Origin of the sequence: Candidatus Methanoperedens sp., from assembly GCA_012026795.1 — an archaeon.
In the GTDB taxonomy this organism is placed as follows: domain Archaea; phylum Halobacteriota; class Methanosarcinia; order Methanosarcinales; family Methanoperedenaceae; genus Methanoperedens.
The window spans coordinates 1-50,669 of the sequence record VEPM01000031.1 but is presented as its reverse complement, the minus strand read 5'-3'; the positions used below and the strand labels follow the sequence as shown (position 1 = coordinate 50,669).

The window sequence follows — 50,669 nt, the reverse complement described above, 5'->3', positions numbered from 1 at the left end:
AGATGTGTTTAATAGACAGCTACTATTATTTTAGAGATAATTAGTTCATAAATTATATCCGGCTTCCAAAATAGATTTGGTTTGTTATATTCATCAATATTCACATAAAATTCACCGATTTTTTTATTATTAAGTATAAGATTTGCATTTGACATATCATCTTCAAGTTTGAGTTTAATGGATTTGTTGTCCTTGGATATACTCAGAGTATTTTCATCTTCTTTTTTTAATTCTTCAATTGTCCATTCAAATTTCAATTTTTTTTTTAGAAAAGCTCGAAATTCATTACTGTTTGGAATATCTTCCCATTTAAAATGATTTCGAAAATATTTTATTACTATTAATTTCCTTATGGCTTCATTGAAGAAAATCCATGAAAAAAATAAAGCTATTATTCCGAATGGAAAACCATAATGAATCCAGAGTATTGCTGCAAGTGCAAGAGGTAAAAACAATATAGATTTCAAAATATTGTCAATTGTTTCCAAGGAAAAGCCAGATATCATAGATAACAAGCTTCTGGCATAAGGTGTCCCTATATAAATTGTCGCAGCTATTAATATGATAGATTCTAAAAATAAGATTTCTGCACTGGATGTCGTTTGTTCTAACACAATATGCCAAGTTTCAAAAATAGAATTATTGCCATCATTCACTTTTAAACTTATGATTTCTTTTTTACTCTCACAACAATTATAATCTGGATAGAAATTAAAATAAGTTCTATTGGAATCATTTTTACTTAATGATTCCCATTTATAAGTGAGGTTATCCCCTTCAGGATCACTAGCATTCACGGAAAAATTTTCGAATATAACATTGGATTTGGATAAATTTAAATATCTTTCATATATATTAAAAGTATTATTTTCGTTTTTTACTTTCAAATTGTAGATTTTTCCATCATCAATTATTAGGTTTGCTTTTTCTTTATCGAGGGTGATGTTTACTGATTCTTTCTTCTTAAAGACGCGGATTGTATTATTATTTTTGATGAATTCTGCATTTTCTACCCATTGAATACTAAGATTATCCTTAAGATAATTAATAAGGCTATTATTATCATTTTTATATACATTATCCCATGTGAATAAAAATCTTAGTTCAGCTTTAGGACTTAAATTATTGATAATGGGCGGACCATTTTTATCTATCACTTTAAAAATACGTTCCTTAGAATCGCTCAAACTACCATCGCTTACGGTCACATATAAAGTTTTTTTCCCTTCGTCATGATATTTTGGATAATATGTACAACTGACATTCCCACATTTCTGATTAATTTCACTTATTCTCCAAGTATAACTAAGATTATCGCTCTCATTAGGATCAGATGCAGTTATCGAAAAAGTGATATTTTCACCCTCCTCCACTTCCCAGTTATTATCAGAGGTGATGTTTGTAATTTTTGGAGGTCTATTAACGCCTTCCACTTTGATAAACCATTTCCAGGAAATGTCTGTTTTTCCGTCACTCACTATCACCTCGATTATATTCATACCCTTTTCATAATATTCCGACTCTGGAGCGGGCTTAAATTCAAAAAATTCCATATTAGATTTAAAATTCCCATTTAGAGTCCACGAATATGTAAGTCTATTTATCTCTCCAAGGTCAGGGTCTGAAGCGTGTATAGAGAATGGCAAAGATTCTCCTTCTTTTATTTGCAGTATCATTCCGCTGGGGTCATATTGATCAATTACCGGTGGTCGATTCACATTTATCACATCGATAATCCATTTTCTAGAAATAACCTTATTGCCTTCATATATCCGTAATTCTAACTCTTTATTACTATCTCCTTCAGTAAAATCCGGATTATATTCATATTCTGAAGCCCAACTATCATTTTCTGATTTACTTAATTTTGTATCCAGTAACCACACATATAATACTGAATTATTGCGAGGAAATGAGGGTTTGACAAGAAATCTCAGATTTTTCCCTTCCTCTATACTTACCATAGAACTTTCCGGTATGAATGTATAATTTATATATGAATTTATTTCATTGGACGAACTAGCGGGAGGAAATATTAGCATTGAGGCGACTATTAATAAACTAATAAAGAAAAAAATCCTTCGAAGTATATTACTCATCGCAAATACCACCATATCCTTTTATTCTGTTTTATTGATAATATTGTGAATAACTGATTTGCAAGGAAAGTATTTAAAGATACCCGGCAAACCTAGTATCAGGTGAAACTATGGCTAGGTCATTTATTGGAATAGGGCAGTGTGGCAGTGCAATACTGGATGCGATATTTGAAGAAAAAAATATGTTCCAGATAGCGGAACCTATTGTTATAAACTCAGATGTCAATGACCTAAAGAAGCTTAAGAATATTGGAAACCAGTATTGGTTAGGTATTTCCAAGGAAAAAGGATTTATTGAAGGCAAAACAACGGGTTTTGGAGAACACGTAACAGGTGGGTTTGGAAATTATCCTGAAAATGCAGAAAAGATCATAAAGCCGAATTATGAAAAATTAAAAGAAGTTCTCAAAAATCGTATAGAAAAGACCACTCCTAAAAGTAAGAACGAAAATAAACCAGGGATCCCTTTTGCGCTTCTTTGTGTCGGAACAGGAGGAGGTACTGGAAGCGGTACTGCCCCTTTTGTTGCCAGAGCCATAAAAGAACTGTATAATATCCCCATTATTGTTATTGCAGTAATCCCTGCAAGTGGAGAAGGCAAAGAAGGCATGCATCTCTCCTGGAATTCATGGAGATGCATAAAAAAACTTTCCGAACATGTGAATAGTTTTATCCTTGTTGACAATGAAAAACTTTCGCATAAAAGAAGCATAGAATCTTTTTTTCCTAAATACAATAAATATATTGCTCGCTGCCTTACAGATCTGATAGCCGGATTAATGATCGAGAAAATTGACCTTTCAAAGCTAAATTTCGGAAGAGAATTAAAGGACATAGATTTCATGGATATGGTATCTACTACATCTTTTCAATCAAACGGAAAAAATAATCCAGGATTTGCTGTGATAGGAAGAGCCAGCAGGCAGATGAGAACTCTGTTTTACTATATGCCCATAATTTCAAAATTACCAAAAGGATACAAGAGTATAGAACCTAAGGAAATGCTAGATGAAGCTATCGAAAGCCTGAGTATGGAAATTGAAAAATCAGAACTTGCAAATGCCAGGAAAAATCTTGTGAATCTAAGGGTACCGAATTATTATCTACAAAAAGAGGAATATCTGGATACCTCAAATATAAAGAAATATATGGAACAGTACAGCAGGGAAGGATGGAGAATACTTGGAATATCAAGAACAAAAAGAGACCTTGTATCTTTGACTGTCCTATTCACATTCCTGCCTGATGAACTGAACAGACTGTTAGAAATCGAGGAAACTGCCCGAAAATACGAAACAGAAAAAGGGATGGCTACATATCAGGAACTTTAACCAAGACTTTTAAGATCATACAGGTATTTCTGAAAATTCTCATATTCAATCCTGTAATAACTCATAAGATCTTCTTGGGAATTTTGTTGGATCTGACCAACCATATCTTTTTCTAATGTACTGGGATTTTCCATATAAGCCCTGAAAGTTTCATTGAGTTCCTTAAGCCTTGGAATTTCAGGAGAAATAAGCAATGCCGTTACGCTCACATTCTGCATAGCCTTCCCACGAATAAAAATAACATCTATCGCTGACCCTTTGCCCCTGAACAATTCGCTGCTGATATAATCAGCCACATCGGATTCTGATACAGGACAAACTTCTTTATCTGGTAGAGAGGCTAATATTAAAATTCGTTTTGATGTATCAGGCAAACATTTCGCCGCGCAATTCTCTCTTATTGTCCGAAGGACTATCCATTTCAAACTTATTCTTCTTAATTTTTCCACAGGTTCTTCCCTGAAGCAAGGCACAATTAGCGAACCGTTGTTTCCAAATCGGAAGTTTCTTTTAATGTCAGATCCTTCCCAGCGTTTAGGAGTTATGATTAACTGTGGACTGGAGCAAGCATTCATCCACATCCAGATATTTCCTAAAAGTTCATTTATACTATTCTGGACAGTTTTTATATCAGATTTTAATTTATCTTGCATAAATTCATTGTCTGCAATAATAATTCCATCGCAAAGTCTGCTGTATCTGGATATATTGATTGCAGAATTCATATCCCTCCAGTTCCCTCCTTCTTTTTTGAAAGGAAGTACTATGGTCGCAGTGAAGAGTTTACGTGATGAGTCTTCTGCGTTCTTATACAAATATTCCAGAAAAACTGGCCCTGCTCCGCTTCCTGTTCCTCCTCCTGCACTATTAAAGATATTGAAACATTCACAATATTTTATTGGTAAATTAAGAAAGTCCAAATATTGTTTATTTTCACCTTCTTTTTGTTGGAAGAATTTCTTGGCGATCTCTGAAGAAGTTATCCATGCTCCTCCAACTCCTGATAGTAATTTTGAAGAAAGCGCAAAAAGATTTAAAGGTTTAATTTTTTCATCGAATTTTCCAGGATTTATTGCTTCGGTGGGGATGCCCTTGCGCTTTATATCTTGGATTATTCTTAAACTATCCTCAGTATCAGTTACGAAAAAATCAAAATTTTTAATTAGATATTTGTATCGCATACTACTGAGTTGGTAATACATCTGTATGGTGATATTCCTTCCACATTCCCCGATTCCTATTACCAACATGTTCATTTCAGATCACAAACATTCCTTTCTTGAGCCTGCCATATATCAGCTTTGCCATTCTTTTTTTAATTTCAATTGATTTTCCTTCATTATCTCTGCCAATACAATATTTTAATTCAGTAACAATGCAATCCGCCATTCCATTAAGAATATCATAATAAGTAATATCTGCCCTTGACGGCATATATTCTTTTATTTCGCTTGTAAAAAGATCAAGTGATTCTTCACTCAAGTAGTGTTTAGCATATTTCTCAAGGGAGATAAATCTATTGTTTAAGCCTGATATCTCATTATCCAATGCATTGATCCTTTCCATTTCGGGTTTTTCTGGATCATCCATTCTGATCTTAACTTGATATAATTTATTTTTTTCATCATCAATAATATTATTCCAGATAATTTTTAATTCTCCAAAATCTTCTTTCCTTGAGGTTATATTTTCTATAGTTTTAAGAATTTGTTCTATGGATTTAATTTTTTCATTAATATTTTCATATATATGAACAAATATTTCATGTTCACCGGATTTAAAATATTTAAAGACAATGCTTCTATCCTTTATATCACATATCTCTTCTATTTCGTTCTCAGTTTTAATATTTTTAACCACAAGATGTTGAATTATCCGTATATAGTCATCATCGTTCTGGACCATGATGTATCTTTCAACTTCCGAGGATAATTGATCTATAGAGGCAAAAATTTCTTTTATTGGCATGCCCACATATATATTATTTCGAATTTTTTCCACTTCGTTCTCAAAAAATTGTTTTTCTTTTTCAAGAGTAATGATAAGAATTCTATTATTTAGATTTTGAAGCTTTTTGAATGCTATTTTTTTATCCTCTGGAAAAAACAACCCATATGTTCTTTTCAGGATATTCATTATTTCTTGCATTGTCCTCAGTTTAGCTTTAAGAACAATATAATTTTTTGGGTAAACTTTATTATATCTTGAATAGACTTAATAAGTGTATTATGTTATCGAAGTTGTTAAGGATAATATTTGGGTTGTTATTGATATTGCCAACCCATGCGCAGGGAAATGTTTCAGTAGAAGAAATTGGCACTGAACCAACTGTATTGATTGATGGTATTAATGCACATTTTTATGCAAAGCTGAATAACAGTCTTTATACACAGACAGAAGTAACACTTCAATTCCTGCTTGATTCAAAAAATGTTAGCGTTATTAAAAACGTAATAATTGAACCACGAAAGTCTAAGAAAATAACATCTGAAGGTGGAACGAGTATTTCTTCCGGGAACAGGGAAATATCGGTCATAGTTTACGAAAATAGTTTGGAAGTAGCTAAAAAATCAGTTGAAATAAGTGTCTCAAAACAGCAGCCAATCCGCGAAGAAGGAACAAATTATACTGTTTTTTGGGTACTTGCTGTATTGGGTGGAATCATAATTTTGATTTTCATAATATATAGTAATATTAAAAACAGAAGCTTTGGAAATGAAAATGGATTCAAATATGGAAATAGAAATCTTGGTTCATTGGAAAGAGTGTCTGATCCGGGTTCTAAGATACAATATCCTGGCACTTCTCTGAAAGAAAATATAGCAAAAAAAGAAGAAATGAGCATTTCTTCAAATGATGAAATCGCCAAAACATCAGTTCTTCATTTAAATGATCCTCATCCGAAAAAAAATGCCATTATTGGATATTTGAGAAGCACTTCAGAGGAACTCAGGAAGGAAAAAGAATATGAATTTATTTCTGATTTTCTTGAAAACATTGCTTCAACTATGAGAGATGAAGGTTCTAATGATAATGAATCCGGAGATTTAGACTTGATAAAGAAAGGAACAAAGGCCCTTATTTCAAATATTAAAGCAAAGGAACCAAGAATTGCTGATAAAATTCATATTACACTGGAACTGGAAAAGATGAAAAATGAGGTAGATAGTAAAAGGCAATTTTTTGATATTTATATACCTTATTTCTTGTTATTATTGGCTGAGAAAAAATTGAATGATAACAAAACAGAAGTAGCAGAAGGGCTTATTTATGCTGCTAAAGATCTTCTATATAAAGAAGAAGTAATTGATAGATTAAGAAAATTACGTGAGATCGGATTATGACATGATCATGACATTTTTGAAAGAAAGAACGATATATTTATAATCTTTAAAGATTATTGAATTCCAGAGTGATTATGGTATTCGGTGATTAAAAAATGATTGAGATATTAATTTTTTGGTTAATTGCAGGGATTTTGTTATTAATTCTTTCGAGTCTATTATATTATTACAACACCCTTGGTCTTATTGGCTTTTCTGGAATTCTATTGCTCGGAATAGTTATTTCAATTTTAAGTGCGTATTATTTCTGGGATAGTAAAAGAAAACCAATGGGAAAGCCAAACCCTGATTCATTGAAAAATATATTCACAATATTATTGATAATCAGTGTACTTATGTTCATTCTTGGTGGTCTTGGATATTTGCTCAATGAATTTAAAGTATATGTATTTGAAGCCGATATCCAGAGTAATCTGATATATTTCATAATAGTTGGATCGCTTACTACGATATGCCTTATTTTGTCCTGGATTTATGTTGAAAGAAACCTTCCGAATGCAATTTCAATTGAATTAATTAAACAGCAACACAATCTGGATCGATTAAAGAATGAATCTGAAGAAATCGGGAGGGATATGAAATCCAGGGATAAAGATGTGAAAGATTCACTTGTTGATGCTGCAAAAATCTCAGAGAAAAATAGGATAGAAATGACCAGGAGATGAGCAATTAATGGATACTGTTTTTTCAGAGGAAACCGTAAACCGGATCATGATCGGTCTTGGTGGGCAGGGCTGCAGGATAGTTGATATGATGGCCAATTACCTGGATACACACGGAGGAATTCCAAAAAATGAGGCTTTTATTTTTATAGACAGTAATGATTCTGACCTTTCCGGCCTTTGCCGTAATATTAAAACATTGCAATCCACTATATACAAAAAATCTCTTCCAATGCCTTCAGGAAATATTTTTACAGCAAAGAATCCATGGTTTCCTGAAAAATATATGGCACTCGTTGGTGGTATCGGTGCAGGACAGCGGCGGGTGTTCGGTAAAGCCCTGTATTCAATACACAGGGATGGGATCGGGGAGATCATAAACAAAGCCGCACAGGATCTTGTTTCAAAAACAGATAAGAACGGATTTGTTGTTATCATTGTAAGTTCATTAGGAGGAGGAACCGGTTCAAGCATAATCACGGATCTATCAATAGATATCAAGAATTGGCTTCAGACAAATTATAAAGATCCGATAATACTGGGATTTGGAATTCTTCCTTCGATGGATGAAGAGAAAATAACTATTGGAAATTCAATGGCTACCTTGAAAGAGCTGCATTTCATTATGTCCCAGAAAGAAAGAAAGGACAAATACATTAATCCTTTTAAACTGTTCATACTGACCGGGAGAAAAGTATCAGGAGCAAAAGATGATGACTCTCTCAGGGAAATTGCACTCAGGTTCTTTATTGATCTTGGATTCGTGCCCGGGAAAAAGAAGAATACAGAAGATAAATGGTTCGACCTTAACGACCTGATGACCGCTGTTGCACCTCTAACGAGTTCATTCTCGACCATAGGCTACCATCTTATTGAATTCCCGGCAAATAAAATATTAAGATTGTTCGAGACCGAAGATAAGATCAAGGACATTAATTCAAAGCTGGTGAATTTTCAGGCCGATATCAATTCTACCAGGGATAAGATCAATACTTTAGAAAACGATCTGGAAAATTCAAAAGTAAATATTGAAATGCTTGAGAACGAAGTTAATAAAATGGAAATGAACCAGGGCTGGTTCTCCAGGAAGAAAGCCATAAGGGACACAAGAGGAAAACTTGATATGGCCAAGCAGCAAATGCAGGAAATTTCATTCTATAAGAATAATTTATTTAATGATCTAAAGGAGCTTGAACTGAAGAGGGGTAATCTTGAAACCGAATTAAAGAACCTTAAGGCATATAAAGAGAAAATTTACCAGCAGATAGTCACTCCACCTTCCAATATCCATATGTACCAGATAAGATTAAACGACCAGGAAATTAACAGCTTCAGGGGTAGAGAAACGCATCTGAATGTGGACAGACCTGAGCTAAGTTCAAGTTTCAAGAAAGTCATGGAAGAACTGGGACGATATGAGGAGTACGATAATCATGTTCACACACCCTTTACGGAACTTCAAATCGCTACTTCCCCCCTTCTTAATTACCAGCATAAGATGAATAAAGAACAAATCCATCCGAATGTTCTTAACATATTGCTTGAAAAAGAATTCATGAAAATTGACCAGAGAGCCGGGGGTATAATTGATGATGAATCTAAAATAGGGTATGTAGCCGCTATTTTGAGTTCTGATAAATCTAATATCGATGAAGAAAAAATCGGAAAAGAAAATGCGGAAAAACTTTTAAGAGATACCATTGCAAGACATGCGCAATTATTCCCTCTGAATGTTCCCCTTGATAAATTCAGTGTAAATATTTATACTTTGATGATCGGACTGCATCCATGGGCTCCTGCACCGGGATATCCTTCAAGGTTAACAGACCTTGATAAGATGAAACAAAACTATGAAAATTCCACAGATGAGGAGTATTTCCTTCATCATTCCCTATTTCTGGGAGACTTTCAGGTATTCAGTGATATTACTGGAGTCCCGATGCCGTGGGGAGATATCAAGGCATCCGTGGCAGGCGTAATAAAATTCTGGAAAAATTATGAACTTGTGGACAGAGAAGCAAAATGGAGCAGAGTCCCGATAACAGTCGCAGAAATGCTAAGAAAAGTTGAAGAACTTGATAATCAATTGTCTCTATTAAAACAAAAGCTCTCAAGAATAGATTCTCCTGTACAATTTTCTCCAGTAGCGGTTGCGAATATAAGGTCACAGATACAGGAAGCGCGCAATGATTTGAACAATCTTGAAAATTCGATCAGCAACTATATCATAAAGTTTGATGAGGGAAAAACTTATCTTTCTGACTTCATATTGCAGGTTGATCCAGATGATAAAGTAGATAAGGCAAAGATTATCAAAATCAAGAATTTCCTTGAAACAACATCAAGACGAATTTATAGTGTAAATGATAAAATCGCAGAAATAGGAAACTTGCTTGATAAAGAGGTACCATCAAGGCTGCAAAGAGTTGATGCCTTTATAAAAAGTATTACAAAAGATCAGGAAACACCACAGGTTACCCATCTGATAATCGACATTGGGAGAAACCTTGATGATATCCCCCCCAAGCTTCTTGATATTGGAAAGAATCTCCAGCAAATAATTGTCCCTCTGGGTGATGTTGCATCAAACATTGATATGCTTAATGGAAAACTTGTAATGGAGAAAAACGAATGAAGATTATTTTATTTGTTTTAATTATTCTCTTGCTTACTAATACAGTCAATGCACAGGAAATATTATCAATAGATAACTCAAGGAGCTATGTCATCAATATCGATGACGCAGGTAAGAAATATCCAATCGAGGATTTTCTAACATCAAATAAACATTCATTCATTGAAGGTCAGAAGCTGGAAGCCCATTTTTTTTTCATAAAAACCTCTTCCTCAAATCCAAGGGATAGCTACGGACTTGAGGTCAGAACTGAGTTAAAAGATCCGGAATGGCAATATAAAATTTATGGTGAAACTAAGTCAATGCGTGTTGATAAATGGACTGTCTGGAATAATTCACGGGATCATTTAGAATCCTTTTTTGAAATAGTTCTTTATGGAAGGATTCCAAAACCTTCGATTAAAATTGAAGAGCCAAATTTCAAAGATTACACTGGAGAAGGGCCTGGATTAAGGAACACTGAACTTTCCATCTTTACTGTTTATGACGGCACTGATGCGAAAAACAAAATTCAGGATGCTGGAGCATATAATTTTATATCCACCAATTCCAATATAAAAGATTACTTAGATAAGATTCAGTCAAATTTGGATACTTCCAATCTAAATATCAATCATATTAATGCTTTAAATGAACAAAAAGAATATATTTCCGGATTAAGCAGGAATGGACATGTGGGATTGGCTTATGATCTTTCAAAATCATTTGCAAAAATTGTTGAATATCTCCGAAATAACAAGCCTGAGAATGACGATAACAAAGGCACAATGCTCATAGCCATTGTTGTGGGGATTACTCTCGCTGTTATAACCGGCATTGCAGGATATAAAATAGGACAGGGTGGAGAAAAGGTAAGTCCTGAGCTTATTAATCAGATGGATAGGTCTTATAATACTTTAAAACAGAATGCTGATAAACTAGAAAAAATTAATATTTCCAGCATACCCGGCGCTGAAAAAGAAGCTGCTGATATTGAAAGTATTAAGAGACAGATAACACCGAGCATTGCAGGTTTGAAAAATATACTTAATCAGCTAAGATAATATTTACTTACTATATATTATTTTTATATTATTATAAATCCTAAGCAACTTTTCATTTTTTCTTTCGTGTAAATATGAAAACAATAATAAAAACTGTTATTGCCCCTGTAACGCTGATTACATGTTTATATTTATTGTATTCAATAGGATAAATATCAAATATCTCTAAAAATTCTAAAATGATAAAACCAAAAAAAGATGCAATAGTTGCTGGAGCATTTATTTTTTCTAGATAATATCTAATCCTATCTGAAAGTGTTTTGGGTTTATATTCTGATTCGTTCCATTTACCTACTTGGGATATTTTACTTAGAACCATATTAATTAAAGCAATTTTATCCTCTATAATTGGCTCTTCAATTATTTTATTAAGTAATTTGCATGCTTCTTCTCCTTCTTCTTTAGGTATTTTCTTGCAGATTTCAGATAGTAAATATTGCAAATTATCTATACTTTTTTCACATCCCTCATAATTTCTTATTTGTAAAATATTTCGACTCATGAGATATACTTTTTTCCCTAAATCACGAATGTCAGGATTCTGTGTCTTTTTGCAAAGTATTCTTGTATTCCTCTGAATTTCATCAATTATCCTTTCATCAATTTTAAATCCTGTCTTAATAATTTTAGCTGGTATTGGTAATTTTTTTTCCACAGTATCCAAAATGTTTGAAGCCCGTTCACAATATTGCCTATATTTAATAAGGTCATTCCTGATTTCATTGAAAACTATCTCATTTTGCAGCTCCTTTTTTGCTTTTTTGAGGTTCCCTATTGCTTCGAGTAGATTTTCTTTACTTTCTGAACCCTCTGCAGCTATTTTCGCTTCATTAAGATTTCGTTCCACATCAGCTTCTGCTTCTTGTTTTCTGAATGTTATTAAGTAAAAAGAATTATAAAATGGTAGACAGAATTTAGCAGGGTTTAAGTAGAAATCATGATATGATTCATTTGATGATTTTTCAAAGAATCCCAATGCATTTTCTAAATGTCTCTTAAAAATATCTTCATTTTCTGCCAGCGTTGCTTCAAATACATATATTTTACCCAAAGTACAATGTGCAGATTCCCGGATTTCAGTCAATGAGTTCTGAGTTAATTTATTTAAATGGTCCAATATATCCTTCTTATCAGGGAGGTACTGGTAAGCTGAACCTAATGCATTTATTGCACTTTGTCGAACATATTTGTCCCCATCTTCCTGACTCAACCATTTCAATTCTGTATATGCAGATTCCTTATCTGGAAGGTAGGAAAAAACCGATCCTATTATCTTTGCTGCGCCCTTTCGAACTTCGCTACTATTCCCAACCTGGATTAATCTATATATATATCTTCCCATCCTTTTTTCTTGTCTGGCATATAGGAAAATGCCAAAGCCAACACATTTCCTACTCGCAACGACAAATCTGGATTAAGCATTAATACAACAAGATCATCCCAAGCTTTTATGTCTGGAATATAAGGAAAAGCAACTCCCAATGCATCTACTGCACTCCGCCAATCGCCACCCTTTTCATTTATCAAAGTCTTCAGATCTTCCCACACAACTTTCTTATTAGGTATATAAGGGAAAGCTGAACCTAATGCACTTATAGCGCCTTTATTTAGTTCGCTATCTGGGTTACTAGTCAAATGAATCAAGTACTCGTATGATTTTTTCCTGTTGGATACATAAGGAAATGCTAAACCTAATGCACTTGTTGCATGTCTCCTCCTCTCGTTATCTAAGTCCTCAGCCAATTCGACCAAGTCTTTCCAAATTTTATTTTTGTCAGGAAAATAAAGAAAAACTGAATTTAGAGCATTTATTGTACGTACATGCAATTTGTCATATTTGTTCGGAGTCAACCTAATAAGGCTTTGCAATGCTTGTTTCGTTTCAATGACGTATGGAAAAGCTAAACCTAAAGCGCTTGAAGCAATTTCTTGAACATCCCTCTCATTATCCGCCATAAGATTAATTAAGTCTTCCCATGCTTGTTTTTTATTAGGTATATGAGGAAAAGATATACCTAACGCACTTATTGAACCTGCATACACTTCTCTGTCACTATCCTTAATTAGTCCTCTCAGTTGTTCCCAAGCTTGTTTTTTATCAGGAACATAGGAAAAGACTAAACCTAATGAATAGGCTGCATTCCTCCGTATATCCTTATCTCTGTCTCGTGTTAGCTGAATCAGGTCATCCCAAGCCACTTCCTTATTCGGGATATATGGAAAAGCCAGATACAATGCATTTGCCACACTTTGTCGCACTCTACTGTCTGAATTTTTTATATGCCCTTGAAATTCATTCATTGCCTTTTTCTTGTCGGAAAAAATTAAAAAATTACTTCCCAGCTGTTGTATGCCTTCTATGACTTCTGTTTTTTCATTGCTTAAGATTTTCTTATTAATTTGCGTCTCATTTTCCAATACTCAACACCGCTCAAGCTAATAATTATTCTTGTGTATAAATTTGTTTTGGTTGTAAGATTAATCACATCATAAAAATAACTGGTTTGAAAAACTCACCAGACTAAAAAATATCAAAAACCCCCGAAAAGAAGAGGTATATAATCAATATAACTAAGAGTGCCACAGTTATTACTGCTGCATATACCAAAGGAGATCTCACTTTTGCAGACGAAGAATAAGCATCCCAATAGATTTTCTCTTTTTTCCATTTAGAGCTTAATACAAAACCTGTTATACAACCAAACGCAATGCCAAGAAGCAAAAATGGATATAGATTATCAATAAAACTATTCTTAATTTTTTGATGCTCATTTGTTGAAGAGATCAAATCTAATTCAAAACTCTTCGATTCATTCATTTTTTGTTTGTATATTAAAGATAGATTTTTTTCTTGATTATTCTTTTTTTCAAGTTCATTATTTATCCTTTCTAAAGTTGTATTTAGATTTTCCTCGTTCTGCTTAAGTTGCTTCACTGAGTAAGTTGTATTACTTATAGACACATTTTGAATTTCTAACTCATATCCCAAATTATTTATTTCTGAATTGTAAATAGATTCAATTTGATTTATAATTTCGGAAGAATTTATACCAATTTCATTAATACTTTCATGACTGTTATCAATTTTCTTTGCATATTGTTTAGCTATAGTCTCATTTTCTTTCCAATTTTCAGAAAAAAATGTAAGGCTCTCTAAAAATTGAACGCTGAAATTTCCAAGTTCTTTCTCATCCTTATTTAAATCCTTTTCACATAATTTTAGTATCTGCTCACTTAACTCAGGATAATTTTTTTTACTCTCATTCAGTTGATCCATTTTTTCACAAAAACCGTATTTTTCAACTCCATTTGATTGTGAAATTAAAACAGACGCAAATAATAAAACAAATATGATATAAATTGAATAATATATAGTATTATTTTTTTTACTTTTTCTGGATTTCCTTCTTTTGGGCGGCATATTATTTCCTCCAAAGAAGTACGAGAGGTAAACATGTTATCCATAAACCTGTTATTATGCCTAAAGATGCTCCAATAAGAAAAAAAGATTCTTTATTATTTAAAATATTAATTACTTGAATATTTCGTTTAATTTCATTCTTCTTTTGTTTATTTTCCTGCAATATCTTTTCAAAAGTATCTATTTCAGAATTGAATACGTTAATATTATTATCAACATTGCCTATCAATTCGTTAGTTTTTAATTCGGATTTATTTAAATTTGCCAAATTACCTTCAAGCTGTTGTTTGGTCAAATTTAATTCTTTTAGTTGATGCAAGTTGTCGTAATATTCATCTACATGTTGCTCCAAATTGGCAGTAACAGGTATTAAATAATAAAAACCTAAGATAATAATTGAAATGAAAATTTTTTTAAACATCCATACCCTCTCTAATATGAATGTTGTTTAATTGTTCATTATATATTAAACTTTCTTATTGTTGAAATTGTAGTAGTGGTTACCAAGATTACCTTGAACCAAAACCATAGGCAACGCCATCATTCGGGAGGAAATCATAGTTCGTAGCCAACTTTGTGGGGTGATTGTCCCACCGATATGAGTAATATTATGTCCTGTCCATAAAGGAGCTCAGGTTCCTGTTTATCTCTTCAATAGCAAGAGATAGTGTCTCTTTATTATCATATTCCCGAATTATCTCCAGAAGTTCTTCCTGTTCCAGTCCTTTCAATCCTTCCGCGAATTTTGAAATATTGGGCACAGCGCGGATTATATTATCAACGATCGTTATCGTTGCACATTGCGCCGTTCTTGAAAGCGGATTGAGGTCAATGGCAATTACGGTTTTTCCCATATCCGTAAGTGCTTTGCACCTGTCGCCATCTTCAAGGGGGACAAGAACGACATCCGCAACTAATATGCCATCACTATCCACTTTTGCGCGGTCGTGTCCAAGTCCAGGGATCAGGGCATCGCTCTTTGTAACCAGTTTTTTTGCACCGAGCGACCGAAGATATACGATGATGTTATTTACCCTCTCTTCTGTCCTGTGAAATAAATTAACCTCAAGAGGCGCATTTACAAGTTCACTTAACCTTATGAGTTCATAAGGGGCAAGGGCCGCAACATTTCCATTCACCGATATTACAGGTTTTCGTGCAAGAAGTAACTTTGCTGCTGATACTTTTTCAGCACGCAAAGCGCTTTGTGTGGTTTTCTCACCTATCAAATAATCAAAAGCTTCCCCCCGCCCCTGTGCGATCAAACCCTGGGTACTTGTAATACCTTTCCTTACTCCTTCAACTATCAACTCACGCGTCATCAGGGATTTGTATCGGGGATGGCTTTTCGGTATCATATCAGGCGGGCTCCGGCATTACTTATCCTGCTTTCATGTACTTCCCCGAATTCCATAAGTGCGCCATTATCATTTATTGCAAAAACAGTATCTCCAAGCATTGCCTGGCTTGCAAGGCCACCCGCGGCTGTTACAGCTTCGATAGCATCTTTTACCTTGGGGCTCATAAGTTCGATATCTTTTGCGAATGCTGCGGACTGTATCATGAAATTTTCAACCGTGGGTTTTTTAAAGAGTTCTTTGAGCCTTGATTTCCCGGCCCTGTTTATGTTCCTCTTTTTCAGTTCATCGGATAAAACTGATTTCGTGGAGATTTCATTGAACTCTATCCAGGATATTTTTGTATCCCTCGTTGGGATCTTATCAATAATCCCAAGAAAAGGCGCACCTGCTTTTTTCCTTAATACCATGCCGCCAAATGTCATTCCTGTGACATCCCCAAGCCCTGTCATGTTCATCACTTCGGCGCAATGAGCGGCTCCTGCTACTTCTTTTAAGGTCAAATCCAGGGAAAGAGCTTCATTTAGTGAAAGTGCTGCGCTCAATGCCCCGGCTCCGCTTGCACCAAAGCCTGAGCCGACAGGTATGTTAAGTTTTGTATCTACAAGCACAGGTTCCGGGGTCAGGAGTCCTATTGCCGATAACGTCGTGGGGGCTTCAGTAACAATTCCATTGATCCTGATCATTGTTTCCTCTGATGGGCGCACTTGTGTTACAGCGCCGTCCTCAAGACATATTCCGCAACCCATTGAGCCTGAAAGTAATGGGTCTTTTTTTATATCGATTATGAAAATACCTGATATATGGGCAGGGGCGAAAGCTTTACCGATTTTGTTTTGCATTTTATTCAAATAACCTTGAGATTAACCACTGAGGCTCGAATTTGACAAGATCCTTATAGGTTTGCCCGACTCCAAGGAAAAGAATTGGCTTCCCGGTAGTGTATGATATTGATATCGCTGCGCCGCCCTTTGAATCTGCATCCGCTTTTGTGAGTATGCTGCCGCTAAATGGTACAGCACTGTTGAATAGCTTTGCACGTTCAACAGCATCGTTACCTGCTATTGCCTCATCCACGAAAATAATAAGATCGGGATTGTTGACCCTGCATACCTTTTTTAACTGATCCATCAGGTTGATATTGATATGCATCCGTCCGGCCGTATCTGCAAGCACAATGTCCTTGTGCTTTGCTTTTGCGAACTGTATAGCATCATATATTATTGCTGCGGGATCAGAGCCTTCTTCGTGCTTGATGATCTTTATCCCTAGGGCTTGTGCATGCCTGTCTATCTGCTCAATCGCACCGGCGCGGAATGTATCGCCCGCAGCTATAACGACTGAATAATTCTGCGATTTAAAGCGCTCTGCCATTTTTGCAACAGTTGTGGTCTTACCTGTTCCATTTACACCAACAAAAACAATGCTTACCGGTTTATTGGCTTTCTTGATGAACTCGTCAAAATCAAAATAATCTACTGAAATGACTTTAAGGATAGCTTTCCTGAGTGCGTCTTCAACGATCTTACCTGTATCAGAGCCGATTTTTCTCCTTGTCCCAACAAGATCCGATTTTACCGATTCAACTATGTTTTCAGCAACAGGAAGAGCTACATCGCTCTCAAGAAGCGCCATCTCAAGCTCCCAGAGAATGTCTTTTACGCTGCCTTCTTCTATTATGAACTCCTGTTCAAAAACCGCTGCTTTTATCTTATCGAATATACCGAATTTTTCAGGAGCCTTCGGCGGAATCGCAGGTTCAGGAGTTTTCCTGGTCTCCTCAGCTTGCGGACTTGTGACCTGGGTACTAATGTCTGTTTTAACGTCAGTTTTAGTGTCTTTTTTAATATCGGCTTTGGTCCCTGGCTTAACTGTTTCAACCTTTACAGTCTCGATCTTTGAAGGTTCTGTTTTTATGGCTTCTTTTTCTTTTGTTTCTAAAACCGTGCCAAGTGCTTTCTTAAAACCGCCAAGTTTTTCTTTTAGTTTATCAAACATGTGAAATTATTCAGCGCGCATGGGCTGCTGCTGGGATTGCTGGTGCTTCTGGACGATTTTCTCGATATTTTGAATTTCCTGGCCGATCTTTGCTATTGTGGTGTTCAGCTGCTCATGATATTTTGTAAGTTCATCTTTCCTTTTTTCAAGGAATGATTTTGCATCGTCTATTTTTTTTTCAATGCTCACTCCCGCCCCGATTCCAACAACAATAGTATCAGTATCTACCAGGTTCGCCTTCACGAAAGAACCAAAACCGATGGGCACAAGTGTTTCTATTCCCGATGGTTCGTCTTTTAAAGCGGTAATTGTGATCAATGCGGTCTCCACATCCTTGATTGTCAATTTAACCATATTTATCTGCTGTGCAATGGATTCCGCCTGGTACTGGTAGACCTGGTGCTTTTCTGATAATTCTGCTAACTGCTGCTGGTTCAATACACCACTCATTTTTTAGCCTCATCTACTGAATTTATCTTAATTAAGCTGCGTCTTAACCTGTGCTCGCTTCCAAGAAGGGAAAATGTCTTTTCTAATGCCAGGCTCTTGTTTAATGTTGTTATCCTTTTTGTAAATTGTTCCCATTTTTGTCCTGCTTTGAAATTTCCTTTGACTATAAAATCCATAATATCACCTGAACTGGGGTTTGAGTACTACTCAAAGAGATATATATCTACTGTTATCCGGAAATAGGATGTATCGATTCGAGAAATTAAAAATATTGATTCAAGAAGTTAAAAAATCAGGATTCACAAGGATAGCTCGATCGCAAGCACTATACTTGCTCCCAGTATGGCAACAGGAGTAACGAATAATCCGATCTTAAGAAGGTCAGTAATTGTAGTATTCCATCCATACCTGCGTGCGCTTTCGACCCAGAGTATGCCGGCAAGCGCCCCGAATGTGGTAAAATTGGCGCCAAGGTTTGAACCGATAACAAGCGAATAACCCATTGCTGTATCCATTGATGGGGGCAGGTTTGCCTGCTGGATTATTGAAAGCATCATGGCTGTCATGGGAATATTATTTACAAAATTACACATTAAAGCAGATAAAAGCGACATGGAATAAATTGCAATGAAAATATTATCGCTCAACCCTGCAAAAACCATTTCGCCTATTTTGCTATTTACCCCGCTTGCATCCAGGCTCTTTACTACGATGAAAAGCCCGATAACAAAGATCACGACATTCCATGATATCCTGTGCAGCCGGTGTACAATTCTTCTCTCGGAAACCAGCAGGATTAAAGCCCCGCTTAATGTCACAAAGGATATTGGCACTTTATAATAATTAGCTATACCTCCAAAAATGATGACTCCAAGCAATACTGCAAGTCCAAGAGTTACAACAGGTTTATTTTTTATGACAACTTCGGAATCATCTTTCGGGATAAAACCAGGCGGTATCTGTTTCCTGAAGATATATTTCAGCAAATGATAATTTATTAAAGCTGCTGCGATGGTGGGAAGGAACATATATCCGGTAAATCCGAAATAATCAAGCCCGAAACTATCCCCTATCAGGATATTTGTAAGATTTCCGATATAGAGCGGTATTGAAAACGTATTTGCAGCAAAAAAAGATGCATACATATATGGTTTGGGATTTATCCCGGCATTTTTGCAGAAAATCAGGATAATGGGAGTAGTAGTCAGGATGACAACATCATTTCCGGCAAAAAGGGCTATTGATGATACTACAAGATACGTATATAAAAATAACCTGTGCCCGCTGTTCCCTGACGCATGTATCGCTTTCCTTGCGCAATACGCAAAGAACCCATAATCGTCAAGAAGACTTGATATTATCATCAGGGTTATAAGAATTATAACCACGTTCCATGTTGTAACAAGAGGCACTGGCATTTCCTGTGTCGAAATACCAAGAGCTTCAAGTACCTGGTGAGGTTTGAGAAGGAATGTTACAGCAAGGATCGCACCAATTAAAGCAGCGTGGGCTTCATTGATCTTTTTTGGCTTCAGGACTATCAGTGCATATGTAAATAAAAAAACACCAATAGCCAGAAGCTGATTCAATTATGCCTAAACGCGTTCTTCATTGAATTCTTTGCATCCAAGATTTGTTTCATACACATTTTTTTTCATCCTGGTGCAAGAACCATCGTATTGCTCCCTGTTGCTTCCTTTTACTTTTGTTGAGAAGTGTCTGCAATCAACACAATACTTCAAGATTCCTCCTCCTTATTATTAAAAATTATCATAACTATCTAGTATCTTTAGTAAATATTATTAAAAATAAATTATACAAAATCCAGTTGGATTATTTTTGAAGAAAATTGTTTCTCGAACCAAATGCTTCACTGAATACTATTATGAAAAAACTCATTAATAAATCTTACTCTTTGAATTAATAATATCATGATGACAATTTTATTAAATGTGATGATATTCTTGTAAAACTATTAAAAATGATTATTCTGTAAAAGGCATTATGTCCATGAAGGCTAATAGAGGTTTAGAATTTGGGCACGAGAATTAACAGCAGATATGATTGATCATTCCGAGGTTATATTAAAGAATTTTTATAAGATTGAGGGATACCGTATCTTTTTTCCCCGGATAAATCCCACATTCGATAATCCAGAGTTCGAGAATGCCCGGCTGCGGGTATTGATCATCCGCCTCTCTCCTGTCCAAAATATCAGGGAGTCCATAACGCATCATTTTCTTTTCCAGGAAATAAGGAGAACACTACCGTCGGCATATATTGATTATGCTTTTTTTCCAGATCCAAAGAATATCCGGTTTTTCAATGATAACAAAATACCATTTTTCCTGGGCATCCAGTCTCTCCATCCAGTAAATGATTTTGACCTTGTCCTGATATCAAACTCTTTCACCCTGGAATTATTCAATCTGCCATACCTCTTTTCAAATACCGGGATCCCGGCCCTGAAATCACAAAGACAAACGCTTCGCCCCATCGTAATTATGGGCGGCTCAAATGCACTTATGGCCCAATGTGCAATATCGCCGGAAGGTGATTCTTTTATTGATGCGCTGTTTTTCGGGGAAGGCGAAGATGCTGTCGGGAAAATTGCGGCTATCGTGAATGACAGCAAAGAAAAACCAAAGATGCTGGTACTGCGCCGCCTTGAAGCTGAAGTAAAAGGATTTTTTGATATCAGGCTTCCAATCCCGGATAACATTAGTGTTTCTTCTCCCAAAAAGCCGCACGCCCCGTATATTATCACCGAATACCCTATACTGAATACCGATATTGAAAATATGGTAAAACTCCAGATAACGCAGGGGTGTCCATGCTTCTGCTCATTCTGCTTTGAGGGGCATACAAGAAAACCATTCAGGGACTATGAATCCGGGGACATAGTTTCAAAAGCGCTTGAAGTAAAAATAAAACATGCACCGAGCGAGTTTGATACCCTGAGTTTTAATTTCAATCTTCATACAGGAATATCTAAAATAATCGCTGACCTTAATGAAGTTGCAAAATTTGTGAATTTCAAGAGCCAGCGGGCAGATATTATCGCAATGAACCCTGAACTCCTTGATCTTGAGATACTCTCCGGGAAAAGGACTTTCACACTGGGGGTGGAAGGGATAAACGACAGGATGAGAAGGTTTTTGCATAAGAGCTTATCTGAAAAGGAACTTCTTGCATCGCTTGAGCATATTTATTCAAGAAAACCAAGGCAAATAAAATTATTTTTCATAATTACAGGTCATGAAAATGAAAATGACTGCCGGGAATTCAAAGCTTTCATAATGAAGCTTAAAAATTTAAAAACAAAATTATCACCGGGATGCAGGACAATTATGAGCTTCGGGCTTCTTTCAAACCTTCCTTTTACACCCCTGCAATTCAGCCCGACCATAAAAGACCCTGAAAGCATAAAAAAAATAAAAGGGGATATTAAGAGGGATTGTGAAACCAATAATTTTGAGTTCAGAATGGCGCAGGATATAGAAGAATTCCTGATATCGCAGCATATTGTTCTTGCAGGTTTTGAATGTTTTGGGGTTATTTCCGAATTTGCCGGAAAAGGTGGATATTTTGACGGTGAACATATGACCGGTGGCAAAAGTTTGCTAATCTCTGACTTAAGGTCGGCATCAGGCAATAGAATATCCAAAGCTAAAGACATGAATTACGTTTTTCCTTTTGAAATCTTAAAAGGCACTCCTGTCAAGTCATTTCTTTATAAAATGTACACCGAATCCATGAATTTTACAGACAATGGATATTGCCTTAAAGGAAAAGGCGGCTGCATCGGGTGTGGGGGATGTGAGGAACGAAAACTTTTATCGGTTCCTGTGGTTTTACGGGAAGACCTCGACAGGCTCAAAAATACTGTTGAGAAAAAGAAAAGGCCAAAGATCGTGCAGGCGGCAGTTACTTTAAAAGAACAGGGGCGATACCTGACCCCGGAAGCAAAGTGCGCATTTATCGGAAAAGCTATTCTTGAACAGGTACCTGCTCTTGTAAAGGACTATCTTCTATGCAGGCAGGTGCAGAATATGGTGGCTTCCAGAGGATATGGTTTCCTTTTCGGCCGATTCCTGTACGATTTTGAATTTTCGGGAAGCCAGGAAATATTCATCAGGCGTCTCAAGGAAAAAAGTATTGAGTCATCACTACTGGATATCTCATTTTTCGACGGGAAAGAGATCGGGAATAGTTTCAGGATAGCATCACTATGGAACGACCCTTCAAAGTACAGCTTCCAGAATCGTTTGCAGGAATACCTGCTCTTAAACGGGCTTGGTTTTGATATCAAGAAACAGGAAGGAAGTATCTATTTTGAGGTTGCAGTCAAGGACAGGAAAAAAAAGCTCCTGGATTCGGTTTTATTTAGTCAGGAAGATACATTAGTGACCATTGAGGTAAAAACCGGTTCAAATTTCCAGATAATCGGTATGCTCAAGTACCTTTTTGTTGATAGGTGGGCGGATGCGAAAGTTGAATCGATTTGACAATCCAATCTTTTATTATACTTGAAAGACAAATTAAGATGGAGGAGGAAGTTATGATCGATTACACAAAAGAATCGAAACTTAGTGTGAAATCCGCAGTCGAAAAGCTTTCAGAAGATCTTAAAGCTAACAAATGGGGAGTATTGAGCGTCATTGATGTCAGAAAGATCCTTGCAGAAAAATTAAAAATTGAATATGATGATTACATTATCCTGGATGTATGCAACCCGGATCTTGCATATCAGGGACTTTCCATAAATAAGCAGGCTGGCCTGATCCTTCCCTGCAAGATAGTCGTTTATTCCGACAAAGGAAAAACTAAAGTTTCACTCTATAAGCCAACTGTTGCATTGAGCACTGCAAGCTCCCTCTCCGGGTATGATAAATTAAGCAAACTCGCAATAGAAGCAGAAGAAGGCTTAAAGAAAGTTATTGATCTTCAACAGGTGTAAAATGCAAACAATGGAAATAATGGAAAAAACGTTTGATTCGGAATCAAATGATATTGCATTATATCTTGCCATGTCAAAACGAGCAGAGGCAGAAGGAGAAAACGAGATTGCGGCTTATCTCTTTAATATCGCAATGGATGAGGCCTCTCATGCAGCCCAATTTGCAGCTCTCCTGGGAATGGTAAAGGACACAAAAACGAATCTTCTGAGTATGCTCGCAGGAGAGATACAGGCGGAAAAAGATAAATCAGATGCATCAGAAGTGGCATTTGCTGAAGGAAACGATGAAGCGTTCCAATTTTTTGAAAAATCAATGAAAGATGAAACCAGGCATAAGGAAGAAATAAAGAAAATCCTTTCAAAATTGCAGGCAAAGTATTAAATAAACTCTTTAACAAAAGATATACTATGAAAGAAAATATGGAACCTAAGAAAGTGATAGATAGCATAGAAGGTAAAATGGGGTTTACTCCCGAAATAATGAATATGATGGGGGAAATGAACCCGAAGCTATTTGAACATTATAAGGAATGCGATGACCAGATCCAGGAGGATGGTGCTCTTTCTGCAAAGGTCAAGGTATTAATGTCTCTTGCTGTCATGGCATCCCAGAGATGCGAGCCATGCTGTGAATCCCAGTTAAGGAGTGCACTCAATCACGGCGCCACAAAAGAAGAAATAATGGAAACCATGAGTGTAATTTTCATCACTTCGGGCGCCCCCGGAGTAGCCACATGCAGGCGAGCCCTGAAACTTATAGAGGGAACAGGGGGAAAAGAAGGATATGGCAGCGGTCACGGCTGTATGCCTGGAAGAAAAAGGCAGTAAATAAGATTGTAAGATTGAAATATATTAATATTCATTGAAATATACTATTGTTCATTGATAAATCAATGATATAAAATAAGATCAAAAGGGAGGAAAATATGAGCCAGAAAATAATAGATGCATTGAACAAGGACAGAGAAGAAGAATTGAGCGCTATCATACAGTATATGAAGCATCATTATGAGGGAGATGGAATGGAAAGTCCTGCTATCCTCGAAATATTCAAATCACTTGCAAAAAGTGAGATGGAACATGCTGAAAAGCTCGGTGAGAGGATTGTATATCTTGGCGGAACCCCGACAAAGAAACCCGAGCCAATAGCTGAAGGCGGAGACTTAAAGAAAATGGTACAGGATGACCTGGCAAAGGAGAATCATGCTATAGAGCAATATAAAGAACATATCAAACTTGCCATAGAAGAAGATGACCCTACAACAAGACTTATGCTTGAGAAAATACTCTCAGATGAAGAAGACCATGCAGATACATGGGAAACCATACTTAAGATAAAAAAATAATCATGTTCGGAAGAGAAACACAACTGGTGGATTGCAGGGAAACAATGGGTCTTGGCCGGGGCGGCGGTCTTGCCCAGAGAGGAACCCTGTCTGAGGCAGCAAGACCTGATGTAGTAGCTATTGCCATGTCTCCAGGCCGCAGGCATATCACAAAACCGGTATGCGAAATAACGCAGGGACTCAGGCGGGAAAGTATACAGGTAAGCGTCCTTGTCCTTGAGGCTGGCGCAGGCGTTCCCATGGATGAAACCGGATCTTCCAATGTTTCAAGAGGCTACGGGGCAAATTTCGGTTTGACAGCTAAAGAGATAGAACAGATAGCAAGACACAAAATCGTATTGCTCAATATGGGAAATGTGAATTCCCATATAATCTCAAAAACAAAAAAGATATTGAAATATATAAATATCCCTGCAGTAGTAGCCTGTGAATATCCTATTGACTTTGAGGATTTTGCAAAAGCAGGTATTAAAACAAAGCTTGTAAAACCTAAAAATCCGGAAACAGAAGGAACCGTGGCTGCGATCGTCAGTGGAATAACGAGAGGAGAGACCTGTTCACGAATAAAGCTAAATGAACTGGCAAAAGAGATCCGGCAGATACTTGGCCAGAAAATAGAATCAACCCATGCGGTAAGAAGCGACCTGTTGATAAAAGAAGGACTGATGGCAGACGAGGAAGAGTGATTTAGTATGAAATGTTATGTTTGTGCTAAAATGGGGAAAGATACGGACGCAGTGGCGGCATGTATAGTGTGCGGTATGGGAGTTTGCATGGAACATGCGATATATGAAGAAACGCCTGTCTGGAAAGGTGACTATCCTGTAAGGCTTGAAAAGGACATCGAGAAAATGAAACGAATAATGTGTCCGCCATGTCATGAAGCTTTGAAGGAAAACTGGTGATCGTCATGTTGAAATGTTTTGAATGTGCACGAAACGGGACTGTTGAAGAATCCGTATCTATCTGCATAATGTGCGGCAAAGGGCTATGTATGGGACATACACACAGGATTGACCTTCCGATATGGGAGGGAGGATATCCGGCGCCTGTGAAGATGCTGAAAAAAGGTCTTCCCAGATTCGTATGCAGTGATTGCGGGAATATACTTTTACCCGGCTCCTGTGAATAAAAAGTCATGTACGAAGTAAGGTTTCATGGCCGCGGCGGGCAGGGGGCGGTCATGGCTGCTCAGACCCTTGCAGAAGCTGCGGTCAATGAAGGAAATTATGCTGTAGCATTTCCTTTTTTCGGGGCTGAAAGACGGGGAGCGCCGGTTCTTGCCTTCACACGTATCGATTCAAAAAAAATATTCAGTAAAACGCAGGTATATAATCCCGACTGCGTTGTCGTACTTGATGATTCGCTGCTTGACACGATTGATGTTGTATCAGGTTTGAAACCGGAAGGTATCGCGGTTATTAACTCAAAGGAAAAACCGGAAGACATAGATCTGGGTAAGACCATTAACACCGCGACCGTCGATGCAGTATCCATCGCGCTTGAAATCCTGAAAGCCCCGATCACCAATACTGCAATCCTGGGGGCATTTGCAAAAGCGACAGGGATTATAAAGATAGAGTCCTTAGAAGAATCGATCAAGAGAAAATTCGGTGAAAAGCTCGGAGAAAAAACAGGTGAAAAAAATGCGCTTGCTGCACGGACCGCCTATGAAAAGACAGTAATGGGAAAAAGCAGGGGTATAAAAAAGCTTGAAGCAAGAAAACAATGGCTGCCCACATATCAGGAAATGCCGGTGGGCGGATCTCTTATTGAAAGTAAAACTGATGCAGGTCTTATCGGGCCCGGAAGTTTTATAGAGAATAAAGTATCGGGCTGGGCTACGTATCGCCCGTTGAGGGACAGGGAAAAATGCGTTATGTGCCTTTTATGCTGGTTTTATTGTCCTGAAGGCACGATTCACAGGATATCCAACAAGGGGGACCTGATGACCAATTACGATTATTGCAAAGGATGCGGGGTATGCGCCAACGAATGCCCTGTTGACGCGATAAAAATGGTGAGGGCCCGCGCATGAAGAAAGTAATTACAGGCGACCATGCTGTTGCGATCGGTGCAAAACTTTGCCGCGTGGAGGTAGTACCTGCTTACCCGATAACCCCGCAAACGCTGATAATAGAGCATATCGCGGATTTTATAAATGATGGGGAACTTGATGCAAAGTTCCTTACAATGGAATCCGAGCACAGCGTAATGAGTGCAGCAGCAGCAGCATCTGCTGCGGGTGCAAGGGTTTTCACCGCGACTTCTTCCCAGGGACTTGCTTTCATGCATGAGATGCTCTATGCTACAGCGCCGTTTCGGCTTCCGGTTGTGATGCCAGATGCCAGCCGCACTCTTGCAGGGCCGCCGGGCATATGGTGCGAATACAATGATTCCATGGGCGCGCGTGATTCGGGATGGCTGCAACTTTATGTGGAAGATAACCAGGAAGCCCTGGATATGGTGATCCAGTCTTTCAGGATTGCTGAAGATAAGAGGGTTTTACTTCCTGTAATGCCATGCCTTGACGGTTTTGTACTTACGCATACGGTTGAGCCGGTTGATGTCCCGGAACAGGAGAAGGTTGATTCGTTCCTGCCATCTTATAAGCCTGATATCATCCTTGATCCCGCAAGACCTGCTATGATAGGGGCTTTCATGCCTGCTGAATATATTATGGAATTGCGAAGACAAACTGCGGGAGCAGTTGAATCCTCAAAAGAAGTAATCCAGGAAATAAACGGTAAATTTGCAAAAGAATTCGGAAGGGATTATGGGGGCCTGATTGATACTTACCGGATGGATGATGCGGATATTGCTTTGATCACTATGGGAACTGTCACAAGTACATCCCGCGAGGTTGTCGATGAATTGAGGCAAAAAGGAGAAAAGGCGGGTTTAATAAAGCTTCGGTTTTTCAGGCCATTCCCTTCAGAGGAATTAAGAAAAGCGGTAGCGCAGGTAAGCGCCCTTGGCGTTTTTGACCGCTCGGTATCCTATCACGGGGGAGGGCAGGTATATAATGAGGTCCGTTCGGCCCTTTTCGGGATGACAATACCTGTAATCAATCATCTTGCAGGATTAGGAGGCCGCGATGTGACAAAGGAGCAGATAATGAAAATGTTCGAGCTGACACGAAAGGCAGCAAAAGGTGAAAAAGTTAATCAGATAAATTGGCATGGTACGCGGGGTGAAACTGTATGATCACAATAAAGGAACTGCCGGATGAGAATCTTTTTACCGCAGGACATACCGCATGTCCGGGATGTGGCGTTGCCATGTCGATAAGGAATGCGATACGTGTTCTTGGAAAAGATACTGCCGTATATGTCCCTGCAAGCTGCGGCGTGGTGTTTGGCACAACATTCCCGTATGGGGCGTGGAAAGTCCCGTTTTTCCATACAGCTTTTGAAAATACCGGGGCCTGCCTGACCGGAATGCAGGCAGCTTTTGAAAAGAAAGGGAAGAAAGTAACCGTGGCCGGCTTTGCAGGGGATGGCGGGACTTATGATATCGGTTTGCAGAGCATGTCGGGTGCTGCGGAACGTAATGATGATGTTCTTTATATTTGCCTTGATAATGAGGCATATATGAATACAGGGATACAACGAAGCGGCGGGACACCATTTGGCGCATGGACCACGACCACACCTGTAGGGAAGTATATCCAGGGAAACAGGAGGTTTAAGAAAAACCTCGGGGATATCGTTGTAGCGCATGAAATTCCGTATTATGCTACACTTTCCATCGGGCAGCCCCTTGATTTCATAAGAAAAGTAGAGAAGGCAAAAAATATAAAGGGTTTCCGTTTTCTTCATATGTTCACTCCATGTATACCGGGCTGGAAAATGGACCCGGCAAGAACCGTTGAGGTCACAAAAAGGGCTGTGGAAAGCGGGATGTGGACATTGTATGAAGTGGAGAACGGTGAGAAACGGATCACTTATAAACCGGGAAAAATGAAATCAGTAAAAGATTACCTGATGATGCAGGGGCGGTTCAGGCACATGAGCGATGAAGATATAAATACTCTCCAGATGTGGGTTTGCAGGAAATGGAACCTGCATTATAAGGAGAAAGGATCGCCGGATATCTGTGAAATCGCGCCGCCTGAGGAGCATCATGCAGTTACGGAAGAACACAGGGAGATGCACGGACCATGAAGAACAAAATTAAACCAAAGCTTTATACGCTTAGCACATGCGTTCATTGTCGCGCAACAAAACGGTTCTTGAAGGAGAACGGAATCGAATATGACTATGTGGATGTCGATAAATTAAGCGGGAAGGAAAGGGAGGATATAATTTCTGAAATGATGAAAATAAGTCCGGACCTGAGATTCCCGACCATAATTATCGGTGATGATGTGATCATAGGCTTCCATGAAAATAAAATAAGAGAGGCTCTGGGCTTATGACAACAGTTGAAGAGATGTTTGCAGGAATGAAAAAAATTGCAGATGAGGAAGGTTATAAGTTCAATCCTTATAAGGATGAACTTGATGATATCCTGCAGGGTTTGTGGGATAATGAGCACCAAAATGGCTATGGGTCGTGCCCCTGCCGTATCGCAAGCGGTGCTCTTGCCAATGACATGGATATAATCTGCCCCTGCAACTACAGGGACCCCGATATTGCACAATACGGATGCTGCCTGTGTACATTATATGTAAATGACGAATGGATATCAGGAAGAAAGCCGCATGATCCGATCCCGGAGCGGCGGCCCCAGGAATATTATGTAAAAGGTTATCCGAGTATCAGAGAACAGAAAGGAGCAGGAGGTGGAGAAATGGTAGAGGTTTACAGGTGCCAGGTTTGCGGATATTTATGCGCAAGGGAAGAAGCGCCGGATCTATGTCCTATTTGCAGGGCTAAGAAGGAGAGGTTTGAGAAGTTTGAGATGAAGTGAGTTTGAAATTCCATATTTATGTATAGTCATGATTTTATAAGCATTTTATAGTGGATAAAAAGGTGTATCTTAAAGCTATATTTTTTATAATAATATTTTTGTCGTTATTGATTTCAGGATGTGTGCAAAATACAAATAGCCCTCTTTCCGAACGCCAAACAGATCAATTTATTGCAGAACACAAATTGACGCCTTTAGCAATTAGAAACGTTGAAAATTATACCATAATTTTATCTGAAAATCAAATTTGTTCTGCATCGGTCGATGAAAACGGAGAAATGGGTTGGGCATGCTCAATGCCAGTAATTATGAATATTTCGGAACAGGTGTCAATCAATAACATAGGATCTCTTGTGACGATTACTATTCATGATAATGAACTATTTAAAAAAGCCTGCATGGCAAGTGTAATATTCGAAAATAAAGACGAGATAAGAGAACCTGTCAACAATAATAGTAGCTCAATAATCATTGTAGATCAGAACCAGACAAATATCAATAATGGGTGGTACTCTATAAAAATATATGATAAAAATGAGAGTATACTTTTTAATGAAACCAGAGGATACACCACAATAAAATATTCACCTGAAATAACCCTTTTTGAGATTCCCGGTGAAATAAGGGAAACCCTAAGTATAGGGTACTATTATTACTATCCTCCTTATTCACCGAAAAAAGACCTTGTTTTCCAGATAGGGGAACCAGTTGAGATAATGCTGTCTTCCGAGGAATTGAGGAAAGGATATTTTCCACGGATTGCAGATGAGATTACTTTTGTAATATCAGATACGAATGGAACTACCGTCTGGAATCAATCCGTCAATCCTACTGGTGAGGGGAGTCATTCCGAAAAATCCATAATTACCGGTTCAGGCTCTACCGGTGCAAAATCAGGATTGGGTGTTTCCTGGAATCAGACCGATATAAATAACAACTTGATCAAACCCGGGACATACAAAGCCGGAATAATCTTCAAAAATATTTCATATAATGTCCCTGCTGACTATTCTCGTGTGATTACTTTAAGGATTTCAGAAAGAATAACCGGAGAAGGAAATCTCACATATCAGATATCTGCTGTTCCAAAAAACTTCGATATTTATGACCTGAAAGGGATTCCAATACAGGGAAAGTCCACCTATTATGCCATTGAGGTTGGAGGTAAAAAATACGCGGCTTTGAATGGTAAATCAAATGAGATTGCAGAGATCCTGATAGAAGATACAGAAAAAAAATCTTTAGTTAAAGGTCAAACCATGGATATGGGAAATGGATATTCCCTATATGCACAATGGGTTGATTCAGGTGCAAGTCCAAATATTTCAAGAAGGAATTCTACCAGACTGACTTTTTATAAAGATAAAAGGATACTCAAAAGCCAGACTTTATCATCAGGGGATCTTTTTGAATATTCGACAAATATCAGCAATGAAACCAATATTCCCATTTTTTCGATTTATGTAGATGCGATTTTTGAAGGATTAGAGACTGACGTTGTTTTTTTGAGATATACCTGGTTGATGTCCGAAGATGTTATGTATATAAAAACAGGGGATGTTATCGGGAAATATGAAGTAGTCAATGCTACTGCCAATATGCTTGTTTTGAAGATTCTGACTTAGCATAATTCGATATCCATTCTGGTTTCGCAGGCGGATTCGTTGCTAATAATTCCCTCCATTACACTTAAACTACTTTTCATGAACATACAAATTAGAGCTTCCACCATCACCGAAATTAATTTGTGCGGTTTCCCAAATCCACAGCATCTTTCTGTATTGGGTCAGGCGCCGGGGATGCTAATTCAATTTCCATTCAACTTACTCGGTACATAATTAAATTCAAATTCATCCACCTTCTCTGGCTGTAATCCAATGTTAGCAAACATTTTCTTGAAAATACGGCGATATTCTTCTTCCGGGATTTCCTCTCTTACGCCTAGTATAATCCAAAGAGCTACGCCTCCGGAACTATCGATTCTGATACCATACTCGTGCTCTTTATCCTGAAAGATTATTCTTACATTTGGGACAAGAAATTCTAAAGTACCCATCTTTTTGTCCTTGTTATAGAATGTTTCTGTAACGCCTTCTGAACCGCTTGAAGTAAAATTTGAGCTGGTACTTGACGCATTTAAATTGGAATATACTGCCTGGAGGTTCTGCACCTTTTTTATAATAATTGATCCATGCGTTTCATGATTCTTCCTGATAGAATCTTTGAGCTGTGTCAAATAATTTCTTGATTCCGGTTCAGTTAAACCAAACATCAACTTGAACTTTTCAACAATCCATTCATCTGGTGGGAGATCCTCAAGCTTGATTGGTGCACCGGTATATGGTGATTTTTCGATAAAGAAGGTTATAGGAGTGCTATCTTCAGAAAAATCATCCTCTGATGCTAAAAAATACACATTTTCACGGTAAAAAAATGCAGTTGAAAGAAATCTATAGTCTTTACCAAGTCGTTCATCAAGGTCTGCTATATTAGAGGGGGGATGCACTCCAATAGGGAGGAACTCAGGCTCTTCAACTGTATATCCGGTTTTTTTTGCACTGGAGATGACCTTATCATAATTAATTTGACCAAGGTTACTTCCGTATGAGGAATATTGGGCCTGATCTGTTAAAATGATCAATCCTGAAAACAATATATTTAATGCATTTGCTGCTATCAATATTCCCGGTACAAGTAATATCGCAATGACGATCTTTTTCGATTTTGACCAGTTTTTATATTTCATTTTGTTCGCTTTTTTCCAAATAATTTATTCATTTTATCCATTGAATCTCAATCTTTAATACAACGTTCAAATACTTAAACTGGTCTATTAATAATCAAGTTGGTTTCATATTAGCTAAGTATATGAATCAATATTCAAATATGGAGTTAAATATAGCTAAAAAAATCGTCAAAATAAAGAGCAAAGCAGAAAAGGACAGCAAGTCCAGCACAAATATCTTCATACTGCTGATCGTGCTGGGTGCAATGCTTGTTGGGTTTATGATCTTTGCGCCGGAATCATTGCTTTTTATCCTGTGGTTTATTACGGGTTCAGATGGTTCACGTGACGTACAACCTTCACCAACTAATAATTATGTTCCTGAAAAATCGACCCCATATCCTTTCCCGGGTACGGATTCAAATCAAAAGAATAAGTGAAGATCCCTGACGGGTTCTACCTTGGCAAACATGAAGTTACACAGAAACAGTGGCTTGAGGTCATGGGAGACAATCCTTCCTTAAGCAAAATCATGTTCTTTGGGCATACCCAGGAGACACAAATGCCCTCATATAATGGAAGATAAACCCTGTCCTCCGACAGTATCAAGTCTCCAGGTGCATATGTCCTGTAAGAAGATGTGTTTGAAATAGCCGCGCCTGCACTGTCTACAAACAATAAGAATGACAGGGCTATTATTCCTATTACAATTCTGATGCCTCTTATGGTATAATATGAAAACATGGAAAACTGATCAATCTATTTAATTAGCAACTTCATACTTAAACATGTCTATTTATAGTCAAATTGGTTAAAAAATAAATGTGTTATCTTTTGATTACCTCTTGATTTATAAACAGTTCCATCGGGAAGGGCTTTCCATGCCCAGGATAAACGGTATTTATTTGCAAACCTATCAGTTTTTCAACACTGGCATTCGCTGCCGTTGGATCATCCATATTAGAATTAAGACCCGGTTTGTCCTCGTTTAGAAATAAATCGCCACAAAACAGGTCGCCACTTGCTGTCAGTATTCCTATAGAACCTTTTGAGTGCCCTGGAGTATGAAGAACTATAGCGTCGAATCCATATCCGGAGAGATTGTATCCATCCTCGACATATAGATCGGGTTTAAATCTTTCCGATTTGCCAAAACCGAAGAGGATGGGTACCATCATTCCCAGGAGAATATTGCCTTTTTTTCTGTTCCAGAACATATCTCCGCGTTCAACCATTCCTGAATCGCCATTGTGCATCGCTATTTCCGTCCCAAACTTTTTACGGAGATAGGCGGCATTGCCTGTATGGTCAAAATCTCCATGTGTTAAAACGATAAGTTTGAGGTTGCCGGGCCTTAAGCCTGCGTTTTCAAGCTCCTTTTCAAAATCAGCGCGCTTAGTTGAGAAGCCCGTGTCGATCAGGATATAACCGTCGGCGGTTTTTACAAGGTAGCTATTTACATCTATCAGGTAATGTAAAGTGATGGTTTTAATCTCCGAAGGCTGTTCTTTAGCGATCACTTTCAGAGGATCAAGCATAACAAGCAATCCGGCCAAGATAATACCAACAATAATAAAGAGTCTGGCAAACAGCCATTGTCTCGACTTTAATGATTCCTGTATTGATTGTTTCTTGAATTTGTATTTCATATAATCACCCCATATACGGATACATTATGCCCCACTGATGCGTTTTTTAACAGTGCGCCCATAGTATATTTTAGATGTAAACTATAAATAAGCTGCGGAACTGCGTTTCACAATAATGCTGCACCTGGCACGGTGGAGATATTCGCTCATCATCCCCTTTTTCGCTCCCATGCTCCGGACATGGTCGGCGCCGAGCCAAGTTCGACAATGCCTCTCCATCGGTAAGTGGCTGGCCAGGTGCGAAACATGGGCATCAAGCGCGTGAATATCTCCATGCTAAGTGGCAGACCTGACGGTTTCCAGTGCCCGATAACATCAAGTTCAACAGCCACACGATTCCCCGTCCGCGAAGCGCTGAATGAACCGCCAGTGATTTTTACTCCGGCAATGTGAATTGTCCATTTACCGGCAACAGAGCCTCGATATGGGATTTCATGTATGTTTGGAAAGCTGGGGGAAAAACCCACTTCAACCTTTTGGGGCTCTTGTCCGACGCTGATCCGGGTGACGCTTCCATCTCCATCCGCTACAACTGTCATCCCTTCAACATCTGCGCTTCCCGGCGTTGGAAGTTCGACTGCCACGGGTCGGCTCATTGGAGGGTTCAGTATGCCGATGATAGGTCTCTCTACATAGCGTACAAACCACACCCGCTGCCAGTTCAAAAGAATTGGCAAAGACGCGGGGCGCAAGGTTCGGTCACCGATTCTTCCTTCCACAAGAGATCCAGAGCGCCGGACAAGGTCGATATCTGGCATGAATACAAGCATGAGTCTTGGCGGCTTTTCTACATCCGCGCCAACCGGCGCAAGCAGCGGGAAACCGCGCTTCCCATGAATGTCCTCATGGACGCGCAGCTCAACTTTGCGTCCCTGCGCATCGATGAATGCCACATGAAGATCAACTCTTCGTTCAGTAAGTTCAAAGCGCGCTGGTTCGATGTTTGTCTCCATAAAGTCCTCAATGCCTGTGCCAACTGCTAACGTGCTCCTGTCAACCATGACACCCTGCTGCCAGTAAACATCGACTTTTCCATTCTTTCTGTAGCGCAGCACTCTCATGCCCCTGCCGTTGATTGGATCATCGAATACTTGAGGCTCCAATCCTTTAAACTCTGGATCGTCTTTGAAGTCGGCGACGAGAAGTCTTTCCATTGGATCGATGTCCAGGCGAAATGGCAGCAATATCTGACGTGGAGATCGGGCACCTGCTGTCATATTATCACCTTTGCTGGATCTGTATTGTCTTTTATCATCTGTGTAACATCAATGTTGTATTCAGCCCCTTCAACAGTCCAGTATGACCAGGGACTGCCTTCATCTTCCCAGATTATTGCAATAATCAAGATATCTCCTCCTTATAAAGATGTCTTGGTACTCTCTTGCCGCCTATTATTGAAGTCAATAGCATTTGAAAAAGCTGTTTCATCTTAAAGCTGGCTACAAGGAGCCTTTCCATTGGCTCGATGCCCAGACGGATCGGCAGCACCAAACGGCGCCGTGATAGGGAATCAGTAGCCATTGCATTAATCTTCATTTTCTGTTTTGATCCTTTATCCATGTTCAATGATTCGAGGTATGAGAACAATTATTTCCGATAAGAAAATAAGAACCATAATTGCCAGCCAGATCTTCCATAACCACACCCATTTCTCAGGAAGTTTGTAAGCAGGAGTTTTAATCCCATCGCTATTGATCTTTAGCTCTTCCCTGATTTTCCCTGCATCATCAAGATCATCCACCTCCATTATGAATCCTCCCTGGTAGCCGCATTCCCTGCATACATACATTTGTCCTGTATTTATGGCAGGGAATATATGACCGCTGCTGATTCCTGCGTATTCTACATTTCCACCGCAAAACGGGCATATCTTATAACCGAATACAGGTTTTATTTGTGATTTCATTTATAAATTCATCCACTTTCATATTTTAATTCTATTGTTCAAACCTCAGCGCATCCACAGGATTCATCTTTGCTGCATTCCTCGCTGGCATAACTCCTGAAAGCACACCCATGATGATCGAAAAAGAAAGCGCGAAGATAATAAGCGATGGAGGGATAACAGTAGTCATAGCCCCGCCCGGCCCTATTATCTGAGGTCCTATTGCTGTTATTAAAACTGATATCAGAATACCGACAGTTATTCCTATCACTCCCCCCACGACTCCGAATAATCCTGATTCAATAAGGAAAAGTTTCATCACTTCATTATCAGTAGCCCCCAGGGCTTTTAGTAATCCGATTTGTCTTGTGCGCTCCATAACTGACATGAACATAGTATTTGCAATACCCACAGCGCCCACAAGAAGCGAAACAGCCGCAATTGAACCAAGGAATATTGTTATTGCCAGGGTGATGCTGCTTACCTGCTGCTGGATCGATGCAAAAGGAATAGCGGTAAAATCCTTTGTCCTTGGATTTACATGGCGGGACATCATAAGCTTCTGATTAATATCGGCTGTCACCTTATCCGCTAAATTCAGGTCTGCAATTTTCACCGTGATGTATGAGAACTGGTTTCTCTCCTTAGGGTCAGTAATAACATCACGAGCCGAATCGGCAGGCATATATATGTCATTATCAGTTTGGCCCAAGAATGAGTTTCCACCTGACAGGGCAAAAATACCCACTACTTTGAATGTTTTTCCCCCGATCGTTATCGGCCTATTCTGGGTGATCGGCTGCAAAAATAAATCATGAGCCAATCTATATCCAATCACTACAGAATTTGAGTCCCCGGGCTGGAGATACCTGCCTGATTCAAGGTCAGTAGTAATTGTGGAGCGCCACACTGTGGTATCAATCCCGCGTATTGAAACAGAGGCCTCTTCATTACCCAATATTATCTCAGAGGTGCCAGAAACCACCCCACTTACGTAAAGAATACCCGGCACCTGTTTGATCACATTCACATCTTTATCTGTAAGATTCGATGTCGATGCCGCATAGACTGTTATAAGGTCTCCTCCAAGACTTCCAAGGCTCTTTTGTACACTTGCCTGCATACCCTCACCGATAGAGATTATAGCCACTATCGCAGCTACGCCGATTACTATCCCGATTATAGTAAGCCAGCTTCGCATCTTGCTTTTCCTGATATGGCTTAATGACAATCCGAAAATATCAAACGTCTTCATAATCTATCTCATTTTGGTTTCTTGAAATAGTTTGATATTTTCCCACGCTGCCAGTATATTACCAGTATGATTACTGCAACCGCCAGCCATAAGGTATAATTCGTACCGCCTGTCGTGTTCCCTGCCTGTGATCCGGGTGAGGATAATTCCACATTAAGATATCTCGGGATCCTGTGTCTCTGCCCGCTGGTGTCGGTATATTGTATCTCCAGTTCAAGACCGTTTCCTGCTCCGGCTGTTTTCGCGATCTGGAATATTGCGGACGTATAATCACCGGAATTTAAATTGCCAATAACCGACGTACTGCTCCCTGCTATCGAGAAATTTTCCTGGCGCGGCAGGGTGACAGCTACTGCGTTTGCAGAGCTTATCCCGACATTGGCGACGTTGAGCGAAAATGAGCCCAGGGTCTCCACGTAGCTTATTTCAAAATCGGTTATACCTGCAACGACCAGTCCGATGAGAGTATCAGTTGAATAATTGTTCTGTCCGATGATCTTTACCGGAATATTATATACTCCAGCATTTGCTGCTACATCTACGGCAAGATCGAATGTTATCGATGCAATATCCCCTGATTTCATAGTACCCAGGGAAAATTGCCTTCCACCCCCGAGTACAGAAAACGGTGCATTCGTACTCGCAATATTTATTTCGGCAACAGCGTTCTGTACCGTACCTGTGCCAGTATTTTTAAATGTTATTGTTTCTGTGTTCTTGCTCCCCGGTGCCACGGTACCGATCGTTGAATTTACAAGCATTATCATGGGCCTTCCCCTGATGTTCAATACCTGATCATCCAGTTTGGTTGTGGCTCTGGCCTGCGGATTAGAGATGTCTGTCTGCAATCCCCTGTAGGTAATAAAAACATTAAAATAATAATCCCCTTCCACCACATCAGGATTCACATATATCCTGAACTTTGCAGTTCGCTGATCGCCCCAATCATTAATAGTTCCAAGTGAATATATATCATTAAGGAGCGTTACAGCATTGGCAGATGCGTTGTCCTTTGGTGCAAGTTGTACTGTAACATCCTCCATAAAGTTCCCAAATCCTTTGTTCTGTATCGGTACATAAACATACGTGGTATCTCCGGGATACACAGGCGCGCTCTCGGTCACAAGATAATTAGAGGCTGCCGATGCAGCCTGTGCTATCATTAATGTCGATACGATTATTAAAATTATATTGAATTTATTCATATTCCACCTACTATTTTTCCATCAAGCATTTTTACAATTCTTCCTGCAGATCCTGCAATTTTTGGGTCATGTGTTATCATTACTGTAGTTATTCCCTCACGGTTCAATTGTTTAAAAACATCCATAACTTCGCCTCCTGATTTCGTATCAAGATTCCCTGTAGGTTCGTCTGCAAGGAGGATGGATGGACCTGTCGATAGCGCCCTTGCAACCGCCACTCTTTGCTGCTGTCCGCCCGATAGCTGGGAAGGAAAATGGTTTGCTCGTTCTGATAATCCAACCATGTCAAGAAGTTTTTTGGATGTGTCTTCTACCTCCGGCTCAGGAATTTCATGGATCCTCATAGGCAGCCGGATATTTTCAAGAGCTGTCAGGGTTGGATACAGGTTAAAAGTCTGGAATATGAATCCGATCTTTTTACCTCTTACCCGCGCCAGTTCGTCACTTTTAAATCCCGTTATATCTTTATCCTCAAGCAAAACTTTTCCGCGTGTTGGCATATCAAGACAACCTATCATATTTAGCATTGTTGATTTGCCGCAGCCGCTTGGCCCTGTTATAGCTACGAATTCACGTGCCTTGATTGTCAGGTCTATTCCTGCAAGAGCTGGTACGTCAAACTCACCCATGCGATAAATTTTCCAGACGTCCTGAAGTTCAATTTTAGTTTCCATACATCACCCATTTACGTCAAAATACTTAAACTTGTCTATTAATAGTCAAGTTGGTGTTTATTATTACTATATTAATTACATATAAAAACATATTTACTTAATGTTTGCACAGGCAAATCCATAGATTTAATTCTCTCAGACCTTGCCAGGATCGCAAATGACATGAGAGACTTTTTATCTTTTTTTCTTATGTCCCACAATTATTACTATATTTCCCCTTTTATGTCCTTTTTCCACATACCGGTGAGCTTCGACAATCTGCTCCAGAGGATAGCATCTGTCAATGATCGCCTTTATTTTCCCCGCTTCAATAAGCTCTTTGAGTAAAATTAAATCTTCAACATATATCTTTGGATGTTCATCATCGACTGAAATGTATTTCCCGTTCGGAGTTAACGCTTTTTTGCACTGAAGTTTTGAGCTATATCTTTTTCCAACGGCATCAAAAATAAGATCATAAGATTCTGCCTTATTCGTAAAATCTTCTTTTGTGTAATCAATTACCTTATCTGCTCCCAGAGATTTCACCAACTCCAAATTTGTGGTGCTGCATACCCCGGTAACTTCTGCCCCAAAGTACCTGGCAAGCTGTACCGCAAATGTACCCACCCCTCCGGATGCTCCATAGATAAGAACTTTTTGTCCGTCCCGGATATTTCCTTTCTTTAGAAAATACAATGCTAAAGTTCCCCTGGAAGGAACAGCTGCGGCTTCCTCATAGGTCACATTGGAGGGTTTTAATGCCATAATACAGTCAGCAGGCATACACAATCCGTCTTCGGGCAGACATGTGTATTCGGCATAAGCACCAAAACGCTTGCCGGTAAATGCAAAAATCCGGTCACCTTTCTTAAATCGTTTTACATCTTTGCCTATTGCATCAATTTCTCCGGCTAATTCTAACCCAAGTACAGGTTTTCTTGGTCTTCCGAAACCAACGAATATTCGCATGGGGATCCATAGCAAGAGATTTACTTTGCCGCTTCGAACTATACAGTCCGAGACTGTTACTGCTGCCGCATGGACTTTTATCAGGACTTCATTGTCTCTGGGCGTAGGTTTCTCCACCTCTTTGAGCTGAAGAACCTCCGGCGGTCCGTATTTTGTGCATATAATCGCTTTCATTCTTTATCTCCTTTGAACAGGGAATAGCCCGACAGGCCAATGCCCACAGCGTATAAAGCGCTCAGAACAACATTCACCTGCCATCTCACATTTTCGATGGGTGCGGAGGCGATGAAGGCAAATATCTCGACAAAGCCAATCGTAATCAACAACGCCCAAAATGCCCATTTTTGGCCTTTGCTTAGACTTAACCGGATAACAGACCAAGCCAGTACTGAGAGGGCAATCGCATAAGAGTTGTACAGGATCGTCAAAGCATTGAGCGATGTAATGACCTTGGAATCCAGGCTAGCGATTTCAGATTTTTCAAACACCATTCCCAGAAGCGGTGAGTTTCCAAAGTGAAAGACGACAATGATCAGTATCAAGGAGGAGAGAAAAAAATTGAGGCCGCACCATAAGGAAAGAAATCTTGAACCTGCTTTTAGCATTTTTGAAGTATTGTTAATTGAATTCATTTTTTATCTCCTTAGTTCATATCTACTTTAGCAGCCCCAGAAGCAAGTGCAACTGGATTGAATCCTTTAACGATCAGCCATGCTGCGAGAGTCAGTTCCTGGAAAAATATGGGTATACTCAATAATATGATTGGTGACCCCGAAAAGGGATCAATTTGAAGGAACATCACCAAGAAGACTGAAGTCAAATGCAATATGATCGCAACAATACCCCAACCTGACAGCCACCCTGGAATGAGTTTTGATTGGTAAAATACATAGTAATACATTAAAGCGCCCAGGCAAAAAGCGATTTGCGCCAACACTAAAGGTACCCAAAAACGCACTGCGAGCAGCAAAGCAACTGCGATTTGAAAAGTGGAAACAGCAGGAGCGTCTGCTTTTACAGCTTCCTGGCTTAATGTCAATAATAATAGCAGGCCGAGCGCAGCAACAATCTGGAATACGTTCTCAATAATTCGGGAACCAACAGCTCCAAGAGCCAAGAACTTGTTATGTCTTTTTAAGACTGGATACAGCCAGATTGCAATGTTCGCGCATGCAAATGCCATAACTAACTCGAGGAACGCCCCCAACATCACCAGATTTTTGTTCCTGGTCAAATTAATAAGAAGATTTGGGTCATCCAGTATGGGTTTCAAAATAACAGCGCTGAATACGCCTGCAAACCCAAAAAGGAATAACACACCCACAATTATCGCTGTTTTTCTGTCTGAATTCATTTTCTTCACCTTTATTATATTTGTCATATTAGCTTCCTCTAAATTGTTCATTTTAATCTCCTGTAACTTTCCATCCTTTTTTCAGTAAGTTCCCTAAGTTGACAAATCAAGCTGTTGAGACATCAGAAGACGAAAACCCAGGGCTTGGTTGCGTTCGTCAGGGGCTCGGTAATTCCGAAGCGCTGATCTACAGCAATTAGCGCCATACCAGCTACCGCCCCGAAATACCCGTTTCGAGCCAAAAATGTCCCATAACCAGCCATCTCCACCTTCCCAGGCACTTCCATCGGTTGGAGTAATTTTGTAATCACTATGATACGAATCCTGTACCCATTCCCAGACATTTCCGTGTATGTCGTACAGGCCCCACGGATTTGGCTTCTTTTGACCGACAGGTTGTGTTTCACCACCTGAGTTACCTTTATGCCACGCATACCCATCAAGCATTAATTCATTAGCTCTTCTTATTTTCTCCAATGTGGTTTCTATATTAACAAACTCACCTTCCTCCGCTATTAACCCCCTTTCACTAGATGATTGGGGTGAGCAAGAAATGCATGAGAGTACCAGACCTTGCACCTCCACTGTTAACTTCCATTCACCAAATGAATAGGAAGTGGTGGTTCCAGCACGCGCCGCATATTCCCATTCTGCTTCTGAAGGCAGGCGATACCTGTCCGTACCTTCTTTTGCATTTAGCTTGTTGATAAATTCCTGAACTTGATTCCATGAAACACTCTCAACAGGCCGGTCGTCACTCTTGAATAAAGAAGGATCGTCTCCCATGACCTCATGCCACTGCTTCTGTGTAACTTCATATTTGCCCAAGTAGAATCCATAGGAGATATTCACTTTATGGATAGGACTTTCACGACCATGCCTGTCCCATTCATCAGATGGCGAACCCATATCGAATTCGCCTGCCGGGATCAGCACGAACTCCATGCCGATGGAATTGGTGTATATCTTTTGATTTGTACCTGGGAAAGGATAGGGAGTTGATCTTTCAGGAACATAATTATTAGCTCGTGAGGGTTGTACATTAATGTGATTATCTGAACCCTTTATAAACCCCAGGATGTAAAGCAGTGATTCAGGTGAAAAAATCATAAGCCCAACAAGAAGTGTTCCCAGTAGGATAGACAATATGAGGGTATTCGTGGCGAACTTGCCGTCATGTTCTACTATGCGCTTTGCCATTTTGCGATCACTATTTTACTCCTTCTGCATCTTTGCATTAACTTCAGTATTCATTTTTATTTCTCTTTTTTATTGTTGTGTCCCACAGTTATCACTACATTTCCTTTTTTGTGGCCTTTGTCCACATACCTGTGAGCTTCGACCATTTGCTCCAGCGGATAAACTCTATCGATAACCGGTTTTATCTTCCCTGCCTCAATAAGCTCGTTGATGAATAGATACTCTTCAGTTTTTTCACCATCATGGTCAGATGAATCATGAACATTAAGATAGATTCCATTCTTTTTAAGCGATTTTTTAACTTGCCGAGAAGTTGTTTTACTTACTGCATCGAAAACAACATCATAAGTCTCACCATTTTTGGTAAAATCCTCTTTAGTGTAATCAATTACCTTATCGGCTCCCAGAGATTTTACCAATTCCAAATTTGTGGTACTGCATACCCCGGTGACTTCTGCCCCAAAGTACCTGGAAAGCTGTACTGCATAAGTACCGACCGCTCCAGAAGCTCCATAAATAAGCACTTTCTGTCCTTTTTGGATATTGCCTTTTCTAAGAAATCTCAATGCCATATTGCTACCTCCCGGAATTGCAGCGGCTTCTTCAAAGGACACATTAGAGGGTTTTATAAATACCATTCCATTTTCTGGCATGGATTTATATTCGGCATATCCACCGAAATTCTCCTTGAAGGTAGACGCAAAAACGAGGTCCCCTTTCTTGAATTTTGTTACGTTTTTTCCCACGGATTCTATTTTCCCGGCCAGCGACATTCCGAGGATAGCTCTTTTGGGTTTTCTGATACCCAGATATATTCTAGCCGGGAGCCACATTAAAATTGGAACTATGAAGCTTCGCATTCTGGAATCTCCTCTGGTTACCGTTGTTGTATACACTTTTATCAGTACTTCATTGTCCTTGGGCGCAGGTTTTTCAACCTCTTTGAGTTGAAGAACTTCCGGCGGCCCATATTTTGTATATATAATTGCTTTCATAAATTTTCTTCCAATTTTATATGGTTTTGTTATTATATTTTCTATTTCTTCTTTGCTACAACGAAATATTGTTGTCCGCTTTGATTCAAACATTCAGTTTCAACAATTTCGAAATTTCCATCAGTCATTAAATCTTTTAATTCAGATATCTTAAATAATGTGATCGGAGGAATTAATCCGATTTTGCTCACAGGCGATAACAGAACTCCTAAAAATGTCCCTCTCATACACGGTGTTGCAGAAATAATCAATCCACCCGGTTTCAATAATTCATTTATCCTTTGCATAACCTTAGGCTTATCTTCCACTAAATGGAGCAGGTAGAAACATAAAATTACATCAAAGGACCCTTTTATTAATTTTTCATCAAATATTGTTGTTTGCGCGAAATCTATGTTTTTAACTTTACGTTCTACAGTTTTTCTTTTCGCAGCTTCAATCATTTTGGATGAGATATCAATACCATAGACTGATTTCACACTGCCCGCAATCTCAATGGCTGCTGTTCCTGTTCCACACCCATAATCTAAAACATTATCACTAATTTTAAGTCGGTTTCTGGTTTTTTCAATAATCTTAACATTAGTCGATTCATCTTCTTTTTCTTCCCTATCAAAATACTTCGCCATCCTATCCCAGAACTTTTCAGATTTATTCATTTATTATATCCCTCTGCTCTACGTTTACTCCTTTAATCAGAAGCCATAAGCCAATTATTAGTTCAAAAATAACGCTCGGTGCCCAGGAAATTATTTGAATTATCATTATCGCTGCGTAATTCGGCGAAAGAATAGTTATTAATGCATACATGAAAATAAGCGCATACGAAAGAATTCCAAAACTGGCTAATATACCGGGAATGTATTTCGACTTGAGTAATAAATAAAAAAATACCATCAAATTGAGCCCAAGAAATACCATGGGAATAGCAGATATAGAAATACGCCCATTGAGAAATAATCCGACGAGGGCTTGTATATATTCCTGTTCAAATGCTGTCAAAGAAGCTTGGCCGTTTAAAATCAGCAAAGCAATAAAACTGCCAAGTGCAATAACTGCTCCCAGGATGGCTTCTGTCAATTTCAAGAAAAGCGCAAGCAAAGCAAGATTTTTGTTTACGGGTTTGAGTATTATATACAGAGCAAGAGCCAATACTACCCCGCTGATAGAGAAGATTAGCTGGTTAGTAATGCCGATACGAAATAGCAACTCATTGGCCATTATGTTATTGACTGTAGCTGTGACATTTCCTGCTACAATAAGTTTGGAGTCTATAAGAGTCCAGTTAAGGGTCCAGCCTATTACGATAAACAGGAACATCAAGCCTGCGACTTTTGCAGCTTTTCGTTGTGATGCTTCTTCGGTATGACCTGGTATTTCAATTCCTCCTGATTTGTCATGTTTAGTCATTATGCCCCACAGTTATTACTACAGTTCCCTTTTTGTGTCCTTTTTCGACATACTTGAAAGCTTCGGCCGTCTGTTCCAGCGGATAGCTTCTATCTATAACCGGTTTTAACTTTCCCGATTTAATAAGTTCTAAGAAGAAATTTAGATTTTCAACACTTTCGATTGATATCCCGCCCTTAATTTTCTTACCGCCGGTAATTGAGGTCCAGATTATTTTTGGAATATCCTGCAGTTGAAGCAAATTTTCAAGATAAATTCCCTTTTGTTTTAACGAGCTTTTACATTGTGAGAACGTAATCTTGCCTACCACATCAAAAATAACATCATAAGTCTCACCACTTCTGGTAAAATCCTCTTTAGTATAATCAATTACCTTATCCGCGCCTAAAGATTTTACCATTTCTGCATTCGTGGCACTGCAGACCCCGGTAACTTCTGCTCCATAATACCTGGCAAGTTGAACTGCATAAGTACCGATAGCTCCGGAAGCGCCATGGATAAGTATTTTTTGTCCGGCCTGGACTTTTCCCAGATCTCTTATAAAAAACAGTGCAGTATTCCCTGCTAAAGGAATGGCTGCAGCTTCCTCATATGTCATATTAGCCGGTTTTATTGCCAGCACCCCATCTTCAGATATACATATGTACTCTGCATGGCCGCCAAATTTAGTACCGGATGATCCAAAAACCCGGTCGCCTTCTTTAAATAGTTTTACCTTTTTGCCAACCGCTTCAATTTCTCCTGCTAAATCAATCCCCAGTATATTTATTTTTGGTTTCCTTAAACCAAAATTCATCCGTGCCGGGAATCTGAACGATTCAGGTACAAATGTGAAGTTGCGGACGTTGCAATCCGTAGTTGTTACTGTTGTTGCGTGTATTTTTATCAGTACTTCATTGTCCTCAGGGATAGGTTTTTCCACCTCTTTGAGCTGTAGTTCATCCGGTGGCCCGTATTTTGTGTGTACAATTGCTTTCATGATTATTCCTCCAATTTACTTTGATTTTGTTATTTTACCTCGTTTGTATCGGTTTTTGCAGACAGAGAAGCGATTGCCGATGGATCGAACCCTTTCACGATCAGCCATACTGCCAAAAACATTTCCTGCAAAAATATGGGGAGCTGTAAAACGTCATTGGTCGTCGACGTGATAAGTCCGGGCATCATCAATAGGCCAGACGCAAAATACAATATGACTCCAATAAGACCCCAACCGGATATCCATCGCGGAATGAGTCTCGCTTGGTACAGCGCCGAGTAGAACATCAGGAGGCCGAGGCTAAAGACGATGCTCAGGATCCCGTCGAATATACCAATTGTTTTGACCAACAGAATCCCATGACTGGCAAACTGGGTCGCGGTTACAGCCCCGGAGTCTACATATTGTCGGGCCACTACGACCAGGGAAAGCCAGCAAATCGCCGATGCAATATATGTGAATGTCTCCAGCCCCCCTCTGAAGATGACATACCCGACAGCTAAAGCCTCGTTCTTTCTCCTGAGGATCGGAAACATCACCGCCGGCATCATGGCGAGTGAAAATCCCATGACCAAAATAAGAAAAGCTGTTAACTGGGCTCGACTTGCATTTGAGGCTATTGTGTTGAGGTAATCCGGAGTGTCCAGAAACCCCCACGAGACGATTTTACTTAGTATACCAGCAATCGTTCCAATGATATATAACACTCCCACGATTATCGCTGTTTTTCTTTCTGAACTCATTTTGGTTGTCATTTTAATTTATCATAAATTATTAAATTTTAGTATTGACGACACTTTCTTGTTCAGGCCATTTCCAGGCATACCAGACAATCAGTGCAAGAAGCGCTCCTTCTATAACACCCAAAACTATGAAGAAAGCCCAAGAGTCTGTAAATGCTGACAAGGAATTAGTAATTATATAGATTACACCCAGGACAATATTTGTCCAACGATTCACTTTAGGCTTCAATGCCAGGGACAGGAAAACCATAACGCCCGGAACTGCCATGAATAATGAGAGTCCCAACAACGATTCCTGTGACACGGGAAAAGGCCCTATTTTCCCCGCCATCATATCTGCAATTACTCCGGGCTTATAATGTGAAAAAATATCCCCATATATAAAACAGAACATTACGGCTGCCCATAGCGCTGAAAGCTTCATCTTTACACCTATTTTCATGTCTTCCAATTCGGTGGTTATTTTTTTTGTATTCATATTACACATCTTCCATTTCAGTTGTTTTTTGGTTCGGCTTCGATTGCTGGTGAATTGAATCCTTTAACGATCAACCATACCGCCAGAACCATTTCCTGCACAAAGATCGGGAGAACCAACAACATCTGCATGCCTGAAGGTCCTGAAATCCTTTCGCCGAATGCGATCAATAGAGTCATCAAGAGCAACAATGCGAGCGCGACCAGACCCCAGACTGATAGCCATCGAGGGATGAGTCTAAATCGATACATAACATAGTAGTACATAGCCGCACCCAGGCAGAAGGCAATCACTGCAAGCACGAAACCCGCCCAAACACGCATTGCCAGAATCGAGGTGCCCAGGACTTGAAAGGTTGGAACAGCTTGAGGCCCTGCGCCCGCATATTCCTGGCTTAATGACAGCAGAGAAAGCAAGCCGAGTGCACTCACAATATAGAACACCGCCTCAATAAGCCTGAAACCAACTGACCCGATAGCTAGCCCTTCATTGTATTTCCGTAAGACAGGGTACAGCGAAATCGCGATGCCGGCACTTCCGGCAGCCGCGACAAACGTGAAAAGAGCTCCCAGCACTACCAGGTTCTTGTTTGCAGCAATCTGAACGAGGTAGTCAGGAGCACCCACGACTGATCCCGTAAGACCACTACCCAGTAGAGATGCAACTGTCGCAATAATAAACAATACTCCTGTAATTCTTGCGATATTTTTGTTTGAATTCATTTCTTTTCTCTTTTTAATTTCTCTTAATTTATTAAATTTTATTGTTATATTTAACAGTTATTATAACATTTCCATTTTTGCGTCCTGAGTCCACATATCTATGAGCTTCGGCAGTCTGTTCCAAAGAATAGCGCCTATCAATGACTGATTTTATCTTTCCCGCCTCAATAAGCTCTTTGACGGAATTTAAATCTTCCCTACTCCCTGGCGCAATCGCGCATATCACTTTCTTGCCACCAGTTATTGAAGTCCACAGCATTTGAAAAAGCTGTTTCATCTTAAAGCTGGCTAAAAGATAGCGTCCGTTTTGCTTCAGCGAGTTTTTACAGCCTGAAAACGAACTCTTGCCTAATATGTCAAAAATAAGATCATAGGTCTCACGGCTTTGGGTAAAATCTTCTTTAGCGTAATCAATAACCTTATTCGCTCCCAGAGATATTACAAATTCCAATCTCGGGGTACTGCATACCCCGGTAACTTCTGCCCCATAATATTTTGCAATCTGGACAGCGGCTGAACCTATCCCCCCGCTGGCTCCATTGATCAAAATCTTTTGTCCTGACTGGATATTCATTTTTCTAAGCAAATTCAATGCCATTATTGCCCCATAAGGAACGATGGCGGCTTCCTCATATGTCATATTGGCGGGTTTTAATGCCACACACCCGTCTTCAGGCATACATAGATACTCGGCGTAAGCACCCATGTTTTGACCGAGGTATCCAAAAACCTGGTCGCCTTTCTTAAACAGGTTAACGTCTTTTCCTGTTGCTTCAATTTGCCCCGCAAACTCACTCCCAAGTATTGTTATCCTGGGTTTCCAGAAACCAAAATACATTTTCGCAAAAAACCAGATGAGCAAAGGCATATTGAATTTACGAGGGGAGATATCTTTAAAATTTCGAGCCAAAAGATCCCCGTAATTTACAGATGTCGCATATACTTTTATCAGTACTTCATTGTCCTTCGGAGCAGGTTTTTCCACTTCTTTGACCTGAAGAACCTCAGGCGGTCCATATTCTGTGCATACAATTGCTTTCATAAATTTCCTCTTACTCTTTTGATTTTATCATTTCATTTAAATTAATTTATTTCTGCCCTGCAGAATCGGCATCGATTGCGGTTGGATTGAATCCTTTGGTTATCAGCCATACCGCTAAGACTATTTCTTGCAAGGCTATAGGGGCAACAAAAACGATTTGTATCGTAGGGATGAAACGAAACAAAACTAATATGCTCCCTATAATGGTCAATGTGATTCCGACAATACCCCAACCTGCTAACCATCCGGGAATGAGTCTTGTTTGATAGAATATATAATAATACATCATAGCCCCAGTGCTCCAGGCTAACAATACCACCACATCATTCAACCATTTAATCCCTGCCTGTAATAATACACCTGCGATTTGAAAATACGATGAATCCGGAGCTCCGGCTTTTACGAATTCCTGGCTTAATGTCACCAGTAATAACAGGATGACCACACCAACAATATGGAATACTGCCTCGATAATCCGGAAACCAGCCGCCCCAAGAGCCAGGCCTTCATTATATTTTTTTAAAACCGGATACAGCGAAATTCCAATACCTGCGCATGCAGCAGCCATAATAAACTGAAAAAACGCGCCCATGGTTACTTGTTTTTCATTTTCGGAGATTTTGACAAGATAATCCGGAGCATTCAGAATAGGCACGGTAAGCGCAGCGGTCACCACGCCTGCAAACCCGAGAATAAATAATATGCCTGTAATTCTTGCGGTCTTTTTCATTGATGCTTCTTCATTGTGGTCTTTCATTTCAATTTCTCCTGATTTATTTGGCTCTTTTTATACTCATTCACTATCCAAAATTTCATTACCAGACATATTTAAAAACTCTTTTATATTCCTTCTGACTTCATCCAATTGAGATAACATTGCATGCCCGCCAGTTTCAAATAATATTAATTTTGATTGTTTTATTTTATCATGGGAATTTATCGCGTGAGCATAATTCACTAAAGCATCATCTTTAGAATGTAATATCAGCGTTGGTGAAGTTATATTTTCAGTGGATATATTCTCAAGATAAAGCATCTTTGCGTCGTTGATTGTCCCTTTATACCTCCGGGTCATCGGATGCATCACATCCAGCATCTCCTTAGCCAATCGTTTTTGTTCCGGATCGAAACTTTCAAAGACATCCTCTGGAACGCCCATTAAATTAAGAATAGACGACTCCATAAATTCAGAAAAAATCCAGTAGGTATAATCCGATTGCTGTATCAGATGAATTATTTTAGTACTGATGGGCTCTTCGCTTCCTTCCGGTTCGGGCCCGCTTACTGCAAATAATAATATTAGAGCTAAAGTCTTTTCAGGATAATCATTGGCGAACTGGATAGCCGAAGCGCCTCCTGCTGAACCGGCCACTACTATGACTTTTGTTACATTGAGATCATCAAGGAGAGCAGAATATAATGCGGCTTGATTCTTAATTGATGCATTGTCTGGAATTGGTGAACGGAGAAAACCATATCTTGACACCGAGATAAATTTATATTTATCTTCAAGAAATACTTTTTTCATCCAGAGACCCTGATCAAAGCCGCCTCCAGCTCCATGTAAAAGGAGCATTGGAGTTCCTTCACCTTCTACTGAATACTCAATTTCTCCAGCAGGAGTCTTTAATATTTCACCTGTCTTTATACGTTCTTTTGCTAAACTCATTTCACGGTGATAATCAGGGTAAGTTAAAGCAAAAAACAAGAGAACTGCGCATAATACAATTATTAAAGGAATTAACCCACATTCCGCATACCCCCTAACACAAATACATTTTTTCATAATTTGAGCCCATAAGTGCCAATATCTTCCTGTGAATTTCTCTGAGATTCATCAT

General features: G+C 39.1%; 55 protein-coding genes and 1 pseudogene. 21 read left to right on the top strand and 35 right to left on the bottom strand.

What is annotated here, in order from left to right:
- Nucleotides 1–8: 8 nt before the first annotated feature.
- Entirely contained in the window at nucleotides 9–1,964 is a 1,956-nt protein-coding gene (locus tag FIB07_14470) for a hypothetical protein (GenBank protein ID NJD54059.1), read from the bottom strand.
- Nucleotides 1,965–2,209: 245 nt separating this feature from the next.
- Here FIB07_14470 and FIB07_14465 point away from each other — a divergent pair, with 245 nt between their 5' ends.
- Nucleotides 2,210–3,430: a hypothetical protein gene (locus FIB07_14465; GenBank protein NJD54058.1), complete on the top strand. Its 1,221-nt coding sequence runs from the start codon at nucleotides 2,210–2,212 to the stop codon at nucleotides 3,428–3,430.
- On the opposite strand, the gene FIB07_14460 is transcribed toward FIB07_14465, so the two are convergent.
- Both FIB07_14460 and FIB07_14455 read right to left on the bottom strand, forming a co-directional pair.
- Nucleotides 3,427–4,686 (bottom strand): hypothetical protein, encoded by a 1,260-nt coding sequence (locus FIB07_14460; protein ID NJD54057.1) that lies wholly within the window; start codon nucleotides 4,684–4,686, stop codon nucleotides 3,427–3,429. The two genes, FIB07_14465 and FIB07_14460, sit on opposite strands and share 4 nt — an antisense overlap.
- A gap of 1 nt (nucleotide 4,687) precedes the next feature.
- Complete coding sequence (locus tag FIB07_14455; GenBank protein ID NJD54056.1) at nucleotides 4,688–5,578, bottom strand: hypothetical protein; 891 nt, start codon at nucleotides 5,576–5,578, stop codon at nucleotides 4,688–4,690.
- 35 nt (nucleotides 5,579–5,613) lie between these two features.
- On the opposite strand from FIB07_14455, the gene FIB07_14450 reads away from it, so the two are divergent.
- The 4 genes from FIB07_14450 (at nucleotide 5,614) to FIB07_14435 (ending at nucleotide 11,114) form a co-directional block, all read left to right on the top strand.
- Nucleotides 5,614–6,774, top strand: coding sequence for a hypothetical protein (locus tag FIB07_14450; protein NJD54055.1), 1,161 nt, complete (start codon nucleotides 5,614–5,616; stop codon nucleotides 6,772–6,774).
- Between the two features lie 95 nt (nucleotides 6,775–6,869).
- Entirely contained in the window at nucleotides 6,870–7,439 is a 570-nt protein-coding gene (locus FIB07_14445) for a hypothetical protein (GenBank protein NJD54054.1), read from the top strand.
- Nucleotides 7,440–7,446: 7 nt separating this feature from the next.
- Nucleotides 7,447–10,071 (top strand): hypothetical protein, encoded by a 2,625-nt coding sequence (locus FIB07_14440; protein ID NJD54053.1) that lies wholly within the window; start codon nucleotides 7,447–7,449, stop codon nucleotides 10,069–10,071.
- Nucleotides 10,068–11,114, top strand: a complete 1,047-nt coding sequence (locus tag FIB07_14435; protein NJD54052.1) for a hypothetical protein — start codon at nucleotides 10,068–10,070, stop codon at nucleotides 11,112–11,114. Before FIB07_14440 ends, FIB07_14435 begins: the two co-directional genes overlap by 4 nt.
- Nucleotides 11,115–11,166: 52 nt before the next feature.
- On the opposite strand, the gene FIB07_14430 is transcribed toward FIB07_14435, so the two are convergent.
- The 10 genes from FIB07_14430 to FIB07_14385 form a co-directional block, all read right to left on the bottom strand.
- Nucleotides 11,167–12,456, bottom strand: coding sequence for a hypothetical protein (locus FIB07_14430; GenBank protein ID NJD54051.1), 1,290 nt, complete (start codon nucleotides 12,454–12,456; stop codon nucleotides 11,167–11,169).
- A complete protein-coding gene (locus FIB07_14425; protein ID NJD54050.1) occupies nucleotides 12,432–13,532 on the bottom strand; it encodes a HEAT repeat domain-containing protein in 1,101 nt (366 codons plus the stop codon). The genes FIB07_14430 and FIB07_14425 overlap by 25 nt, the downstream gene beginning before the upstream one ends.
- Nucleotides 13,533–13,635: 103 nt before the next feature.
- Nucleotides 13,636–14,535 carry a hypothetical protein gene (locus tag FIB07_14420; GenBank protein ID NJD54049.1) on the bottom strand — a complete coding sequence of 300 codons (900 nt, stop codon included), beginning with the start codon at nucleotides 14,533–14,535 and terminating at the stop codon, nucleotides 13,636–13,638.
- A 1-nt stretch (nucleotide 14,536) separates the two neighbouring features.
- On the bottom strand, nucleotides 14,537–14,956 hold the full coding sequence (locus FIB07_14415) for a hypothetical protein (GenBank protein ID NJD54048.1): 420 nt from the start codon (nucleotides 14,954–14,956) through the stop codon (nucleotides 14,537–14,539).
- 187 nt (nucleotides 14,957–15,143) lie between these two features.
- Complete coding sequence (locus FIB07_14410; protein ID NJD54047.1) at nucleotides 15,144–15,893, bottom strand: phosphopantothenate/pantothenate synthetase; 750 nt, start codon at nucleotides 15,891–15,893, stop codon at nucleotides 15,144–15,146.
- Nucleotides 15,890–16,735, bottom strand: coding sequence for a GHMP kinase (locus FIB07_14405; protein ID NJD54046.1), 846 nt, complete (start codon nucleotides 16,733–16,735; stop codon nucleotides 15,890–15,892). The genes FIB07_14410 and FIB07_14405 overlap by 4 nt, the downstream gene beginning before the upstream one ends.
- A gap of 1 nt (nucleotide 16,736) precedes the next feature.
- The gene (gene ftsY / locus FIB07_14400; protein NJD54045.1) at nucleotides 16,737–17,891 is read right to left on the bottom strand and encodes a signal recognition particle-docking protein FtsY; all 1,155 of its coding nucleotides are present in this window, start codon (nucleotides 17,889–17,891) and stop codon (nucleotides 16,737–16,739) included.
- A gap of 6 nt (nucleotides 17,892–17,897) precedes the next feature.
- On the bottom strand, nucleotides 17,898–18,341 hold the full coding sequence (locus FIB07_14395) for a prefoldin subunit alpha (protein ID NJD54044.1): 444 nt from the start codon (nucleotides 18,339–18,341) through the stop codon (nucleotides 17,898–17,900).
- Nucleotides 18,338–18,517, bottom strand: coding sequence for a 50S ribosomal protein L18a (locus tag FIB07_14390; protein NJD54043.1), 180 nt, complete (start codon nucleotides 18,515–18,517; stop codon nucleotides 18,338–18,340). The genes FIB07_14395 and FIB07_14390 overlap by 4 nt, the downstream gene beginning before the upstream one ends.
- Nucleotides 18,518–18,640: 123 nt before the next feature.
- On the bottom strand, nucleotides 18,641–19,930 hold the full coding sequence (locus FIB07_14385; protein NJD54042.1) for an arsenic transporter: 1,290 nt from the start codon (nucleotides 19,928–19,930) through the stop codon (nucleotides 18,641–18,643).
- A 471-nt stretch (nucleotides 19,931–20,401) separates the two neighbouring features.
- Here FIB07_14385 and FIB07_14380 point away from each other — a divergent pair, with 471 nt between their 5' ends.
- The 14 genes from FIB07_14380 to FIB07_14315 all read left to right on the top strand — a co-directional run bounded on the left by FIB07_14380 (nucleotide 20,402) and on the right by FIB07_14315 (nucleotide 31,186).
- The gene (locus FIB07_14380) at nucleotides 20,402–22,849 is read left to right on the top strand and encodes a hypothetical protein (GenBank protein ID NJD54041.1); all 2,448 of its coding nucleotides are present in this window, start codon (nucleotides 20,402–20,404) and stop codon (nucleotides 22,847–22,849) included.
- 38 nt (nucleotides 22,850–22,887) lie between these two features.
- Nucleotides 22,888–23,301 (top strand): DUF302 domain-containing protein, encoded by a 414-nt coding sequence (locus FIB07_14375; GenBank protein NJD54040.1) that lies wholly within the window; start codon nucleotides 22,888–22,890, stop codon nucleotides 23,299–23,301.
- A gap of 1 nt (nucleotide 23,302) precedes the next feature.
- Nucleotides 23,303–23,683, top strand: a complete 381-nt coding sequence (locus tag FIB07_14370; protein NJD54039.1) for a rubrerythrin family protein — start codon at nucleotides 23,303–23,305, stop codon at nucleotides 23,681–23,683.
- Nucleotides 23,684–23,709: 26 nt separating this feature from the next.
- Nucleotides 23,710–24,129: a carboxymuconolactone decarboxylase family protein gene (locus FIB07_14365; protein ID NJD54038.1), complete on the top strand. Its 420-nt coding sequence runs from the start codon at nucleotides 23,710–23,712 to the stop codon at nucleotides 24,127–24,129.
- Nucleotides 24,130–24,227: 98 nt separating this feature from the next.
- Nucleotides 24,228–24,647, top strand: coding sequence for a ferritin (locus tag FIB07_14360; GenBank protein NJD54037.1), 420 nt, complete (start codon nucleotides 24,228–24,230; stop codon nucleotides 24,645–24,647).
- A 2-nt stretch (nucleotides 24,648–24,649) separates the two neighbouring features.
- Entirely contained in the window at nucleotides 24,650–25,333 is a 684-nt protein-coding gene (gene mcrC, locus FIB07_14355; protein NJD54036.1) for a methyl-coenzyme M reductase I operon protein C, read from the top strand.
- 6 nt (nucleotides 25,334–25,339) lie between these two features.
- Nucleotides 25,340–25,552, top strand: a complete 213-nt coding sequence (locus FIB07_14350) for a DUF2180 family protein (GenBank protein NJD54035.1) — start codon at nucleotides 25,340–25,342, stop codon at nucleotides 25,550–25,552.
- 8 nt (nucleotides 25,553–25,560) lie between these two features.
- Complete coding sequence (locus tag FIB07_14345) at nucleotides 25,561–25,779, top strand: DUF2180 family protein (protein ID NJD54034.1); 219 nt, start codon at nucleotides 25,561–25,563, stop codon at nucleotides 25,777–25,779.
- Between the two features lie 6 nt (nucleotides 25,780–25,785).
- Nucleotides 25,786–26,685, top strand: coding sequence for a pyruvate ferredoxin oxidoreductase subunit gamma (locus FIB07_14340; GenBank protein ID NJD54033.1), 900 nt, complete (start codon nucleotides 25,786–25,788; stop codon nucleotides 26,683–26,685).
- The gene (gene porA, locus FIB07_14335) at nucleotides 26,682–27,854 is read left to right on the top strand and encodes a pyruvate ferredoxin oxidoreductase (GenBank protein ID NJD54032.1); all 1,173 of its coding nucleotides are present in this window, start codon (nucleotides 26,682–26,684) and stop codon (nucleotides 27,852–27,854) included. Before FIB07_14340 ends, porA begins: the two co-directional genes overlap by 4 nt.
- Nucleotides 27,851–28,813 (top strand): pyruvate synthase subunit beta, encoded by a 963-nt coding sequence (locus FIB07_14330; GenBank protein ID NJD54031.1) that lies wholly within the window; start codon nucleotides 27,851–27,853, stop codon nucleotides 28,811–28,813. The genes porA and FIB07_14330 overlap by 4 nt, the downstream gene beginning before the upstream one ends.
- Nucleotides 28,810–29,067 carry a glutaredoxin family protein gene (locus tag FIB07_14325; protein ID NJD54030.1) on the top strand — a complete coding sequence of 86 codons (258 nt, stop codon included), beginning with the start codon at nucleotides 28,810–28,812 and terminating at the stop codon, nucleotides 29,065–29,067. Before FIB07_14330 ends, FIB07_14325 begins: the two co-directional genes overlap by 4 nt.
- Nucleotides 29,064–29,561 carry a ferredoxin:glutaredoxin reductase gene (locus FIB07_14320; GenBank protein ID NJD54029.1) on the top strand — a complete coding sequence of 166 codons (498 nt, stop codon included), beginning with the start codon at nucleotides 29,064–29,066 and terminating at the stop codon, nucleotides 29,559–29,561. The genes FIB07_14325 and FIB07_14320 overlap by 4 nt, the downstream gene beginning before the upstream one ends.
- A 185-nt stretch (nucleotides 29,562–29,746) precedes the next feature.
- The gene (locus FIB07_14315; GenBank protein ID NJD54028.1) at nucleotides 29,747–31,186 is read left to right on the top strand and encodes a hypothetical protein; all 1,440 of its coding nucleotides are present in this window, start codon (nucleotides 29,747–29,749) and stop codon (nucleotides 31,184–31,186) included.
- A 182-nt stretch (nucleotides 31,187–31,368) separates the two neighbouring features.
- Here the strand turns inward: FIB07_14315 and FIB07_14310 are convergent, their stop codons facing one another.
- A complete protein-coding gene (locus FIB07_14310; protein ID NJD54027.1) occupies nucleotides 31,369–32,307 on the bottom strand; it encodes a hypothetical protein in 939 nt (312 codons plus the stop codon).
- Between the two features lie 140 nt (nucleotides 32,308–32,447).
- Between FIB07_14310 and FIB07_14305 the strand changes: the two genes are divergently transcribed.
- Nucleotides 32,448–32,726, top strand: a complete 279-nt coding sequence (locus FIB07_14305; protein ID NJD54026.1) for a hypothetical protein — start codon at nucleotides 32,448–32,450, stop codon at nucleotides 32,724–32,726.
- Nucleotides 32,723–32,806 (top strand): annotated as a pseudogene (locus FIB07_14300) (formylglycine-generating enzyme family protein). The gene FIB07_14305 and the pseudogene FIB07_14300 overlap by 4 nt, the downstream one beginning before the upstream one ends.
- Before the next feature lie 307 nt (nucleotides 32,807–33,113).
- Here FIB07_14300 and FIB07_14295 read toward each other — a convergent pair.
- From FIB07_14295 to FIB07_14195, 21 genes are all read right to left on the bottom strand, one after another.
- Nucleotides 33,114–33,824, bottom strand: a complete 711-nt coding sequence (locus FIB07_14295; protein ID NJD54025.1) for an MBL fold metallo-hydrolase — start codon at nucleotides 33,822–33,824, stop codon at nucleotides 33,114–33,116.
- Nucleotides 33,825–34,084: 260 nt separating this feature from the next.
- On the bottom strand, nucleotides 34,085–35,152 hold the full coding sequence (locus tag FIB07_14290; GenBank protein ID NJD54024.1) for a hypothetical protein: 1,068 nt from the start codon (nucleotides 35,150–35,152) through the stop codon (nucleotides 34,085–34,087).
- 124 nt (nucleotides 35,153–35,276) lie between these two features.
- The gene (locus tag FIB07_14285) at nucleotides 35,277–35,495 is read right to left on the bottom strand and encodes a hypothetical protein (GenBank protein NJD54023.1); all 219 of its coding nucleotides are present in this window, start codon (nucleotides 35,493–35,495) and stop codon (nucleotides 35,277–35,279) included.
- Nucleotides 35,488–35,841, bottom strand: coding sequence for a hypothetical protein (locus FIB07_14280; protein NJD54022.1), 354 nt, complete (start codon nucleotides 35,839–35,841; stop codon nucleotides 35,488–35,490). The genes FIB07_14285 and FIB07_14280 overlap by 8 nt, the downstream gene beginning before the upstream one ends.
- 31 nt (nucleotides 35,842–35,872) lie before the next feature.
- Nucleotides 35,873–37,075, bottom strand: coding sequence for an FtsX-like permease family protein (locus FIB07_14275; protein NJD54021.1), 1,203 nt, complete (start codon nucleotides 37,073–37,075; stop codon nucleotides 35,873–35,875).
- An 8-nt stretch (nucleotides 37,076–37,083) separates the two neighbouring features.
- Nucleotides 37,084–38,280: a hypothetical protein gene (locus FIB07_14270; protein ID NJD54020.1), complete on the bottom strand. Its 1,197-nt coding sequence runs from the start codon at nucleotides 38,278–38,280 to the stop codon at nucleotides 37,084–37,086.
- Nucleotides 38,277–38,954 carry an ABC transporter ATP-binding protein gene (locus FIB07_14265; protein NJD54019.1) on the bottom strand — a complete coding sequence of 226 codons (678 nt, stop codon included), beginning with the start codon at nucleotides 38,952–38,954 and terminating at the stop codon, nucleotides 38,277–38,279. Before FIB07_14265 ends, FIB07_14270 begins: the two co-directional genes overlap by 4 nt.
- A 174-nt stretch (nucleotides 38,955–39,128) precedes the next feature.
- Nucleotides 39,129–40,079, bottom strand: coding sequence for an NAD(P)-dependent alcohol dehydrogenase (locus FIB07_14260; GenBank protein NJD54018.1), 951 nt, complete (start codon nucleotides 40,077–40,079; stop codon nucleotides 39,129–39,131).
- A complete protein-coding gene (locus FIB07_14255) occupies nucleotides 40,076–40,537 on the bottom strand; it encodes a hypothetical protein (protein ID NJD54017.1) in 462 nt (153 codons plus the stop codon). The genes FIB07_14260 and FIB07_14255 overlap by 4 nt, the downstream gene beginning before the upstream one ends.
- Nucleotides 40,538–40,548: 11 nt before the next feature.
- Entirely contained in the window at nucleotides 40,549–41,259 is a 711-nt protein-coding gene (locus tag FIB07_14250) for a DUF4386 domain-containing protein (protein ID NJD54016.1), read from the bottom strand.
- Nucleotides 41,260–41,352: 93 nt separating this feature from the next.
- Nucleotides 41,353–42,459 (bottom strand): formylglycine-generating enzyme family protein, encoded by a 1,107-nt coding sequence (locus FIB07_14245; GenBank protein NJD54015.1) that lies wholly within the window; start codon nucleotides 42,457–42,459, stop codon nucleotides 41,353–41,355.
- 56 nt (nucleotides 42,460–42,515) lie between these two features.
- Nucleotides 42,516–43,454, bottom strand: a complete 939-nt coding sequence (locus FIB07_14240; GenBank protein NJD54014.1) for an NAD(P)-dependent alcohol dehydrogenase — start codon at nucleotides 43,452–43,454, stop codon at nucleotides 42,516–42,518.
- A 41-nt stretch (nucleotides 43,455–43,495) separates the two neighbouring features.
- The gene (locus FIB07_14235; GenBank protein ID NJD54013.1) at nucleotides 43,496–44,113 is read right to left on the bottom strand and encodes a class I SAM-dependent methyltransferase; all 618 of its coding nucleotides are present in this window, start codon (nucleotides 44,111–44,113) and stop codon (nucleotides 43,496–43,498) included.
- The gene (locus tag FIB07_14230; GenBank protein NJD54012.1) at nucleotides 44,106–44,864 is read right to left on the bottom strand and encodes a DUF4386 domain-containing protein; all 759 of its coding nucleotides are present in this window, start codon (nucleotides 44,862–44,864) and stop codon (nucleotides 44,106–44,108) included. The genes FIB07_14235 and FIB07_14230 overlap by 8 nt, the downstream gene beginning before the upstream one ends.
- Nucleotides 44,857–45,843: an NAD(P)-dependent alcohol dehydrogenase gene (locus FIB07_14225; GenBank protein ID NJD54011.1), complete on the bottom strand. Its 987-nt coding sequence runs from the start codon at nucleotides 45,841–45,843 to the stop codon at nucleotides 44,857–44,859. Before FIB07_14225 ends, FIB07_14230 begins: the two co-directional genes overlap by 8 nt.
- Nucleotides 45,844–45,872: 29 nt before the next feature.
- On the bottom strand, nucleotides 45,873–46,586 hold the full coding sequence (locus FIB07_14220) for a DUF4386 domain-containing protein (protein NJD54010.1): 714 nt from the start codon (nucleotides 46,584–46,586) through the stop codon (nucleotides 45,873–45,875).
- 31 nt (nucleotides 46,587–46,617) lie between these two features.
- Complete coding sequence (locus FIB07_14215) at nucleotides 46,618–47,064, bottom strand: hypothetical protein (GenBank protein NJD54009.1); 447 nt, start codon at nucleotides 47,062–47,064, stop codon at nucleotides 46,618–46,620.
- 17 nt (nucleotides 47,065–47,081) lie between these two features.
- Nucleotides 47,082–47,786: a DUF4386 domain-containing protein gene (locus FIB07_14210; GenBank protein NJD54008.1), complete on the bottom strand. Its 705-nt coding sequence runs from the start codon at nucleotides 47,784–47,786 to the stop codon at nucleotides 47,082–47,084.
- A gap of 31 nt (nucleotides 47,787–47,817) precedes the next feature.
- A complete protein-coding gene (locus FIB07_14205; GenBank protein ID NJD54007.1) occupies nucleotides 47,818–48,828 on the bottom strand; it encodes an NAD(P)-dependent alcohol dehydrogenase in 1,011 nt (336 codons plus the stop codon).
- A gap of 46 nt (nucleotides 48,829–48,874) precedes the next feature.
- Nucleotides 48,875–49,558 (bottom strand): DUF4386 domain-containing protein, encoded by a 684-nt coding sequence (locus FIB07_14200; protein ID NJD54006.1) that lies wholly within the window; start codon nucleotides 49,556–49,558, stop codon nucleotides 48,875–48,877.
- A gap of 63 nt (nucleotides 49,559–49,621) precedes the next feature.
- The gene (locus FIB07_14195; GenBank protein ID NJD54005.1) at nucleotides 49,622–50,497 is read right to left on the bottom strand and encodes an alpha/beta hydrolase; all 876 of its coding nucleotides are present in this window, start codon (nucleotides 50,495–50,497) and stop codon (nucleotides 49,622–49,624) included.
- Nucleotides 50,498–50,669 lie beyond the last annotated feature (172 nt).

What these genes read in the sequence shown, in the direction of transcription:
- FIB07_14205 (NJD54007.1), bottom strand. Translation starts at nt 48,828, where the DNA reads ATGAAAGCAATTGTATGCACAGAATATGGACCGCCTGAGGTTCTTCAG.
- FIB07_14360 (NJD54037.1), top strand. Translation starts at nt 24,228, where the DNA reads ATGAGCCAGAAAATAATAGATGCATTGAACAAGGACAGAGAAGAAGAA.
- FIB07_14435 (NJD54052.1), top strand. Translation starts at nt 10,068, where the DNA reads ATGAAGATTATTTTATTTGTTTTAATTATTCTCTTGCTTACTAATACA.
- FIB07_14285 (NJD54023.1), bottom strand. Translation starts at nt 35,495, where the DNA reads ATGGATAAAGGATCAAAACAGAAAATGAAGATTAATGCAATGGCTACT.
- FIB07_14370 (NJD54039.1), top strand. Translation starts at nt 23,303, where the DNA reads ATGCAAACAATGGAAATAATGGAAAAAACGTTTGATTCGGAATCAAAT.
- FIB07_14320 (NJD54029.1), top strand. Translation starts at nt 29,064, where the DNA reads ATGACAACAGTTGAAGAGATGTTTGCAGGAATGAAAAAAATTGCAGAT.
- FIB07_14200 (NJD54006.1), bottom strand. Translation starts at nt 49,558, where the DNA reads ATGAAAAAGACCGCAAGAATTACAGGCATATTATTTATTCTCGGGTTT.
- FIB07_14245 (NJD54015.1), bottom strand. Translation starts at nt 42,459, where the DNA reads ATGGCAAAGCGCATAGTAGAACATGACGGCAAGTTCGCCACGAATACC.
- FIB07_14275 (NJD54021.1), bottom strand. Translation starts at nt 37,075, where the DNA reads ATGAAGACGTTTGATATTTTCGGATTGTCATTAAGCCATATCAGGAAA.
- FIB07_14195 (NJD54005.1), bottom strand. Translation starts at nt 50,497, where the DNA reads ATGAGTTTAGCAAAAGAACGTATAAAGACAGGTGAAATATTAAAGACT.
- FIB07_14295 (NJD54025.1), bottom strand. Translation starts at nt 33,824, where the DNA reads ATGCTTGATCCTCTGAAAGTGATCGCTAAAGAACAGCCTTCGGAGATT.
- FIB07_14230 (NJD54012.1), bottom strand. Translation starts at nt 44,864, where the DNA reads ATGACTAAACATGACAAATCAGGAGGAATTGAAATACCAGGTCATACC.
- FIB07_14270 (NJD54020.1), bottom strand. Translation starts at nt 38,280, where the DNA reads ATGAATAAATTCAATATAATTTTAATAATCGTATCGACATTAATGATA.
- FIB07_14250 (NJD54016.1), bottom strand. Translation starts at nt 41,259, where the DNA reads ATGAATTCAGACAGAAAAACAGCGATAATTGTGGGTGTGTTATTCCTT.
- FIB07_14390 (NJD54043.1), bottom strand. Translation starts at nt 18,517, where the DNA reads ATGGATTTTATAGTCAAAGGAAATTTCAAAGCAGGACAAAAATGGGAA.
- FIB07_14240 (NJD54014.1), bottom strand. Translation starts at nt 43,454, where the DNA reads ATGAAAGCAATTATATATACAAAATATGGGCCGCCGGAAGTTCTTCAA.
- FIB07_14440 (NJD54053.1), top strand. Translation starts at nt 7,447, where the DNA reads ATGGATACTGTTTTTTCAGAGGAAACCGTAAACCGGATCATGATCGGT.
- FIB07_14280 (NJD54022.1), bottom strand. Translation starts at nt 35,841, where the DNA reads ATGAAATCACAAATAAAACCTGTATTCGGTTATAAGATATGCCCGTTT.
- mcrC (NJD54036.1), top strand. Translation starts at nt 24,650, where the DNA reads ATGTTCGGAAGAGAAACACAACTGGTGGATTGCAGGGAAACAATGGGT.
- FIB07_14310 (NJD54027.1), bottom strand. Translation starts at nt 32,307, where the DNA reads ATGAAATATAAAAACTGGTCAAAATCGAAAAAGATCGTCATTGCGATA.
- FIB07_14225 (NJD54011.1), bottom strand. Translation starts at nt 45,843, where the DNA reads ATGAAAGCAATTGTACACACAAAATACGGGCCACCGGATGAACTACAG.
- FIB07_14375 (NJD54040.1), top strand. Translation starts at nt 22,888, where the DNA reads ATGGAGGAGGAAGTTATGATCGATTACACAAAAGAATCGAAACTTAGT.
- FIB07_14290 (NJD54024.1), bottom strand. Translation starts at nt 35,152, where the DNA reads ATGACAGCAGGTGCCCGATCTCCACGTCAGATATTGCTGCCATTTCGC.
- FIB07_14470 (NJD54059.1), bottom strand. Translation starts at nt 1,964, where the DNA reads ATGGTAAGTATAGAGGAAGGGAAAAATCTGAGATTTCTTGTCAAACCC.
- FIB07_14430 (NJD54051.1), bottom strand. Translation starts at nt 12,456, where the DNA reads ATGGGAAGATATATATATAGATTAATCCAGGTTGGGAATAGTAGCGAA.
- FIB07_14325 (NJD54030.1), top strand. Translation starts at nt 28,810, where the DNA reads ATGAAGAACAAAATTAAACCAAAGCTTTATACGCTTAGCACATGCGTT.
- FIB07_14255 (NJD54017.1), bottom strand. Translation starts at nt 40,537, where the DNA reads ATGAATTCAATTAACAATACTTCAAAAATGCTAAAAGCAGGTTCAAGA.
- FIB07_14395 (NJD54044.1), bottom strand. Translation starts at nt 18,341, where the DNA reads ATGAGTGGTGTATTGAACCAGCAGCAGTTAGCAGAATTATCAGAAAAG.
- FIB07_14340 (NJD54033.1), top strand. Translation starts at nt 25,786, where the DNA reads ATGTACGAAGTAAGGTTTCATGGCCGCGGCGGGCAGGGGGCGGTCATG.
- FIB07_14455 (NJD54056.1), bottom strand. Translation starts at nt 5,578, where the DNA reads ATGCAAGAAATAATGAATATCCTGAAAAGAACATATGGGTTGTTTTTT.
- ftsY (NJD54045.1), bottom strand. Translation starts at nt 17,891, where the DNA reads ATGTTTGATAAACTAAAAGAAAAACTTGGCGGTTTTAAGAAAGCACTT.
- FIB07_14265 (NJD54019.1), bottom strand. Translation starts at nt 38,954, where the DNA reads ATGGAAACTAAAATTGAACTTCAGGACGTCTGGAAAATTTATCGCATG.
- FIB07_14415 (NJD54048.1), bottom strand. Translation starts at nt 14,956, where the DNA reads ATGTTTAAAAAAATTTTCATTTCAATTATTATCTTAGGTTTTTATTAT.
- FIB07_14215 (NJD54009.1), bottom strand. Translation starts at nt 47,064, where the DNA reads ATGAATACAAAAAAAATAACCACCGAATTGGAAGACATGAAAATAGGT.
- FIB07_14445 (NJD54054.1), top strand. Translation starts at nt 6,870, where the DNA reads ATGATTGAGATATTAATTTTTTGGTTAATTGCAGGGATTTTGTTATTA.
- porA (NJD54032.1), top strand. Translation starts at nt 26,682, where the DNA reads ATGAAGAAAGTAATTACAGGCGACCATGCTGTTGCGATCGGTGCAAAA.
- FIB07_14220 (NJD54010.1), bottom strand. Translation starts at nt 46,586, where the DNA reads ATGAGTTCAGAAAGAAAAACAGCGATAATCGTGGGAGTGTTATATATC.
- FIB07_14365 (NJD54038.1), top strand. Translation starts at nt 23,710, where the DNA reads ATGAAAGAAAATATGGAACCTAAGAAAGTGATAGATAGCATAGAAGGT.
- FIB07_14350 (NJD54035.1), top strand. Translation starts at nt 25,340, where the DNA reads ATGAAATGTTATGTTTGTGCTAAAATGGGGAAAGATACGGACGCAGTG.
- FIB07_14330 (NJD54031.1), top strand. Translation starts at nt 27,851, where the DNA reads ATGATCACAATAAAGGAACTGCCGGATGAGAATCTTTTTACCGCAGGA.
- FIB07_14305 (NJD54026.1), top strand. Translation starts at nt 32,448, where the DNA reads ATGGAGTTAAATATAGCTAAAAAAATCGTCAAAATAAAGAGCAAAGCA.
- FIB07_14460 (NJD54057.1), bottom strand. Translation starts at nt 4,686, where the DNA reads ATGAACATGTTGGTAATAGGAATCGGGGAATGTGGAAGGAATATCACC.
- FIB07_14235 (NJD54013.1), bottom strand. Translation starts at nt 44,113, where the DNA reads ATGAATAAATCTGAAAAGTTCTGGGATAGGATGGCGAAGTATTTTGAT.
- FIB07_14465 (NJD54058.1), top strand. Translation starts at nt 2,210, where the DNA reads ATGGCTAGGTCATTTATTGGAATAGGGCAGTGTGGCAGTGCAATACTG.
- FIB07_14405 (NJD54046.1), bottom strand. Translation starts at nt 16,735, where the DNA reads ATGCAAAACAAAATCGGTAAAGCTTTCGCCCCTGCCCATATATCAGGT.
- FIB07_14420 (NJD54049.1), bottom strand. Translation starts at nt 14,535, where the DNA reads ATGCCGCCCAAAAGAAGGAAATCCAGAAAAAGTAAAAAAAATAATACT.
- FIB07_14410 (NJD54047.1), bottom strand. Translation starts at nt 15,893, where the DNA reads ATGATACCGAAAAGCCATCCCCGATACAAATCCCTGATGACGCGTGAG.
- FIB07_14380 (NJD54041.1), top strand. Translation starts at nt 20,402, where the DNA reads ATGATTGATCATTCCGAGGTTATATTAAAGAATTTTTATAAGATTGAG.
- FIB07_14210 (NJD54008.1), bottom strand. Translation starts at nt 47,786, where the DNA reads ATGAATTCAAACAAAAATATCGCAAGAATTACAGGAGTATTGTTTATT.
- FIB07_14260 (NJD54018.1), bottom strand. Translation starts at nt 40,079, where the DNA reads ATGAAAGCGATTATATGCACAAAATACGGACCGCCGGAGGTTCTTCAG.